Annotated in this window: 53 protein-coding genes, 3 tRNA genes, 1 other RNA gene and 1 riboswitch (2 of these 58 running past the window's edge); of the genes, 19 read left to right on the top strand and 38 right to left on the bottom strand. The window is 72.5% G+C overall.

What is annotated here, in order from left to right:
• On the bottom strand, positions 1-99 hold the start of the coding sequence (locus ASG83_RS10440) for a glutamine synthetase family protein (protein WP_055860943.1). The gene continues 1239 nt to the left of window position 1, outside the view; 99 of the gene's 1338 nt are visible here — the first part of the coding sequence; its start codon is at positions 97-99; the stop codon falls past the left edge of the window.
• Positions 100-155: 56 nt separating this feature from the next.
• Between ASG83_RS10440 and ASG83_RS10435 the strand changes: the two genes are divergently transcribed.
• Both ASG83_RS10435 and panB read left to right on the top strand, forming a co-directional pair.
• Positions 156-1886 carry an NAD+ synthase gene (locus ASG83_RS10435; protein ID WP_055860936.1) on the top strand — a complete coding sequence of 577 codons (1731 nt, stop codon included), beginning with the start codon at positions 156-158 and terminating at the stop codon, positions 1884-1886.
• 56 nt (positions 1887-1942) lie between these two features.
• Positions 1943-2794 carry a 3-methyl-2-oxobutanoate hydroxymethyltransferase gene (panB, locus tag ASG83_RS10430; protein ID WP_055860931.1) on the top strand — a complete coding sequence of 284 codons (852 nt, stop codon included), beginning with the start codon at positions 1943-1945 and terminating at the stop codon, positions 2792-2794.
• Positions 2795-2813: 19 nt separating this feature from the next.
• Here panB and ASG83_RS10425 read toward each other — a convergent pair whose 3' ends face one another.
• Positions 2814-2999, bottom strand: coding sequence for a hypothetical protein (locus ASG83_RS10425; protein ID WP_055860929.1), 186 nt, complete (start codon positions 2997-2999; stop codon positions 2814-2816).
• A 33-nt stretch (positions 3000-3032) separates the two neighbouring features.
• Between ASG83_RS10425 and map the strand changes: the two genes are divergently transcribed.
• A complete protein-coding gene (gene map / locus ASG83_RS10420) occupies positions 3033-3899 on the top strand; it encodes a type I methionyl aminopeptidase (RefSeq protein ID WP_055860925.1) in 867 nt (288 codons plus the stop codon).
• Between the two features lie 34 nt (positions 3900-3933).
• The gene (gene ppgK, locus ASG83_RS10415) at positions 3934-4686 is read left to right on the top strand and encodes a polyphosphate--glucose phosphotransferase (protein ID WP_055860924.1); all 753 of its coding nucleotides are present in this window, start codon (positions 3934-3936) and stop codon (positions 4684-4686) included.
• Between the two features lie 72 nt (positions 4687-4758).
• Here ppgK and ASG83_RS10410 read toward each other — a convergent pair whose 3' ends face one another.
• Entirely contained in the window at positions 4759-5862 is a 1104-nt protein-coding gene (locus tag ASG83_RS10410; RefSeq protein WP_055860920.1) for an acyl-CoA desaturase, read from the bottom strand.
• Between the two features lie 192 nt (positions 5863-6054).
• Here ASG83_RS10410 and ASG83_RS10405 point away from each other — a divergent pair, with 192 nt between their 5' ends.
• Both ASG83_RS10405 and ASG83_RS10400 read left to right on the top strand, forming a co-directional pair.
• Positions 6055-6783 carry a VIT family protein gene (locus ASG83_RS10405; RefSeq protein WP_055860917.1) on the top strand — a complete coding sequence of 243 codons (729 nt, stop codon included), beginning with the start codon at positions 6055-6057 and terminating at the stop codon, positions 6781-6783.
• 108 nt (positions 6784-6891) lie between these two features.
• Positions 6892-8358, top strand: a complete 1467-nt coding sequence (locus ASG83_RS10400; RefSeq protein ID WP_055860914.1) for an SDR family NAD(P)-dependent oxidoreductase — start codon at positions 6892-6894, stop codon at positions 8356-8358.
• 40 nt (positions 8359-8398) lie between these two features.
• Here ASG83_RS10400 and rnpB read toward each other — a convergent pair.
• The 6 genes from rnpB to ASG83_RS10375 all read right to left on the bottom strand — a co-directional run bounded on the left by rnpB (position 8399) and on the right by ASG83_RS10375 (position 14541).
• An RNA gene (gene rnpB / locus ASG83_RS12330) (RNase P RNA component class A) lies at positions 8399-8783 on the bottom strand.
• 24 nt (positions 8784-8807) lie between these two features.
• Positions 8808-9233, bottom strand: a complete 426-nt coding sequence (locus tag ASG83_RS10395) for a reverse transcriptase-like protein (protein ID WP_055860911.1) — start codon at positions 9231-9233, stop codon at positions 8808-8810.
• Positions 9230-9970, bottom strand: coding sequence for a zinc ribbon domain-containing protein (locus tag ASG83_RS10390; protein ID WP_055860907.1), 741 nt, complete (start codon positions 9968-9970; stop codon positions 9230-9232). The genes ASG83_RS10395 and ASG83_RS10390 overlap by 4 nt, the downstream gene beginning before the upstream one ends.
• Positions 9970-10827 carry a Nif3-like dinuclear metal center hexameric protein gene (locus ASG83_RS10385; RefSeq protein ID WP_055860904.1) on the bottom strand — a complete coding sequence of 286 codons (858 nt, stop codon included), beginning with the start codon at positions 10825-10827 and terminating at the stop codon, positions 9970-9972. The genes ASG83_RS10390 and ASG83_RS10385 overlap by 1 nt, the downstream gene beginning before the upstream one ends.
• Before the next feature lie 9 nt (positions 10828-10836).
• Positions 10837-13632 (bottom strand): cytosine permease, encoded by a 2796-nt coding sequence (locus ASG83_RS10380; protein ID WP_055860898.1) that lies wholly within the window; start codon positions 13630-13632, stop codon positions 10837-10839.
• A gap of 18 nt (positions 13633-13650) precedes the next feature.
• Complete coding sequence (locus ASG83_RS10375; protein ID WP_235451454.1) at positions 13651-14541, bottom strand: DMT family transporter; 891 nt, start codon at positions 14539-14541, stop codon at positions 13651-13653.
• 98 nt (positions 14542-14639) lie between these two features.
• On the opposite strand from ASG83_RS10375, the gene ASG83_RS10370 reads away from it, so the two are divergent.
• A complete protein-coding gene (locus ASG83_RS10370; protein ID WP_055860895.1) occupies positions 14640-15011 on the top strand; it encodes a hypothetical protein in 372 nt (123 codons plus the stop codon).
• A gap of 34 nt (positions 15012-15045) precedes the next feature.
• Here ASG83_RS10370 and ASG83_RS10365 read toward each other — a convergent pair whose 3' ends face one another.
• From ASG83_RS10365 to ASG83_RS10350, 4 genes are all read right to left on the bottom strand, one after another.
• On the bottom strand, positions 15046-15579 hold the full coding sequence (locus tag ASG83_RS10365; RefSeq protein ID WP_055860892.1) for a hypothetical protein: 534 nt from the start codon (positions 15577-15579) through the stop codon (positions 15046-15048).
• 23 nt (positions 15580-15602) lie between these two features.
• Complete coding sequence (locus ASG83_RS10360) at positions 15603-16511, bottom strand: zinc-ribbon domain-containing protein (protein ID WP_055860889.1); 909 nt, start codon at positions 16509-16511, stop codon at positions 15603-15605.
• A gap of 98 nt (positions 16512-16609) precedes the next feature.
• A tRNA-Val gene (locus ASG83_RS10355) sits at positions 16610-16682 on the bottom strand.
• 11 nt (positions 16683-16693) lie between these two features.
• Entirely contained in the window at positions 16694-17185 is a 492-nt protein-coding gene (locus ASG83_RS10350; protein ID WP_055860886.1) for a redoxin domain-containing protein, read from the bottom strand.
• Between the two features lie 137 nt (positions 17186-17322).
• On the opposite strand from ASG83_RS10350, the gene aceE reads away from it, so the two are divergent.
• From aceE to ASG83_RS10320, 6 genes are all read left to right on the top strand, one after another.
• Positions 17323-20049 (top strand): pyruvate dehydrogenase (acetyl-transferring), homodimeric type, encoded by a 2727-nt coding sequence (gene aceE, locus ASG83_RS10345; protein ID WP_055860883.1) that lies wholly within the window; start codon positions 17323-17325, stop codon positions 20047-20049.
• A gap of 77 nt (positions 20050-20126) precedes the next feature.
• Positions 20127-21296, top strand: coding sequence for a CdaR family transcriptional regulator (locus ASG83_RS10340; protein ID WP_055862072.1), 1170 nt, complete (start codon positions 20127-20129; stop codon positions 21294-21296).
• A gap of 148 nt (positions 21297-21444) precedes the next feature.
• Positions 21445-22359 (top strand): ACP S-malonyltransferase, encoded by a 915-nt coding sequence (locus tag ASG83_RS10335; RefSeq protein ID WP_055860880.1) that lies wholly within the window; start codon positions 21445-21447, stop codon positions 22357-22359.
• Positions 22356-23360, top strand: coding sequence for a beta-ketoacyl-ACP synthase III (locus ASG83_RS10330; protein ID WP_055860877.1), 1005 nt, complete (start codon positions 22356-22358; stop codon positions 23358-23360). The genes ASG83_RS10335 and ASG83_RS10330 overlap by 4 nt, the downstream gene beginning before the upstream one ends.
• Before the next feature lie 92 nt (positions 23361-23452).
• Positions 23453-23701, top strand: a complete 249-nt coding sequence (locus ASG83_RS10325; protein WP_055860874.1) for an acyl carrier protein — start codon at positions 23453-23455, stop codon at positions 23699-23701.
• 84 nt (positions 23702-23785) lie between these two features.
• The gene (locus tag ASG83_RS10320) at positions 23786-25024 is read left to right on the top strand and encodes a beta-ketoacyl synthase (protein WP_055860870.1); all 1239 of its coding nucleotides are present in this window, start codon (positions 23786-23788) and stop codon (positions 25022-25024) included.
• 213 nt (positions 25025-25237) lie between these two features.
• Here the strand turns inward: ASG83_RS10320 and ASG83_RS10315 are convergent, their stop codons facing one another.
• The gene (locus ASG83_RS10315; RefSeq protein ID WP_055860867.1) at positions 25238-25741 is read right to left on the bottom strand and encodes a DUF3145 domain-containing protein; all 504 of its coding nucleotides are present in this window, start codon (positions 25739-25741) and stop codon (positions 25238-25240) included.
• Between the two features lie 227 nt (positions 25742-25968).
• Between ASG83_RS10315 and ASG83_RS12935 the strand changes: the two genes are divergently transcribed.
• The gene (locus ASG83_RS12935) at positions 25969-26535 is read left to right on the top strand and encodes a PadR family transcriptional regulator (protein WP_055860864.1); all 567 of its coding nucleotides are present in this window, start codon (positions 25969-25971) and stop codon (positions 26533-26535) included.
• A 13-nt stretch (positions 26536-26548) separates the two neighbouring features.
• Here ASG83_RS12935 and ASG83_RS10305 read toward each other — a convergent pair whose 3' ends face one another.
• The 4 genes from ASG83_RS10305 to ASG83_RS10290 form a co-directional block, all read right to left on the bottom strand.
• Positions 26549-28237 (bottom strand): bifunctional 3'-5' exonuclease/DNA polymerase, encoded by a 1689-nt coding sequence (locus ASG83_RS10305; protein WP_082515116.1) that lies wholly within the window; start codon positions 28235-28237, stop codon positions 26549-26551.
• A 309-nt stretch (positions 28238-28546) separates the two neighbouring features.
• On the bottom strand, positions 28547-29404 hold the full coding sequence (locus tag ASG83_RS10300; RefSeq protein ID WP_055860858.1) for a DUF1684 domain-containing protein: 858 nt from the start codon (positions 29402-29404) through the stop codon (positions 28547-28549).
• Between the two features lie 117 nt (positions 29405-29521).
• On the bottom strand, positions 29522-31135 hold the full coding sequence (locus tag ASG83_RS10295) for a choice-of-anchor I family protein (protein WP_055860855.1): 1614 nt from the start codon (positions 31133-31135) through the stop codon (positions 29522-29524).
• 63 nt (positions 31136-31198) lie between these two features.
• On the bottom strand, positions 31199-31933 hold the full coding sequence (locus ASG83_RS10290) for a hypothetical protein (RefSeq protein WP_235460218.1): 735 nt from the start codon (positions 31931-31933) through the stop codon (positions 31199-31201).
• An 86-nt stretch (positions 31934-32019) separates the two neighbouring features.
• Positions 32020-32085, top strand: a riboswitch (guanidine-III (ykkC-III) riboswitch).
• A 9-nt stretch (positions 32086-32094) separates the two neighbouring features.
• On the opposite strand from ASG83_RS10290, the gene ASG83_RS10285 reads away from it, so the two are divergent.
• The 3 genes from ASG83_RS10285 (at position 32095) to ASG83_RS10275 (ending at position 34878) form a co-directional block, all read left to right on the top strand.
• Positions 32095-32382 (top strand): multidrug efflux SMR transporter, encoded by a 288-nt coding sequence (locus tag ASG83_RS10285; protein WP_055860849.1) that lies wholly within the window; start codon positions 32095-32097, stop codon positions 32380-32382.
• Between the two features lie 133 nt (positions 32383-32515).
• A complete protein-coding gene (locus ASG83_RS10280) occupies positions 32516-33871 on the top strand; it encodes an adenylate/guanylate cyclase domain-containing protein (protein WP_055860846.1) in 1356 nt (451 codons plus the stop codon).
• A complete protein-coding gene (locus tag ASG83_RS10275) occupies positions 33868-34878 on the top strand; it encodes a cyclic nucleotide-binding domain-containing protein (protein ID WP_055860843.1) in 1011 nt (336 codons plus the stop codon). Before ASG83_RS10280 ends, ASG83_RS10275 begins: the two co-directional genes overlap by 4 nt.
• A gap of 53 nt (positions 34879-34931) precedes the next feature.
• Here ASG83_RS10275 and ASG83_RS10270 read toward each other — a convergent pair.
• From ASG83_RS10270 to ASG83_RS10260, 3 genes are all read right to left on the bottom strand, one after another.
• Positions 34932-35005: transfer RNA gene (locus tag ASG83_RS10270), tRNA-Ile, on the bottom strand.
• 38 nt (positions 35006-35043) lie between these two features.
• Positions 35044-36279 carry a glycosyltransferase gene (locus tag ASG83_RS10265; RefSeq protein WP_235451453.1) on the bottom strand — a complete coding sequence of 412 codons (1236 nt, stop codon included), beginning with the start codon at positions 36277-36279 and terminating at the stop codon, positions 35044-35046.
• Between the two features lie 83 nt (positions 36280-36362).
• Entirely contained in the window at positions 36363-37283 is a 921-nt protein-coding gene (locus ASG83_RS10260) for a DMT family transporter (protein ID WP_235451452.1), read from the bottom strand.
• Between the two features lie 40 nt (positions 37284-37323).
• Here ASG83_RS10260 and def point away from each other — a divergent pair, with 40 nt between their 5' ends.
• On the top strand, positions 37324-37890 hold the full coding sequence (def, locus tag ASG83_RS10255; RefSeq protein WP_055860840.1) for a peptide deformylase: 567 nt from the start codon (positions 37324-37326) through the stop codon (positions 37888-37890).
• 19 nt (positions 37891-37909) lie between these two features.
• On the opposite strand, the gene ASG83_RS10250 is transcribed toward def, so the two are convergent.
• The 14 genes from ASG83_RS10250 to ASG83_RS10185 form a co-directional block, all read right to left on the bottom strand.
• Positions 37910-38224, bottom strand: coding sequence for an AzlD domain-containing protein (locus ASG83_RS10250; protein ID WP_055860837.1), 315 nt, complete (start codon positions 38222-38224; stop codon positions 37910-37912).
• Positions 38221-38976 carry an AzlC family ABC transporter permease gene (locus ASG83_RS10245; RefSeq protein ID WP_082515050.1) on the bottom strand — a complete coding sequence of 252 codons (756 nt, stop codon included), beginning with the start codon at positions 38974-38976 and terminating at the stop codon, positions 38221-38223. The genes ASG83_RS10250 and ASG83_RS10245 overlap by 4 nt, the downstream gene beginning before the upstream one ends.
• A complete protein-coding gene (locus tag ASG83_RS10240; protein ID WP_055860834.1) occupies positions 38973-39887 on the bottom strand; it encodes a sensor histidine kinase in 915 nt (304 codons plus the stop codon). Before ASG83_RS10240 ends, ASG83_RS10245 begins: the two co-directional genes overlap by 4 nt.
• 107 nt (positions 39888-39994) lie before the next feature.
• A tRNA-Asn gene (locus ASG83_RS10235) sits at positions 39995-40070 on the bottom strand.
• A gap of 75 nt (positions 40071-40145) precedes the next feature.
• Positions 40146-41195: a D-isomer specific 2-hydroxyacid dehydrogenase family protein gene (locus tag ASG83_RS10230; protein WP_082515048.1), complete on the bottom strand. Its 1050-nt coding sequence runs from the start codon at positions 41193-41195 to the stop codon at positions 40146-40148.
• 43 nt (positions 41196-41238) lie between these two features.
• On the bottom strand, positions 41239-42072 hold the full coding sequence (locus tag ASG83_RS10225) for an ATP-binding cassette domain-containing protein (protein WP_055860831.1): 834 nt from the start codon (positions 42070-42072) through the stop codon (positions 41239-41241).
• 158 nt (positions 42073-42230) lie between these two features.
• Positions 42231-44231 carry a DNA primase gene (gene dnaG, locus ASG83_RS10220; RefSeq protein ID WP_055860828.1) on the bottom strand — a complete coding sequence of 667 codons (2001 nt, stop codon included), beginning with the start codon at positions 44229-44231 and terminating at the stop codon, positions 42231-42233.
• Positions 44232-44241: 10 nt separating this feature from the next.
• Positions 44242-45525, bottom strand: coding sequence for a deoxyguanosinetriphosphate triphosphohydrolase (locus ASG83_RS10215; RefSeq protein ID WP_200932327.1), 1284 nt, complete (start codon positions 45523-45525; stop codon positions 44242-44244).
• A gap of 12 nt (positions 45526-45537) precedes the next feature.
• Positions 45538-46704 carry a tRNA dihydrouridine synthase DusB gene (gene dusB / locus ASG83_RS10210; protein WP_055860822.1) on the bottom strand — a complete coding sequence of 389 codons (1167 nt, stop codon included), beginning with the start codon at positions 46702-46704 and terminating at the stop codon, positions 45538-45540.
• A 61-nt stretch (positions 46705-46765) separates the two neighbouring features.
• Positions 46766-48457: an ABC transporter ATP-binding protein gene (locus tag ASG83_RS10205; protein ID WP_055860819.1), complete on the bottom strand. Its 1692-nt coding sequence runs from the start codon at positions 48455-48457 to the stop codon at positions 46766-46768.
• A complete protein-coding gene (locus tag ASG83_RS10200) occupies positions 48454-49476 on the bottom strand; it encodes an ABC transporter permease (RefSeq protein ID WP_055860815.1) in 1023 nt (340 codons plus the stop codon). Before ASG83_RS10200 ends, ASG83_RS10205 begins: the two co-directional genes overlap by 4 nt.
• Position 49477: 1 nt before the next feature.
• Positions 49478-50584 (bottom strand): ABC transporter permease, encoded by a 1107-nt coding sequence (locus tag ASG83_RS10195; protein WP_082599208.1) that lies wholly within the window; start codon positions 50582-50584, stop codon positions 49478-49480.
• A gap of 149 nt (positions 50585-50733) precedes the next feature.
• Positions 50734-52392 carry an ABC transporter substrate-binding protein gene (locus ASG83_RS10190; RefSeq protein ID WP_055860812.1) on the bottom strand — a complete coding sequence of 553 codons (1659 nt, stop codon included), beginning with the start codon at positions 52390-52392 and terminating at the stop codon, positions 50734-50736.
• Positions 52393-52553: 161 nt separating this feature from the next.
• Positions 52554-53669: a Gfo/Idh/MocA family oxidoreductase gene (locus tag ASG83_RS10185; RefSeq protein ID WP_055860807.1), complete on the bottom strand. Its 1116-nt coding sequence runs from the start codon at positions 53667-53669 to the stop codon at positions 52554-52556.
• Between the two features lie 68 nt (positions 53670-53737).
• On the opposite strand from ASG83_RS10185, the gene ASG83_RS10180 reads away from it, so the two are divergent.
• Positions 53738-54244 (top strand): aminoacyl-tRNA deacylase, encoded by a 507-nt coding sequence (locus tag ASG83_RS10180; protein WP_055860804.1) that lies wholly within the window; start codon positions 53738-53740, stop codon positions 54242-54244.
• A 299-nt stretch (positions 54245-54543) separates the two neighbouring features.
• Here the strand turns inward: ASG83_RS10180 and ASG83_RS10175 are convergent, their stop codons facing one another.
• The 3 genes from ASG83_RS10175 to ASG83_RS10165 form a co-directional block, all read right to left on the bottom strand.
• Entirely contained in the window at positions 54544-55218 is a 675-nt protein-coding gene (locus ASG83_RS10175; RefSeq protein ID WP_055860801.1) for a DsbA family protein, read from the bottom strand.
• An 86-nt stretch (positions 55219-55304) separates the two neighbouring features.
• On the bottom strand, positions 55305-56324 hold the full coding sequence (locus ASG83_RS10170) for a hypothetical protein (protein ID WP_055860798.1): 1020 nt from the start codon (positions 56322-56324) through the stop codon (positions 55305-55307).
• Between the two features lie 239 nt (positions 56325-56563).
• Positions 56564-56626 carry the 3' end of a glycine--tRNA ligase gene (locus tag ASG83_RS10165; protein WP_055860795.1) on the bottom strand. It continues 1323 nt past the right edge of the window, so the window shows 63 of its 1386 coding nt (coding positions 1324-1386); the start codon falls outside the window, past its right edge; the stop codon is at positions 56564-56566.

Raw genomic sequence — 56626 nt, 5'->3', positions numbered from 1 at the left:
CATCTTGAGGGTGCCCACGACGTCGGTGAACCACAGCCGGACGAACTTCACGCCGCGCTCCTCGATCGTGCGGAGAACGAAGTCGCGCTGCTTGTCCATGGGGCCCTTCCTCGACGGCGGATGGGCCACCAGGACCCAGCGTTAGGCTACCGGCTATGCCCCGTCTCCGCTTGGCACTCGGCCAGTCCAACCCCGTCGTCGGAGACCTCCGCGGCAACGCCGAGCAGGTGCTCTCGGCAGCCCGCGAGGCGCACGCCGCGGGGGCCGATCTGCTGGCGATGGGCGAGATGGCGCTCACCGGCTACCCCATCGAGGACCTCGCCTCGCGGCCCTCCTTCCTGGTCGCCGCGAGCCGCGCCGCGCACGAGCTCGCGGCCCGCCTCGAGGCCGAGGGTCTCGGCGAGCTCGTCGTCATCATCGGCCACCCCGACGGTCCGCACCCGCCGCGCGAGCTCGGCACCTCGAACGCCCCGACGGCGATCGCGCAGAACGTCGCGAGCGTCCTCCACCGCGGCGCCGTCGTCGCGCGGTACGCCAAGCACCACCTGCCCAACTACTCCGTCTTCGACGAGTACCGCGTGTTCATCCCGGGCGACGAGCTGCTCGTGCTGCGCATCCGCGACGTCGACGTCGCCCTCATCGTCTGCGAGGACCTCTGGCGCGACGGCGGCCCCGTCGGCCGCGTGCTCGAGGCCGACGCAGGGCTCCTCGTCGTCATCAACGCCTCGCCCTTCGAGCGCGACAAGGACGAGGTGCGCCTGCCGCTCGTCACCCGCCGCGCTGTCGAGACCGGCACCGTCGTCGCGTACGTCAACATCGTCGGCGGGCAGGACGACCTCGTGTTCGACGGCGACAGCGTCGTCGTCGACGGCGACGGCGCCATCCTCGCCCGCGCGCCCCAGTTCGCCGAGCACCTGCTCGTCGTCGACGTGGATGCCGCGGCCGCGACCGACACGCCGCTCCCGCCCGCGGTCGCCCGCGTCGCGATCGCGGCCGCGGACTCGCCTCAGCCCGAGCTGCCCCGCGACGTGGCCGAGCTGCCGGACGACCGCGAGCAGATCTGGAACGCGCTCGTGCTGGGGGTGCGCGACTACGTCGTGAAGAACGGGTTCCGCTCGGTGATCCTCGGGCTCTCCGGCGGCATCGACTCGGCGGTGTGCGCCGCGATCGCGGTCGACGCGCTCGGCCCCGACGGCGTTCACGGCGTGAGCATGCCGAGCCGCTGGAGCAGCGACCACAGCCGATCCGACGCCGACGACCTCGCCGAGCGCCTGGGGCTGCACTACTCGGTCGAGCCCATCGCCGACCTCGTGGCGCCGGTCGAGGCCCAGCTCGCGCTCGACGGCATCGCCGCCGAGAACCTGCAGGCGCGCATCCGGGCCATCATCCTCATGGGCCTGTCGAACATGCACGGCCACCTCGTGCTCACGACCGGCAACAAGACGGAGCTCGCGGTCGGCTACTCGACGATCTACGGCGACTCGGTCGGCGGGTTCGCGCCCATCAAGGACGTCCCGAAGACCCTCGTGTGGGAGCTCGCGCGCTGGCGCAACGAGCACGCCGTCGCGCGCGGCGAGACCCCGCCCATCCCCGAGAACTCGATCGCGAAGCCGCCGAGCGCCGAGCTGCGCCCCGACCAGGTCGATCAGGACACCCTGCCGCCCTACGAGCTGCTCGACGACGTGCTCGAGGCGTACATCACCCGCCACCTCGGCAAGGACGACATCGTCGGTCTCGGCTACGACCACGACCTCGTGCACCGCATCACCGGCCTCGTCGACCGCGCCGAGTGGAAGCGCCGCCAGGGCGCGATCGGCCCGAAGATCTCGGGCATGGCGTTCGGGCGCGACCGTCGACTGCCGATCACGTACCGGCCGACCGAGTAGTCCGCGCCGCCGAGACCTCGGGTCGTGGCCGAGGCCGCGGGTCTAGGCTGGATCGCATGGCTGAGCAGGCACTCAAGCGCGTCCGCACCCGTCACTTCGCCCGGGCGAAGGAGCAGGGCATCAAGATCACCGGCCTCACGTCGTACGACGTGCTCACGGCGCAGATCTTCGACGAGGCGGGCATCGACTTCCTGCTCGTCGGCGACTCGGCCGGCAACACCGTGCTCGGCTACGACACGACGCTCCCCGTCACGATCGACGACCTGATCCCGCTCACGCGCGGCGTCGTGCACGGCGTCAAGCGCGCGCTCGTCGTCGCCGACATGCCGTTCGGGTCGTACGAGACGGGCCCGGACGAGGCGCTCCACACGGCGTTCCGCTTCATGAAGGAGACGGGCGCCCACGCCGTCAAGCTCGAGGGCGGGGTGCGCTCGGCCGAGCAGATCCGTCGCATCGTCTCCGCGGGCATCCCCGTCATGGGCCACATCGGCTTCACTCCGCAGAGCGAGCACGGGCTCGGCGGCCACGTCATCCAGGGGCGCGGCGAGGCCGCCGACGTGCTGCTCGCCGACGCGAAGGCCGTCGAGGAGGCCGGGGCGTTCGCGGTCGTCCTCGAGATGGTGCCGGCGGAGGCCGCGCGCCGCGTCACGGAGGCGCTGAGCATCCCCACCATCTCGGTCGGGGGCGGCCCCCACTGCGACGGCCAGCTCGTGGTCTGGACGGACTGGGCCGGGCTGTCGAGCGGGCGCATCCCGAAGTTCGTGAAGCAGTACGCGAACCTGAGGCAGGTGCTCACGGATGCCGCGCTCGCCTACCGCGCGGACGTCGAGTCGGGCGCGTACCCCGACGCCGATCACTCCTACGAGGACGACACGGCCGAGCAGGCGCTGCAGGAGCGCGCGAACTAGCCTCCGCCCTTCCCCGCGCTCAGCTCTCGGCGGCGTCCTCCGCCGCCCAGGCACGGGCGCGCTCGCGCGCGATCTCGGGAGCGCGCGCGGCCTCCTCGCGGCTGGAATACGGGCCGTCGCGGTCGGAGCCCAGCGACTGCGGCCCCTCCTCCACCTCGCCCGTCCGGTGGTTGTACCACCACTGCGGCGCTCGATCGTCGGCCATGACCGTCTCCCCTCGCTCGGTAGACTCGACCCTATGCCTCGCGACGCGTCCGGACACCTCATCGCCGGGCGGCTCTCACCGCAGCGTCAGGTTCCGGCGGGCATCCCCCGCCCCGAGTACGTCGGGAAGGCCTCTCCCGCCGCGCACGTCGGCGGCGACGTCCACGACGCCGAGACGATCGAGCTCATCCGCCACTCCGGACGCATCGCCGCCCAGGCGGTCGAGACGGTCGGCGAGGCCATCCGCCCGGGCATCACGACCGACGAGCTCGACCGGATCGCGCACGAGTTCCTCCTCGCCCACGACGCCTACCCGTCGACGCTCGGATACCGGGGCTTCCCGAAGTCCAGCTGCACGAGCATCAACGAGGTCATCTGCCACGGGATCCCCGACGACACCGTGATCGCCGACGGCGACATCGTCAACATCGACATCACTGCCTTCGCGAACGGCGTCCACGGCGACCTCAACAAGACCTTCATCGCGGGCACCGCGAGCGAGGATGCCCGGCTCCTCGTCGAACGGACGCAGGAGGCCCTCAACCGCGGCATCAAGGCCGTCGCGCCGGGCCGGCAGATCAATGTGATCGGCCGCGCGATCGAGGCCTACGCGAAGCGCTTCGGCTACGGCGTCGTGCGCGACTTCACCGGTCACGGCGTCGGCCGGTCCTTCCACAGCGGGCTCATCGTTCCGCACTACGACGCCGCGCCCGACTACTCGACGGTCATGGAGCCTGGCATGGTCTTCACGATCGAGCCCATGCTGACGCTCGGCTCGATCGAGTGGGATCTCTGGCCCGACGACTGGACCGTCACGACGAAGGACCGCTCGCTCAGCGCGCAGTTCGAGCACACGCTCGTCGTCACCGAGCGCGGAGCGGAGATCCTCACGCTGCCGTGAGGCCGACCGACCGCCCGAAGGAAGGACATCCGCTATGACGATCGCCGTCGGCATCGACATCGGAGGCACGGGCATCAAGGGAGCCCTCGTCGATCTCGCGACCGGCGAGCTGCGCAGCGAGCGCGTCAAGCGCGCGACGCCCGCGGGCGGTGCGCCCGCCGCGATCGTCGAGACGACCGCCGACATCCTCGCCGAGCTGGATGCTCCCGCCGGGGTTCCCGTCGGCGTCTGCTTCCCCGCGATCGTGATAGCCGGCCGCACGATGTCGGCCGCGAACGTCTCGGACGAGTGGATCGGCCTCGAGGCCGAGGCGCTGTTCGAGGCGGGACTCGGCCGCGGCATCCACTTCGTCAACGACGCCGACGCCGCGGGCGTGGCCGAGGCGCGGTACGGTGCCGCCGCGGGCCAGGACGGCCTCGTCATCATGACGACGCTCGGCACGGGAATCGGCAGCGCCTTCCTCTTCGACGGCGCACTCATCCCGAACACCGAGCTCGGCCACCTCGAGCTCGACGGAGCGGACGCCGAGACGTGGGCCTCCAACGGTGTCCGGGAGCGCGAGGAGCTCTCGTTCGAGGAGTGGGCGGCCCGGCTGCAACGCTTCTACGCGCACGTCGAGTTCCTCTTCTCGCCCGACCTCTTCATCGTCGGCGGCGGCGTCTCGAAGCACCACGAGCAGTTCCTGCCCCTGATCGACCTGCGCACCCCGATCGTCCCGGCGACGCTCCGCAACAACGCGGGGATCCTGGGCGCCGCGGCGCTCGCGCACCGCCCCGAGCACACCTAGGCCGCGCCCGGGGGAACGACGAACGCCCGGCACGAGGGCCGGGCGTTCGCGAGGATCGTGCCGAGGCGCGGACTACGCGCGGCGGAACCGGTTGACCATCGGGCAGTCGAACGGGTCGCGCGCCTGCAGGCCCACCTCGTTGAGGTAGCGGATGACGATGCGGTACGACTCGCCGACGCCGGCCTCCGTGTAGGGGATGCCGAGCTGCCGGGCGTACTCGCGGGTGATCTCGCGGGCCTTCGCGAGCGCGGGGCGCGGCATGTTCGGGAACAGGTGGTGCTCGACCTGGTGGTTGAGCCCGCCGAAGAGGGCCGTCGACCACCACCCGCCCTTGATGTTGCGCGAGGTGATGATCTGGCGGCTGAGAAAGTCGAGCTTGGAGTCGTGCGGGAGGATGGGCATCCCCTTGTGGTTGGGCGCGAAGGAGGCGCCCATGTACACGCCGAAGACGGCCAGCTGCACGCCGAGGAAGGCGAAGGCCAGGCCGAGGGGCAGCGCCCAGAAGATCACGGCGACGTAGAGGCTCAGGCGGAGGCCGATGAGCGTCAGCTCGAGCGCGCGGCCCTCGATCCTCCCCTTCTCGAACAGGCTCATGATCGAGCGCACGTGGAGGTTGATGCCCTCGAGGGTCAGGAGGGGGAAGAACAGCCAGCCCTGGCGGCGCGTGATCAGCGCGAGCGGCCCGCGGACCTCTGCGGCGTCGGACTCGGTGAAGCGGATCGTGTCGGGGGCGATGTCCGGATCGGCACCGACCTGGTTCGGCTTCGAGTGGTGGCGCGAGTGCTTGTGCATCCACCAGTGGTAGCTGATGCCGACGACACCGGCGGCGAGCCAGCGGCCGGCGCGATCGTTCGCCTTGCCCGACTCGAAGACCTGGCGGTGCGAGGCCTCGTGTGTCACGAAGGCGATCTGCGTGAGGATGATGCCGAGAGCGGCAGCGATGAGCAGCTGGTACCAGGAGTCGCCCAGAAGGACGAAGCCCGTGATCGCGCCGCCGAGGGCGACGACGAGGGCGCCGAACACGGCGAAGTAGAAGCCGCGGCGGCGGCGCAGGAGGCCGGCGTCACGCACGGTTCGCATGAGCGCCGAGTAGGTGCTCGTGGGGTGCGGCGCCGACGGGTCGCGCGGGGTGGTCGGGCGGACCGCACCGAGGGTGGAGCTGGTGATGGAGGTCATGGGGCCTTCCGGAATCGAGTCGCCGACTTCCCAGCCGCCATGTGCACCCGGGCTGACCCGGTGGATGCATTCCACAGTACGTGCCGACCCATGCAGAGCGAGGAATACAGGTCGGGGCTCGACGGGGCCGCTGTGAGTGTGCATAGCCTCGCCTTCATTGAGCCAGGGTGGCTCGAGTGCTTGACTTCCCCTATGTCCGACTCCCCCGCGATCTCACTCCATCGGGAAGAACCCCACGACCGCGGCGCCTTCACCGATCGGGTCAACCGGATCCGCGCCGGCGTCCTCGGCGCCAACGACGGCATCGTGTCGGTCGCGGCGGTCGTCGTGGGCGTGGCGGGAGCGACCTCCGACACGCAGCCGATCCTCGCCGCGGGACTCGCCGCCGTCATCGGAGGCGCGATCTCGATGGCGCTCGGCGAGTACGTCTCGGTCTCGAGCGCGCGCGACAGTCAGAGCGCGCTCATCGCGAAGGAGAAGCGCGAGCTGGCCGAGCAGCCGGAGGAGGAACTGGCGGAGCTCGCCGCCATCTACCGGGGAAAAGGCCTCACGGAGGCAACCGCGCTGCGCGTCGCGGAGGAGCTCACGGCGCACGACGCGCTCGGCGCGCACCTCGAGGCCGAGCTCCACATCGACGAGCACGAGGTGCTCAAGCCGTGGCAGGCGGCCCGCGCCTCCGGCCTCGCGTTCCTCCTCGGGGCCGTCCTGCCGATGCTGGCGATCCTTCTCCCGCCGGAGGGGCTGAGGATCCCCATCACCTTCGCCGCCGTCCTCGTCGCCCTCGGCGTCACGGGCGCGATCGGCGCGCGGCTCGGCGACAGCCACTGGGTGCGACCCACGATCCGCGTCCTGGTCGGCGGCGCGATCGCCCTCGCCGTCACCTTCGCGGCGGGCGCGCTCCTCGGCGCCGCCGTCCAGTAGCGCGACGATTCCTCGATCCTGAGCAGTTCCTATGCGGTTCGGTCGCGCCTGAATTCCGGGCGTGTCGGATGCGGCGCGGCGCCGGGCAGGCGGCCGGTACGATTCCGTGTGCCCACCCCGCCTCCCGCACCGAATCGGATCGACCCCGACGACCTCGCCGCCACCCTGCGCGTGCTCGAGGCCCTCCACGGCCTCGACGAGGACGACCCCGACTTCGTCGCCGTGCGCCGCGCGACCGCGCACATGATCCGCGCCGTGAAGGTGCGGCGCCGGGTCGACAAGCGCACCGAGATCGCGGACGCCGACCGCGCGGTGATCGCCGCGACCGCGACCGGCTCGCCGGAGCGCATCGACGACGAGACCCGCGGCGTGGACATCAGCTCGTCGACCGACGCTCCCTTCGCGGGCGAGCTCACGCGGCCGCAGGCGTGCTACATCTGCAAGAAGCCGTACACGCTCGTCGACGCGTTCTACCACCAGCTCTGCCCCGACTGCGCCCGGCTCAACCACGCGAAGAGGGATGCCCGGACCGACCTGACGGGGCGCCGCGCCCTGCTCACCGGAGGTCGCGCCAAGATCGGGATGTACATCGCCCTCCGACTGCTGCGGGATGGAGCCCACACGACGATCACGACGCGCTTCCCCCGCGACGCGGTGCGCCGCTTCTCGGCGCTGCCGGACTCGGCCGAGTGGATCGACCGCCTGCGCATCGTCGGGATCGACCTGCGCGACCCCGCCCAGGTGATCGGGCTCGCCGAGTCGGTCGCCGACGCCGGTCCGCTCGACATCCTGATCAACAACGCCGCGCAGACCGTGCGGCGCTCGCCCGGCGCGTACCAGCCGCTCATCGAGGCCGAGCTCGCGCCCCTGCCCGACGGGCCGCTGCCGGAGCTCGTGACGTTCGGCCACACGATGGATCCGCACCCGCTGGCTCTCGCGGAGTCGGTCGCCGCCCACCCCATCCTCTCGGCGGCCGCCGCGAAGGCCGAGCAGCTGACGCAGGCGGCCCTGACGGCGGGGAGCGCATCCCTCGCCCGGCACCGCGACGGCACCGCGATCGACGCCGGCGGCCTCGTGCCCGACCTGCACGACGTCAACAGCTGGACCCAGGCGGTCGGCTCGGTCGAGCCGCTGGAGATGCTCGAGGTGCAGCTCGCGAACTCGGTCGCGCCGTTCATCCTGGTCGATCGGCTGCGGCCGTCGATGGCTGCTTCGTCGTTCGAGCGGCGCTACGTCGTCAACGTCTCGGCGATGGAGGGCGTGTTCGGCCGCGGGTACAAGGGGCCGGGGCATCCGCACACGAACATGGCGAAGGCCGCGATGAACATGCTCACCCGCACGAGTGCGCGGGAGATGTGGGAGTCGGACCGCATCCTCATGACGAGCGTCGACACGGGCTGGATCACCGACGAGCGCCCGCACCCGACGAAGCTGCGGCTCGCCGAGGAGGGCTTCCACGCCCCGCTGGACCTCGTCGACGGCGCCGCGCGCGTGTACGACCCGATCGTGCGCGGCGAGGCCGGCGAGGAGCTCTTCGGCGTCTTCCTGAAGGACTACGCGCCCTCGCAGTGGTGAGCGGGGCATCCGTCGCCCGACCGGTGATGCGGTTATGAGGCAAGTGGGCCGGCCGATACGCCGGGTTCTGTTCCCGGGATCTCTCCCGTTCGACGGCCATCTCTCTCGACGTGACGTTGCCGGCACGTTCCAGCGGTCTACCCGACACCTCAGCGAGCCGCCTCGACGGTGTCTGTCTGACCTTGCTCCGGGCGAGGTTTACCCAGCGAGCCCGATCGCTCGGGCCCCTGGTGGTCTCTTACACCACCGTTTCACCCTTACCGCCGGCACGAGGCCGGAGGCGGTCTGCTCTCTGTTGCACTTTCTCGCGGATTGCTCCGGGTGGGTGTTACCCACCGCCCTGCTCTGCGGAGCCCGGACGTTCCTCGGCGGAGCCGTTCCCCCTCGCGGGGGCGTGTCTCCGACGCGACCGTCTGGCCGACCCACTTGCGTCCCCCAGGCTAACGCTCTCAGCGCGAGAAGGATGCCCGGGCATCCATCGCATCGTTCGCGCACTTGTCGGCGCGGGAGTTCTGCAGTCGCGGCACCCACTCGAAGCGGACGGGCGTGCCCGTGAGCGCCTGACGGGCCTCGGCGGCGAGCTCGGCCATCGTGGGGTGCTTGATCTTCCAGCGGCCCATCATCTGCTCGACGACGAGCTTGGAGTCCATGCGGATCGTGAGAGCGGCATCCGGATCGATCTCGAGGGCGCGGCGCACGCCCGCGAGCATGCCCGAGTACTCGGCCACGTTGTTGGTCGCGGTGCCCACCCAGACGCCGACCTCGGCGATGACCTCGCCGCTCGCGGGATCGATGACGACGGCACCGCCCGCGGCCGGACCCGGGTTGCCGCGCGAGCCGCCGTCGGCCTCGATGAGAAGCTCGCGAGCCGTCACAGACCCGACTCCGCGGTGCGGACGAGGATGGCGTTCGAGTCGGGGCACAGGACGACCTCGTCGGGCGCCGCGCGGCGCACCATCTCGAGGTCGGAGCCCGTGAGCGTCACGCCGCTCGCGCTCGACACGCGAGCGCGCAGGTGCGAGGCGCCGGTGCCGTAGCGCTCGCGCTGCTTCTCGTAGAGCGCGACGAGGTCGGCGGGCAGCTCGGCGACGAGCGCGGAGCGCTGCGCGTCGAGGTCGGCGCGCTCGCGGTCGATCCCGGCGAGGGCGGTGGCGAGCTCCTCCTCGGCGACCGTGCGGCGAGCGGTGTGCGCCTCGAGCGTCTCGCGGGCACCCGTCGCGGCGCGCTCGAGGAGCTCGATGCGCTCCATGACGGCGAGCTCGATCTCCTCCAGATCGCCGAGCCGGGTGCGCAGCGAGGCGAGCTCGTGCTCGAGGCCCTGGATGTCCTTCACCGACGAGCTCGACTGCAGCCGCTCGGAGTCGCGGGCGATGCGCTTCTCGACGAGCTCCACGTCGGACTCGGCGCGGCCGAGCTCGAGCCGGGCATCCTCGAGGTGGCCGCTCGTCTCGACGACGGCCGCCTTGATGCGCTCGGCATCCTCCTGCAGCGCTGTCACGGCCGCGCGCTCGGGGAGCGTGCGGGAGCGGTGCGCGAGCTGCTGCAGCGCGGTGTCGAGTCGCTGCAGGTCGAGCAGCCTCGCCTGGGTCTCGGGGCTGGCGGTGAGTGCCATCAGGGGTGCCTCTCTCGCGCCGGGGTCGCCGGCGTCTCGTTGACGATCTGGAAGCTCCAGGGGTCGGTGCGGCGGTCGCTCTCGACGACCTCCAGCCCGGGCAGGGCCGCGCGCAGCTCGTCGGCGGCGGTCGCGAGCCACAGCGACTCGCTCGCCCAGTGCGACACGTCGATGAGGGCCGGGCCGCCGGCGACGAGGGCCGTCTCGACGGCCTCGCTCGCGGGGTGGTGGCGGAGGTCGGCGGTCACGTAGACGTCGGCCTCGCGCACGAGCGGCGCGCCGAGCAGCGAGTCGCCCGCGCCGCCGCAGACCGCGACCGCGCGCACCATCCGGTCGGGATCACCCGCGACGCGGACTCCCCCGACCGTCGGCGGCAGGATGCTCGCGACGCGTCGCGCGAAGGCCTCGAGCGTCATCGGCTCGGCGAGGCGGCCCGCACGCCCGAGGCCGCGCTCGGGGTGCTCGCCCGACGCCTCGATGGGCCGCGCATCCCGCACCTGGAGCAGGTCGGCGAGCCGCGCGCTCGTGCCCGACTCGACCACGTCGGCGTTCGTGTGCGCGGCGTAGAGCGCGCAGTCGCCGCGGATGAGGCGCGCGAGCAGCGCACCCTTCGCGGTCGACTCGGCGACCGTCGTGACGCCCCGCATGAGGAGCGGATGGTGGACGAGGAGCAGCTGCGCCTCGCGCTGGATCGCCTCCTCGACCGTCGCGGCGACCGCATCGACGGCGAGCAGGACGCGCTCGACGGGCGCGAGCGGGTCTCCGCTCACGAGCCCGGGGGCGTCCCACTCCTCCGCGCCGCGCAGCGGCCACAGCCGCTCCGCCGCGGAGACGACATCGGCGACGGTTCGGGGCATGGCTCCAGTCTAGGAGTCGAGGGAGGCCCGGTACTCGGCCGCCTGGAGCCGGCGAACGGCCGGGATGCCCGCGACGATCGGCGTCAGGAGCCCCAGGAGCAGCGCGACGGCGACGCCCGCGTCGGACTCGGCGAGTGCGCCCGCCCCACCCGTCACCCTCCACAGGAATCCCTGCCAGTCCAGGCCTCCGACGGCGGCGCTCGTGAAGCCCCAGCCGAGAACGCTCGCGACGATCAGCATGACCGTGTTCACCCAGCGAACCGGCGGGTAGACGCCGCCGGACTGCAGAAGCGAGGGCGAGTGGACGCGCCGCGTGCGGATCATCGTCTCCGCCCCGAATATGCCCGCCCACGCTGCGACGGGCACGGCGAGCGTCGTGAGGACGTCGCGCACGAGCACCTCGAGCGAGGGCGCCATCGCGACCAGCGGGACGGCGATCGCGCCGGTCAGCACGACGCCGATCAGAACGCCCATCGGCCGCGAGGTGCGCAGGCCCGTCGCCAGGAGCGCGAAGCCACCGGAATAGAGGGCGAGCGCCGCGGCGGCGGTCAGGCTGAGGGCGATCGCGAGGACGAGCGGCAGCCCGAGGCCACCGGGTAGGAGATCGACGAGCGCGCCGACGGGGTTCGAGGCGAGAGCGTCCCGCAGCGCCGTGCCGGAGCTCGCGAGCGTCGCGCCCCAGCCGACGAGCGCGAAGGCGGGGATGGTCGCGCCGAACGAGGCGAACAGCACCGCACCGGCGCCGATCGTTCCCTTCGACTGGTAGCGGGCGAGGTCGCCGCTCGAGTTCGCCCAGGCGAGCCCGACGACGCTGAACACGAGGACGGCGCCGGTGACGACGAGCGCCCAGTCGCCGTCGGGGATCGCGAGGGCGGCGGACATGTCGACCGCAGGCGCGGTGAGGGCGATGACGAGAACGACGAGGATGCCCGACACGATGCTCGCGGCGGCGGCGACGGTCGCGATCATGCCGTATCCGAACCCGGCCACGACGGCGGCGAGCACGAGGCCGGTCGTCGCGATCGCGCTCGCGAGCCCGAGCCGGTCGGCTCCGGCGGCGATGCCGGTCGAGACGAGGGCCTCCGCGACGCCGGCGCCGAGCATCCCGAGCAGGATGGCCGCCCAGAGCAGGCGCGTGACCACCGCGAGCACTGCGGGGAGGAGGTTCCCGACGATGCCGAAGGTGGCGCGGGAGATGACCATCGTGGGCTGGCCGCTCCACTTGCCGGCGAGCGTGCCCAGGCCGAGCGGGAGGAAGGAGACCGCGACACCGACGAGCGCCGACAGGATCGCCTGGCGCAGGCTCATGCCGAGCCCGACGAGGATCCCGCCGAGACCGATGCTCACGACGCTCGCGTTGACCGCGAACCAGAGCCAGAACAGGCGGATCGAGCGTCCCGCGCGGAGCGCGACGGGGGTCGGCTCGAGCGCGGAGGCCTCGACGCGCAGCGCGGGCGGGTTGGAGCGCCCGCCCGTGTCGGGGACGGGGACTGCCTGGAAGGGGCCCGTGGTGGACGGGGGCATCGTGGTCGTCTTCGGCGGGGGCGTCGTCGGCGGAGGCGTCGTGGCCGCAGTCGACGAGAGTGCTGTCGGCACGGTGCCGGCGGAGGATGCGGCGAGGGTCGCCGGCGGGTCGAGCGCGGGCTCGGGCGCCGACGCGGGCGTCGCACCCGCGGCGCGCAGGATGTCATCGAACCCGAGGGCCGCCGCCGCGACCGCGGCAGGATTCGCCAGGATCGGACCCGTGGGGGCGCCGACGGGCGCTGAGGGCATGGGCCGTTCGGCGCGGCGAACGGGCTCCTCGGCGGTCGGATCGGCGGTCGGGTCGGGGCTCGGCTCGACGAGCGGTTCAGCGCTCGGCTCGATGAGAGCCGGCGGCTCCGGGGTCGGGGCGAAGGCCGCCTCGTCCGCGGGAGGGGGGACGACGGCGGAGGGCACGAGGCCGAACGGCGGAGGGGCGTCCGCGAGGATGCCGGCGAGCGAGGCGCCGGGGTGGGGGCCGGTGTCGACCGGCCCGGGGTACGGCTCGGACTCGGTGCGCACGTCGGGTTCGGTGCGCGGCTCGGACTGCGGCGGCGGGGCGACCTCGAGCGCGGCGGCGATGTCCTCGGGGCCCACGATCGGCGGGATCACGAGCGGTTCGCTGTCATCCGCCGAGGCCGGGGGCGGCGCGATCTCGCCCGGGTAGCGCGCCCACGGGTCGTCGCTCGACGGCGCCGGCGGGATGACGTCGATGATGCCGGTGAAGGCGCTGCGGACGGACTCGACGATCTCGTCGGCCTGCGGCAGGCCCGTCTCGCGCACGGCCTGCTCCCACAGGGACAGGCGCTGAGCCTCCTCGGCGCGAAGGGCGAGCTGCTCCTCGAAGAGGTCGATGAGCTCGGCCGTGCTGCCGGGCGCGGCGGTGGACGGGTCGACGACGGACGCGAGCTCGGCGTCGGAGAGCGACAGGCGCGAGGGCGGCGCCGGGATCTCGGCGAGATCGACCGCGGAGACGGGAGCGGTCCGGCCGGGGATCCCGGCGGGCGGCTCGGAGCGCACGGGCGGCTCGGCGGTCCCGATCTCGGGCTCCGAGCTCTGCACCGTCCAGACGACGCGGTCGGACTCCTCGGGCGGCTCGACGGGCTGCTCGGCGCGCGGCTCGGCACCCAGCTCCGTGCGCGGCTCGGCGGGCAGGGTTACGGCGTCGCCCGTCAGCGAACCGGGGCGGTACTCGGCACCGGCGGGAGGCGGGGTGTAGGTCGATCGGCGGGGGCCGGGCGGACGAGCCGGGTCTTCGTCGTCGGGTTCGAGGGGGTCGACCATGCCCCGATGATAGGGGCGCTACGGCGCCGGAACGGGGCGACGGGCCGTGGAGACGACGGTCACCCCGACGAGGATCAGCGCGAGCCCCGCCCACCCGAGAGCGTCGAGGCGCTCGCCCACGACCAGGACGGCGAGGAGGGTCGCGATGACGGGCTCGAGCAGCGTGACGACCGTGACCGTCGAGCTGCGGATCGACCGCAGCCCCCAGCCGAACAGCACGTAGCCGAGGAGCATCGGCCCGACGGCGAGGTAGCCGATGATCGCGACGTCCTGCGGCGACTCGAGGATGGGCCTGCCCGTCGCGAGCAGGACGACCGCGAGCGGGATCGCCCCGAGCCCGAACACCGCGCCCATGGTCGAACGGCTCGAGACGCCGAGTCCGATCACCCGCCCGGAGGCGAAGGTGTACAAGGCGTACGCGGCGCCCGCGAGAAGCCCGAGCGCGACGCCGAGCGGCACGCCTGCGGAGTCCGCGCCGCCCTCGCCGCCGTGCCCGCCGGCGACGAGCAGGGCGACGCCGACGATGCCGGCGCTCGCGCCGAGCATCCACCGCCGGGTCAGACGACGGCCGTCGATGACGCGCTCCAGGAGCGCGGCGAACAGCGGCCCGGAGCCGAGCGCGACGACGTTGCCGATCGCGACACCGGCGAGATCCATGGCCGAGTAGAAGGCCAGCGGGTAGGCGACGACGCCGACGGCGCCGATGAGGAGCCACCGCCGGGTGTCGGGCCGACGCACCGCGGCCACCGCGCCGCGGGCGCTGATCGCCAGCAGCAGGGCGCCGCCGATCGCCATGGTGGCGGCCCCGATGGCGATCGGGCTCACGGCGTCGCTCACGAAGCTCGCGGCCGTGCCCGTCGTGCCCCAGAGGATGCTCGCCGCCACGAGCGCCCACAGCGCTGAACGCACGGCCGGCTCCCCTACTCTGATGATCATCGCCGCGATCGCGGCTGAGCCGATCGTAGCGAGGGCTCGATCGGAGTCCGGCACGACCCAGGGAGCCCCCGTTGACCGAGCCAGAGCTCATCGCGCAGTGGAACACCGCCCGCTGGCACATCATCGTCTCGCAGCTCGCCCCGACCTTCCTCCTCGCCGTGACGCTGTGGATGCTCGTCGACGGGCTCGCCGAGACAGAGCTGCCCGTGCGCCTCGCGGCGGCGGGGATCCTGCTCGCCTCGGGCGTGCTCGGCGCGATCACCCAGTTCGCCGCCGCGAGCGAGGGGCGCGCGATCATCGAGTCGCTGCGATCGATGCCCTCCTCCAGCACGCTCTCGCGGCGCATCGTCGCGATGGGTCGCGGGGTCGAGATCGTCCGCTTCGTGACGCCCGCGATCTTCGTGCTCACGTTCGTCGCGCTGCTCTGGGCGCTGTTCCTCTAGTTCGGGGGCCCCCGGTCAGTCGCGAGACACGGGGTCACGCCAGTGGCACCGGGTCGAGGTCGAACCCGGGCACGACGCCCAGAGTGAGCCAGTCGTGCGCGATCCGGAGGAACTGGTCCGCCGTGAGGAGTTCGCTCAGATCGACGGGCTGGCGGCGATCGGCTTCCGGGTGCACGTCGATCGTCTCGCCCCGAGGGCTGCCCTGCCGGACGCGTTGGACCGCATGCCGCCGGGAGACGGCGTCGCGCGCACCGATCTCCACGATGAGACGGGCGCGCGTGCCGAGGCACTGCACGAAGCGCTCGCCGGGGTCCGTTGTCCGCTGGACGACCAGATAGGGCATGCCCGTCGAGCCGAGCGCGCGAACCAGACGAGCGAGGTGCGACCACGAGAAGAGCGGCTCGAACCGACCGGCGTGGCTCGCCGTCGACCATTCGAGCGCCGGCATGGGCGAGAGCGCGAGGGCCGAGAGCGCGAGGGCGGTGACGGCAGCGCGATGCTCCGGTGATCGGGCCGACGCACGCTGCCGGGCGTGCGCGGGCGCGGGCGCGGTGCCATCGGTGGTCATGCGGCTCCTCTCCTCAGTCGAGGCTAGGCACGACCACCGACATCTCCCGCACGTCGGTAGGCGTCGACGAAGAGCGGGCTGCGCGCCTCGGCGACGCGGTCGACGAGGGCGTCGATCGCTCGCTGCGACACCCCGGGCACGACGAGGTCGAAGGGCCCGAGCGGACGAAGGGGGCGGATGCGCAGGCGGACGACCTCCCAGCCCACCTCGCGCAGCAGCCGATCCTTCCGACGATCGACGGATTCCCGGCGCCCGATGTGCTCGTCGGCGTTGCGCCCGATCGTGTCGAGCTCGATCGCGACCGCGAGCTCGGGGATGACGATGTCGGGCCACACCTCGAGCCGATCGAAGAACGGCGTTCGGATGCGCACGGCGTTCGGGGTCAGGTCGACGGCGAGGCGGGCCTCGATCGCGGCGCGCACCGCGCCCTCGCTCGCCGATGTCGCTCGAGGGGCGATCGCGCTGCGGAAGGCGCGGCCGACGGCGACGTCGGCGGCGCGCACGGTCGGGAGCGCGGCGGCGGTCGCGGGCACGTGCCGGGGAGGGCGACGCGCGGGCGGCGGGGTGACGGGTGAGGCAGACGGGGCGGCTGCGGTGGCGGGGCGGGGCCACTTGCCGCCCGCCGGCAGGAACCCGGGCACCGAGCAGATCGGGCACCACGAGCGGTTGGAGCGCGACCGGCCGGGTCGTGCTCGCTGCTCGGCGGGGGTCGCGACGAACTCGTGGCCGATGGCGCACACCCAGACGAGCCACACCTCCGCCGCGGGTGGCACCTGCGACAGCAGGAGCGCGCGATTGCGGTCGGGGCGGAACTGCTCGACCAGCATCGCGAACGGGGCCCAGGCATCCCGATAGCGCCCGATCGGGTAGGGCACCTCGCGACCGGTCGTCCACTGCCGCCGCGCCCACCACTGCTCGACGCTCTCGGGCACGCTCCCGCTCCCTCTCCGGACGCCGGTGCGCCCGAGTGCGACGGTAGCGGCGACCGCCGACACGAATATGCGCCGCGCGGGGGCGGACAGGAGCGCGGTGGGCCCTGAGGGACTCGAACCCCCGGCATCCTCGGTGTAAACGAGGCGCTCTACCAGCTGAGCTAAGAGCCCGCGCGGCCAGCCTAGCCGCGGGCCGCGCGCTCGTCGGCCGGCGCGTCGAGAGCCGCGAGCATCCCGCGATGCATCTCCGCGTCCCGGGGCGCACCGTCGGTTCCGGTCGCGAGAGCGCGGACGACGCCGGCGGCGTCGACGAGCACCGAGACGCGATCGGCCCAGCCGCGATCCGGCAGGAATGAGCCGTAGGCCTCGGCGACCGCGCCGTGCGGCCAGAAGTCGGAGAGCAGGGTCAGCCCGAGCGCCTCCGCCTCATCGAACGCGCGGAGCGTCGCCATCGAGTCGACCGAGCAGGCGAGGACCGTGACTCCCTCGGCCTCCAGTGCCGCGCGCTCGGCCGCGAGCGACCGCAGCTCGTCCGTGCAGGTGGGGGTGAACGCCTGCGGGAAGAACACGAGGAGGACGGCGCGCCCGAGGCGGGCATCCGGCACCGCGATCGCGCGCCCGAACTGGTCGCGCAGGGCGAAGGGAGGGGCGGGCGAGCCGACGGCGATGGGCACTCGTGCAGGCTACCGCCGCCTCGGCGAGCACGAGGGCGCTCGGGTCTAGAGTGGGAGGGTTCGCCAGTCCGCGTGTCCGCAACCCGGTCCGCGGCGCCGACACACTCCCCCTAATCACCACCAGGAAGAGGTTCAGGGTGACGGTCAACGACCAGGATCCGTACTCGGTGCACACCATGGATGCGGATCCGGAGGAAACCGCCGAATGGAACGAGTCGCTCGACGCCCTCGTGCAGCAGCACGGGCCGCAGCGCGGGCGCGAGATCATGCTCAGCCTGCTCAAGCGCAGCAAGGAGCTGCACCTCGGCGTGCCGATGGTGCCGACGACGGACTACCTCAACACGATCGCCCCCGAGAACGAGCCCGAGTTCCCCGGGGATGAGGAGATCGAGCGCCGATATCGCGCGTGGATCCGCTGGAACGCCGCGATCACCGTGCACCGCGCGCAGCGCCCCGGCATCGCCGTCGGCGGCCACATCTCGACCTACGCGTCGAGCGCGGCGCTCTACGAGGTCGGCCACAACCACTTCTTCCGCGGCGCCGACCACCCCAACGGCGGCGACGCGATCTTCTACCAGGGCCACGCCTCCCCCGGCATGTACGCCCGCGCCTTCCTCGAGGGCCGCCTGAGCCCCGAGCAGCTGGACGGCTTCCGTCAGGAGAAGTCGCACCCGACGGGCGGGCTCTCGAGCTACCCGCACCCTCGCCTCATGCCCGACTTCTGGCAGTTCCCGACCGTGTCGATGGGCCTCGGGCCGATCAACGCGATCTACCAGGCCCAGCTCAACAAGTACGTCACCAACCGCGGCATCGTCGACGGCGACGACTCGCAGGTGTGGGCGTTCCTCGGCGACGGCGAGATGGACGAGGTCGAGAGCCGCGGCGCACTGCAGCTCGCCGCGAACGACGGCCTCGACAACCTGAACTTCGTCATCAACTGCAACCTGCAGCGGCTCGACGGCCCGGTCCGCGGCAACGGCAAGATCATCCAGGAGCTCGAGAGCTTCTTCCGCGGTGCCGGCTGGAACGTCATCAAGGTCATCTGGGGTCGCGAGTGGGATGCCCTGCTCGACCAGGATCACGAGGGCGCGTTGCGCGACCTCATGAACGTGACCCCCGACGGCGACTACCAGACCTACAAGGCCGAGTCGGGCGCGTTCATCCGCGAGCACTTCTTCGGCCGCGACCCGCGCACCGCCGCGATGGTCGAGAACTACACCGACGACCAGATCTGGAAGCTCAAGCGCGGCGGCCACGACTACCGCAAGGTGTACGCCGCCTTCAAGGCCGCGCAGGAGCACAAGGGCCAGCCGACCGTCATCCTCGCGAAGACCGTCAAGGGCTACGGCCTCGGCCCGAGCTTCGAGGGCCGCAATGCGACCCACCAGATGAAGAAGCTCACCCTCGACAACCTCAAGCAGTTCCGCGACGAAATGCGCATCCCGATCACGGACGCGCAGCTCGAGGCCGACCCGTACCGCCCGCCGTACTATCACCCGGGCGACGACGACCCCGCGATCCAGTACCTGCACGAGCGTCGCCGCGCGCTCGGCGGCTACCTGCCCGAGCGCCGCTCGAAGCACGTCGACATCTCGCTTCCCGACGAGAGCGCCTACGCGATCGCGAAGAAGGGCTCGGGCAAGCAGGAGGTCGCGACGACCATGGCCTTCGCGCGCCTGCTCAAGGACCTGCTGCGCGACAAGGAGTTCGGCCACCGCATCGTCCCGATCATCCCGGATGAGGCGCGCACGTTCGGCATGGACGCCTACTTCCCGACGTCCAAGATCTACAACCCCAACGGCCAGCACTACACGAGCGTCGACCGGGAGCTGCTGCTCGCCTACAAGGAGAGCCCGCAGGGCCAGATCATCCACACCGGCATCAACGAGGCGGGCGCGTTCGCCGCCTTTACGGCCGTGGGCACGAGCTACGCGACGCACGGCCAGCCGCTCATCCCCGTCTACGTCTTCTACTCGATGTTCGGCTTCCAGCGCACGGGCGATGCGATGTGGGCGGCGGGCGACCAGATGGCGCGCGGCTTCATCATCGGCGCGACGGCCGGCCGCACGACGCTCACGGGCGAGGGCCTGCAGCACGCCGACGGCCACTCGCCGCTGCTGGCCAGCACGAACCCCGCCGTGGTCACCTACGACCCGGCGTTCGGCTACGAGCTGGGACACATCGTGCGCGCGGGCCTGGACCGCATGTACGGGGGCCAGCACCCGGACCCGAACGTCATGTACTACCTGACGGTCTACAACGAGCCGCACGTGCAGCCGGCCGAGCCCGAGGGCCTCGACGTGGAGGGCCTGCTCAAGGGCCTCTACCTCCTGAAGCCGAGCGCGGCCGCGGGCCACAAGGCGCAGATCCTCGCCTCGGGCGTCGCCGTGCCGTGGGCGCTCGAGGCCCAGGAGCTGCTGGCGAACGACTGGGGCGTGTCGGCCGACGTCTGGAGCGTCACATCGTGGACGGAGCTGCGCCGCGACGGTCTCGCCGCCGACGAGCACAACTTCCTCAACCCCGCGGCGGCGCCGCGCACGGCCTACGTGACCGAGAAGCTCCGCGGAGCCGAGGGGCCGTTCGTCGCGGTCACCGACTTCATGCACGCCGTGCCCGACCAGATCCGGCAGTTCGTGCCCGGCGACTACGCGACCCTCGGAGCCGACGGCTTCGGGTTCAGCGACACCCGCCCCGCCGCCCGCCGCTTCTTCCACATCGACGGCCCGTCGGTCGTCGTGCGCACCCTGCAGCAGCTCGTCCGACGCGGCGAGCTCGACCCCTCGGTCGTGGCGGAGGCGATCGAGCGGTACCGCCTGCACGACGTCACTGCCGGGACCACCGGGTCCGCCGGCGGCGAGGCGTAGATCGCAGCAGCACCATCCGGGGCCCCGCGACTCGCGGGGCCCCGACCGGTCCGAGGAAGGGACGAGTCGTGGCGTCGATGACGAAGGCCCAGACCCTGCAGTACCTGCGGAACATCTCGGGCGAGCTCGCCACCGCGACGCTCAAGCGGCTCGACGACACGCTTCCGTGGTACCGCGAGATGCCTCCGAGCCGCCGCTCGGCGGTCGGCCTCGTCGCGCAGGCCGGCATCAGCTCGCTCATCAGCTGGTACGACGACCCGACCTCACAGCCGTGGATCGCCGCCGACGTGTTCGGCGCCGCGCCCCGCGAGCTGCTGCGCTCGGTCAGCCTGCAGCAGACCCTGCAGCTCATCCGCGTGACCGTCGAGGTCGTCGAGGAGCGGGTCACGAGCGGCGACCAGAGCCTGCGCGAGGCGATCCTGCTGTACAGCCGCGAGATCGCCTTCGCCGCCGCCGACGTCTACGCGCGCGCCGCCGAGGCGAGGGGGCTGTGGGATGCCCGGCTCGAGGCTCTCGTCGTCGACTCCATCCTCTCCGGCGAGTACGACAACGAGCTCCCGAGCCGCATCGCCGCTCTCGGCTGGAACGGCCACGGCGAGGTGTGCGTGCTCGTCGGCACGACCCCGCGCATCGTCGACGTCGACCAGATCCGCCGCACCGCGCGCCATGTCGACGCCGACGTGCTCATCGGCGTGCAGGGCAACCGCCTGGTCGTCGTGATCGGCCGCGCCCTCCCGCGGGCCGACGAGCCATCGCCGCAGCCGGCGACCTTCCCGCAGATCGCCCAGGCCCTCGAGCCGTTCTTCGGCGCCGGGCACCTCGTTCTCGGGCCGGAGGTCCCCGACGTCGTCGACGCCGGCAAGAGCGCCAAGGCCGCGCTCGCGGGCTTCGCCGTCGCGCGCTCGTGGCGCAACGCCCCGCGCCCGACCCTCGCTGACGACCTGCTGCCCGAGCGCGCGCTCGCGGGCGACCCGATCGCGCGCTCGACGCTCATCAACCGCATCTACAAGCCGCTCAAGCAGCACAACACGGAGCTGCTGACGACCCTGTGGGCCTATCTGGACAACGGCCGCAGTCTCGAGGCGACCGCCCGCGAGCTGTACGTGCACCCCAACACCGTCCGCTACCGCCTCAAGCGCATCAGCGAGGTCATCGGCTGGGATGCCACCGGCGCCCGCGAGGCGATCATCCTGCAGTGCGCGCTCATCGTCGGGTCGATCTCCGAGCCGGAGGCGCCGCGCCGCTGACCGCGCCCAGGCCGGTTCCCGCTCCGCCGGCCCCGGGAGGCATGCCCCGGCGGGAATCCCCGACCCTGTACGGTCCTCACAAGGTCTGCGACCGTTCTTGCACCACCCCCACACCACCCCTTGTCCCCGCTCTTGGGAGGATGAAGCAATGATCGTCGTCGTCGCCCCCGGCCAGGGCTCGCAGAGCCCCGGCTTCCTCGAGCCCTGGCTCGCCGACCCCGCGCATCGCACCCGCCTCGAGGCGCTCGGCGAGGCCGCCGGCATCGACCTCGTCACGCACGGCACGGTGTCGGACGCCGACACGGTCCGTGACACCGCCGTCGCACAGCCGCTCATCGTCGCCGCCTCGCTGCTGAGCGCCGCCGCGCTCCTCGAGGGGCGCCGCGACCGCGTCGGCGCCGTGGCCGGCCACTCCGTCGGCGAGTTCGCGGCCGCGGCCATCGCCGGGGTCATCGACGAGCTCGACGCGATGCGGCTCGTCCGCGAGCGCGGCATCGCGATGGCGGAGGCCGCCGCGGCCGTGCCGACCGGCATGAGCGCTGTTCTCGGCGGCGACGCGGATGCTCTTCGCGAGCGCCTCGTCGAGCTCGGCCTCGAGGCCGCCAACGTCAATGGCGGCGGGCAGACCGTCGTCGCGGGCGAGCTGCGCAACCTCGACGCCCTCGCGAGCGACCCCGTGCCCGGCACGCGGGTCATCCCGCTGCAGGTCGCCGGCGCGTTCCACACGAGCTACATGGGCTCAGCGGTCGAGCGCGTGCGCGCGGCTGCCGCGACGGTCCCGACCGCGGACCCGGGCATCCGCCTCTACACGAACCGCGACGGCGCGGTCGTCACCTCGGGCGCGGGCTACGTCGACCTGCTCGTCGGGCAGATCTCCTCGCCGGTCCGCTGGGACCTCTGCATGGAGTCGATGGCCGCCGACGGCGTCACGGGCGTTATCGAGCTGCTGCCCGCCGGCGCCCTCGTCGGGCTCGCCAAGCGCGGCCTCAAGGGCGTGCCGACCGTCGCGATCCGAACCCCCGACGACCTCCCCGCCGCGATCGAGATGCTGGAGAGCGCATGAGCGAGCAGCCCGTCCTGAAGCAGTCGGTCGGCGTGCCGTTCACGCGCATCTGGTCGGTCGGCGCAGCGCGCGGCGACCTCACGGTGCCGAACGACGACATCGTCGGGCCGATCGACTCCTCCGACGAGTGGATCCGGCAGCGCACCGGCGTCATCACGCGGATGCGCGCCTCCGACTCCGTCACGGCCGTCGACCTCGCGGAGGCGGCCTCGAAGGAGGCGATCGCGAAGGCCGGCATTGACCCGAGCCGTATCGGCGCCGTGATCGTCTCGACGATCTCCAACCCCGTGCAGACGCCCTCGCTCGCGGCACTCCTCGCCGAGCGCGTGGGCGCGAACCCCGCCCCCGCGTACGACGTCTCAGCCGCGTGCGCCGGCTATACCTACGGCATCGCGCAGGCGGACGCCCTCGTCCGGGCCGGCGCTGCCGAGTTCGTGCTCGTCGTCGGCGCCGAGAAGCTCAGCGACTTCGCGAAGCCCACCGACCGCACGATCTCGTTCCTGCTCGGCGACGGCGCGGGGGCGGCGATCGTCGGACCCGCCGACTCCCCCGGCATCGCGGCGAGCGTGTGGGGCTCCGACGGCTCGAAGTGGGAGACGATCGGGATGGACCACACGATCGCCGAGGGCGTGGAGGCCGGCGTCTTCCCGACACTCCGCCAGGAGGGCCAGACGGTCTTCCGCTGGGCGGTGTGGGAGATGGCGAAGGTCGCCCAGCGCGCCCTCACCGCCGCCGGAGTGACCGCCGACCAGCTCGCGGCCTTCATCCCCCACCAGGCGAACATGCGCATCATCGACGAGTTCGCCAAGCAGCTCAAGCTGCCCGAGAGCGTCGTCATCGCGCGCGACATCGCAACGACGGGGAACACCTCGGCGGCCTCGATCCCCCTCGCGACGCATCGACTGCTCGCCGAGCATCCCGAGCTCAGCGGAGGACTCGCCCTGCAGATCGGCTTCGGCGCCGGACTCGTGTTCGGCGCCCAGGTGGTGCGGCTGCCCTAGCCCGCCACGACCACCCCGGCCACCGCGCCCGCGGCTCACCCCCGCCCTAGGATGGGGGACGGTCATTCGACACCCCCTGAGGAGACAACACCATGGCACATTCCACCGAAGAGGTTCTCGCCGGCCTGGCCGAGCTCATCAACGACGAGACCGGCATCGCGACCGACTCCGTCGCGCTCGACAAGTCGTTCACGGACGACCTCGACATCGACTCGATCTCGATGATGACGATCGTCGTCAACGCCGAGGAGAAGTTCGACGTGAAGATTCCCGACGAGGAGGTCAAGAACCTCAAGACCGTCGGCGACGCCGTCACCTTCATCGTCAACGCGCAGGGCTAGACCCCGCGCGGATGCCGGGGCCGTCGCACACGCGCGGCCCCGGCCCCCGCGACGCCTCCCACCCCTGAGAGAAGAGCTGACGCTATGACCACCATCGTCGTCACCGGAATCGGTGCCACCTCCCCCATCGGCGGGACCGCCCGTGAGAGCTGGACGGCCCTCCTCGCCGGAGAATCCGGCGCCCGCAGCCTCGAGCAGCCCTGGGTCGAGCAGTACGAGCTCCCCGTGACCTTCGCCGCGCAGGCGAAGGTGCGCCCCGAGGAGGTGCTCGAGCGCCAGGAGATCAAGCGCCTCGACCCGTCCGCGCAGTTCGCGCTCATCGCCGCGCGTGAGGCGTGGGCCGACGCGGGCGCTCCCGACATCGTCCCCGAGCGCATCCTCGTCGACTACGCCACCGGCATCGGCGGCCTCTGGACGCTCCTCGACGCGTGGGACGTGCTGAAGGAGAAGGGCCCCCGGCGGGTCCTCCCCATGACGATCCCCATGCTCATGCCGAACGCCGCCGCGGCCGCGATCAGCATGGGCCTCGGCGCCCGCGCGGGCGCCCGCACCGTCGTCTCCGCGTGCGCCTCCGGCACCGAGGCGATCGCCAACGCCTACGAGCACCTGCAGCAGGGCCTCGCCGACATCGTCGTCGCCGGCGGCACCGAGGCGGTCGTGCATCCGCTGCCCATCGCCGCGTTCGCGTCGATGCAGGCGCTCTCCAAGCGCAACGATGACCCTGCCGCCGCCTCGCGGCCCTACGACGTCGACCGCGACGGCTTCGTGCTCGGCGAGGGCGCGGCCGCGATCGTGCTCGAGACGAAGGAGCACGCGCTCGCGCGCGGCGCCCGCATCTACGCCGAGCTCGCCGGCGGCTCCGTGACGAGCGACTCGTACCACATCACCGCTCCCGACCCGGAGGGCTCGGGCGCCGCCCGCGCCGTGCTCGCGGCCCTCGAGCAGGCCGGGGCGACGCCCGACGAGGTCACGCACATCAACGCCCACGCCACCTCCACGCCCGTGGGCGACGTCGCGGAGTTTGAGGCCCTCAAGCGCGTCTTCGGCGACCGGGTCGGGTCGATCCCCGTCTCGGCGACGAAGGCGTCCACTGGCCACCTGCTCGGCGGGACGGGCGCGCTCGAGGCGGTCTTCACGATCCTCGCGCTCCACGAGCGCACCGCGCCGCCGACCATCAACCTCGACAACCAGGACGAGCGCATCCCGCTCGACGTCGTCACCTCGCCGCGCCCGCTCGGCGACGGGCCGCAGCTCGCGATCTCGAACTCGTTCGGGTTCGGCGGGCACAACTCGGTCATCGCGTTCCGCTCGTACGACGAGTAGCCCGCTCTGCGACGGGCGCGGCCGCGCTCGACCGCGCTCGCGTCAGGAACTCAGGACGATCGACGTCGGCACCCCGCCGCGCACGTCAACAACTCAGGACCAGCGGTGCTTCACGGGCCCGGGGAGCGATCACCCGGCGCTCGTGGCGCCTGCTGTCCTGAGTTGTCGACGAGTGCGGGGTCCGGTCGTCCTGAGTTCTCGACGAGCGCCGGGTCAGCCGGCGCGGTGCAGCCAGACGACGCGCTGGCCGTCGCCCGCGTGGCGGAAGGCCTCGAGCTCGTCGTCCCAGGCCTGGCCGAGGGCGAGGCGGAGCTCGCGGTGCAGCTCGAGCGTGTTCGAGCCCGCGACCTCCATCGCGTAGCGGACGCGGTCCTCCGGGACGACCATGTTCCCGGCGACGTCGGTCTGGGCGTAGAAGATGCCGAGGTCGGGCGTGTGCATCCAGCGCCCGCCGTCGGTGCCGAAGCCGGCCTCCTCGGTGACCTCGAAGCGGAGGTGCTCCCAGCCGCGCAGGGCGCTCGCGATGCGCGCGCCGGAGCCGCGCTCGCCCTCCCAGACGAACTCGGTGCGCTGCGAGCCCTTCATGACCGGCTGATCGATCCAGTCGAAGCTCACGGCGCGATCGATGGCGCGACCTGCTGCCCACTCGATGTGCGGGCAGAGCGCGCGCGGAGCGGAGTGCACGTAGAGCACTCCGCGAGCCGTTGCTGTTGCCACTGTTCACTCCGTTTCCTCAGGTACGACTTCCCCATCGACCTGTTCGCGGTGTGACAGCGTGTTCAGTTATGGCGATCTCTCGCCGTGTACGCATTATCGCCCACCACGGGCTCGAATCACAAGCGTGTCGTTCGATCTCCTCGACGCATCGCCCCGCCGTCCCCCCGACGCGCGGAGAGGCGCTGACCGATTTCCCGGTCATTGCATACGCCGCATAGTGTGGAGTCATGACGCTCCGTCATTCCCTGCTCTCCGTCCTCACCCTCGGCCCGGCCTACGGCTACCAGCTGCACGCCGAGGTCGTCGAGCGCACGCGACGCGACGCGCCCCTCAACGTGGGCCAGGTCTACTCGACTCTCGACCGGCTCCGCCGCGACGGACTCGTGGAGGACGCGGGCTCCACGCCCGACAACCTTCCGCTCTACCAGCTCACCGACGCCGGCACGATCGAGGCGCGCATGCATCTCACCGAGCCCGACCTCGCCGACTGGCACGAGATGGTCGAGCGGGTCCTGCTCGCGATGTCGCTGCCGAGCAACCACCTCGACACGCTCCTGGCGAACTATCGGATGCTCTGGGCGCCTCGAGAGGGCGCCTCCGCCGAGATCGCGGATCCCTCCGGCGGCGCGGCGCAGGCCTCGGCCGCCCACGCGCAGCGCCTCCTCCGCTCCGCGGCGCTCGCCTGGCTCGATTCCCTCCCGGCGATCGACCCATGGCCGCTCCGCACCGATCGTCGCCGACGCGGTCGCCGCGCCGCCGACACCAGCGCGGCCGCGCACGGCTCGTCGCGCTGACGCGGACGACCGGCTACTTGGCGTCGCTGTAGCGCTCGACCGTCGCGACCGTGACGGGGAAGCTCACCGGACTGCCCTGGAAGAGCAGGCGCCCGGCGTCGACGGCGGCGGCGCGCATCACCTGCTCGACCTCGGGCGCGCGCTCGCGCGGAGCGTGGACGATGAGCTCGTCGTGCAGGAAGAACACGAGGTGGGGCTGCGAGGCCAGCGGACCGCCCTCCGGCGACCAGAGACGGCGGCGCACGCCGGCCATCCACGACAGCGCCCATTCGGCGGCGCTGCCCTGCACGACGAAATTGCGGGTGAAGCGCCCCCACGCGCGCGCGGCCGAGCGTGCCTCGTCGCGCTGCGCGGCGGTCGCGGCGTCGGAGGCCGCGATGAGCTGCCGCTCGCGCCAGGCCTCGCTGGGCGCGGGCGACGTGCGACCGAGGCGCGTGCGCACGTGCTCCCCGCGCTCCCCCGCCCTCGCTGCCTCCTCCACGAACCGGATCGCGTCGGGGAACGCGCGCTGCAGCCGCGGCAGGACGCGGGCGCTCTGGCCGGTCGTTCCGCCGTACATCGCGCCGAGCATCCCGAGCTTGGCCTGCTCGCGCGACTCGACAGCGCCGCTCGCGACGATGCCGGCGTAGAGGTCCTCCCCCGCGCCGGCGCGCGCCATCGCCGCGTCGTGCGAGAGAGCGGCGAGGATGCGCGGCTCGAGCTGCGCCGCGTCGGCCACCACGAGCACCCAGCCCGGGTCGGCCTGCACGGCTCCGCGGATCTGCTTCGGCAGCTGCAGCGCGCCGCCCCCGTCGGAGCCCCAGCGGCCTGTGACGACTGCGCCGGGGACGTAGCTGGGGCGGAAGCGGCCGTCGCGCACGTGGGCGTCGAGCCAGTTCCAGCCGTTCGCGGAGAGCAGTCTGCTGAGCTTCTTGTAGCGCAGCAGCGGTTCGATCGCGGGGTGGTCGAGGCGGCGGAGCTCCCAGGAACGGGCGCTCGAGACCTCGAGCCCGGCGCGACGCAGCGCCTTGACGAGCTCGGGCGGGGAGTCGAGCGGGATGCTCCCCGGCGCGGCCCCGAGCAGTCGCTCGACCTCGGCGCCGAGCGCGGTGAGGCTCGCCGGGCGGGCCCCGGGGGCCTCCGGACGTGGCCCGAGGAGCTCGGTGAGGAGGGCGTCGTGGGTCTCGGCGCTCCACGGCAGGCCCGTGCTCTGCATCTCGACGGCGGCGAGAGCGCCGGCCGATTCGGCTGCGGCGAGCAGGGCGAGGGCGCGGGGGCGCGGCGCACCGGGGCCGCGGTCGCGGGCGAGGTCGGCGCGCTGGGTGGCGGCGAGGGTGGGCACCGGCGCGGGGCGCCCGAGATCGGGGCCCCCGGGACGCACGGCCGGCACCGGCGCGGAGGAGCCGTCGAAGACGACGTCGTCGAACTCGAAGAGCGCCTCGACCTGCGGGCGCGGCATCGGGGGTCGGACGAACTCGACCGTGCGAGCGAGCGCGGGCTCGGGCGCGCGGCCGTCGACCCCGGCGAGGATGGCGTCGACGAGGCGCAGGTCGTGGCAGCGCTCGACGCGCGCACCCGCGGCGAGCAGCTCGGGGTAGCGGGCGGCCGTGTCGCTCCAGACCCACCGGGGCGGCTCGCCGGGCTCGCGCTCGCGCGCGGCGACGGTCGCGGCGAGCTCGGCGGCGGGGAGCTCGATCGTTCCGTCGTCGTCGGTGAGGAGCATCCCCCCGTCAGGGCTGCGGTCGACGACGATGAGCACGCCCCCAGTCTGCCGCCCCCCACCGACGGCGCCCGCCGCGCCAGGCCCGTGCGCGCCAACAACTCAGGACGAGCGTCATGCGCGCTCGCGTCAACAACTCAGGACCAGCGCTGCGGGCCTGTGGTCGCTCGCCCGGTGCAGCGGGACAGGACCGCGGTCAGACGCGCGCTCGTCCTGAGTTATTGACGCGCACTCGCGGGCAGGGTCGCGCGGGCCCATCGCGAGGAGCGCTCGTCCTGAGTTGTCGACGCGCAGCGTCAGGGCGTCAGGCCGTCAGTGCAGCAGCGAGCCGTCCTTCGCGAGCACGTTCTTCTCGCCCGCCTCGATCGGGAAGGGGAAGCGGTTCTGCTTGGGCGGCAGCGGGCAGTTGAAGTTGTAGCTGAAGGCGCACGGAGGGAGGATCGCCGTGTTGAAGTCGAGGGTGATCGAGCCGTCGGCGTTCGGGGCGAGGAAGAGGAACCGCCCGACCGAGTAGGTGCTGTCGCCCGCCGTCGCGTCGCTGAAGACGAGCTGCAGGGCCCGGCCCGACTTGAAGGCCGCGATGTCGTACTCGACCCCGCCGTGCGTGAAGCGGATCTCGCCCGGGATGACCTCGTCGCGCGTCGCGCCGTCGTCCTTGAGGTGCTCGAAGCCCACCGTCGTGCCGCCCTCGATCTCGCGGAACGTACCCGTCACGACCCACGCCGGGTCGTAGGGGAACGCGTCGATCCGGCCGAAGCTCTCGATCGCCTCGCTGCGCGAATCCCACACGCGCAGGGCGTAGGTGCCGTTCTCGCCGGCGATGACGAAGCCGGTCGTGTGGTCGTCGAACACGATGCTGGAGGCCTGCGGGTCGTCCTTGCCGCGCACGCGCACCGTGCCGTCGACGACGGCCCCGTCGACGGTGATGCCGTCGGCCGCGGTCGCGGTGACGAGCAGACCGCCCTCGGGCGCGGGCGCCCAGCGCCCGGGCACGCCCCAGATCGTCTGCTCGGCATCGACCCACTGCGTGTTGACGAGGGCGAGCGGGCCCTGCGGCTGCACCGCGGCGAGGTCGCGCCGCTCGCGGAAGACGCGATAGCGCTCCTCCGGCGTGGCGGGTGCTGCCGTGGAGGCGGGGGCGGCGTTCGGGGCGGCGGCGGCGTGCGACATGGGCTCCATCCTGACGGGGATGCTCGGGCCAACGCCAATCGGCGCGCCGGTGTTCCCCGGCGCGCCGATCGTCGACGACGTCCCAGCCCGGTCGGTCGTCGGGCCTGAAGCGGATGATCAGCCGGCGAGCTGCCAGATGACGACGGTGCTCGACACCTCGTTCGAGGAGATCAGGAGCGGCTGGCCGGTCGGCGAGTCCGAGGCGGCGACGAATCGCAGGACCTCCACGCCCGAGTCGGTCTCCGCGGACTCGGGGTCGGCGGCGTAGTCACGGGTCTGGAGGTACTCGACGAGCACGGGGGTGCCCGGGTCGCTCACGTCGAGCACCATGACCCCGCCCTGCCGCTCGAGCCCGACGAACGCGAGAGTGCGGTCGCCGAGCCGGCCGACGGCGACGGCCTCCGGCTCGGGGCCCTTGTTGTCGCTGCGATTGTCGAACGCGTTCTCGTCGTTGTTCGTGTTGAAGTCGGCGGGGCTGAGCTCCGCGACGGTGCGCTCGAAGAGGTCTCCCGTGTCGGCGACGCGCGCGGCCGTGGAGCCGTTCCAGATGCTCGCCGAGCGTGTGCCGAAGGCGACGATGCGGTCGTAGTCGCCGTCGCCGTCGTCGTCGCCGCTCGCGCGCGTGACCGTCAGGCGACCCAGCTCGGCGTTCGCCTTCAGCGCCGCCGCGTCGGGGAAGGCCGTGGGGTCGAGCGCATAGCCGCCCGAGCCGACGCGGACCTCCTCGGCGTACCCCGGCCAGTCCTCGCGCGAGTCGCCCTCGTTGGCCGAGACGAGGTAGGTCTCGCCGTCCACGAGGAAGGAGGCGATCGCGTCGGGCATAGGCAGCCCCACGACCGGGCGCGGGCGGATGTCGATGCGGCCGTCGCGGTCGCTCGCGTCGATCCCGGAGCCACGCACGGAGTGGTCCACGGGCGCGAGCGCGCGGATCGCGACCACCTCGAGCCCGGCGAGGTCGAGCTCGGCGATCGCATTGTTCTCCTGCAGGCTCACCCACGCCCGCTCGCCCTCGACGGTGATGTACTCGGGCTCGAGATCCTCGCTCACGCTCGCACCGGGACCGAACACGCGCACCTCGGCGGGAAGCTCGGCGTGCCGGGCACCGACCTCGTCGAACGCGCGGAAGTCGATCGTCGCCAGCGCGCCGGGGTCTCGAGCGAGCATCCGTCGCACATCGACGACGCTCACCGAGCCCTCGGCGTCGTCCTTCGGGGAGTAGGAGACGGGCTCGCCCTCGTTCGCGACGAGGATGCGGCGGCCGGCCTCGTCGAAGGTCACCATGTCGGGATTCGCCCCGACCTGCACCTCTCGCAGAACCCTGCCCGCGGGGTTCAGGAGCACGAGCGTCCCGGGGTCGGTCTTGTGCGCGGCCGGCAGCACGACGGCCACGCGTCCCTCGGTCGCGGCGACCGAGGTGATGCTCGGGCCGAACGCGGAGAGGTCGATCGAGCGCTCGCGGCGGGGGTCGCGCGGGTCGGAGATGTCGACGATGTCGAGCCGGGCATCCGCGTCGATCACGTACATGCGGTCGCCGGTGACGGCGACGACCTCGGCGCCGTCGTTGGCGTAGCGGCCGAGGACGGTCGCGGAGAAGCCGTCGGCGTCCGCATCGAGGCCGGAGACGGGGGTCGACGCGGTGGCCGGGAGTGCAGCCGTCGCGGCGAGGGCGGGCGCGAGCACGAGGGCGGCGAGCAGCGGAGCGGTGCGGCGGCGGATACGGGGTCGGGTCATGGAGGAAGCGAATCGATCTCGTGTGAACGGACCCCGAACTCCGATCGTCCCGCCGATGAACGCTCAGCCGAGAAGACGCACGAGAACCACGAGCACCGCCGAGTGCGCGAGCCCCAAGAGGGTCGCGACCCGCTCGGCGTCGGCCGCCGGGTAGGCCGACCGCCGATGCTCGCGGTGCCACCACACCGAGAACCACGACGCCGCGGCGAGCAGCAGGAGCGCGATCGTGCCCGCGCTCACGACATCGCTGACGGGCTCGCCGACGAGCAGCCGTGTCACCTGGTACAGCGCGACGACGCCCCACGGCACGATGCCGATCGCGGCCCCCGCGCTGAACGGTGCGAGCCCGCGCGGGCCCGGCGCCGTCTGGCGGTCCTGGATCCACAGCAGCAGCACCGCCCCCGCCGCAAGGGCGTAGAGGGCGACGAGCACGCCCGCCTCGCTCACCCCGTTGAGCAGCGCGACGAGCACGATGGTGATGCTCGCGGACTGCGACAGCTCGAGCCAGCGCCAGCCCGCTCGACCGCGCGCGAGCTGATCGTCGACCCGATCGCGCAGGGGCGGGATGCTCGCCAGCAGCCGCGCGACGGCGCTCGCGAGCACCACCACGGCGGCGGCCGCCGCGAGATCGACGGACGCGAAGGGCTCGGCCGGCACGCCGGGCGCCGAGAGTCGGACCGGGAGCTCGACGGTGAGCCGACCGGCCCCGGCGAGGAGCACGACTCCGGCGGCGAGGTGCAGCGCGGCCGCCACGGCGTCGACGAGCGCGCGCCGCGGCATCCGCGCCCCATCGATCATCACGGGCCCGATGCTACCGAGCGAGCCCGCAGGATCGGCCGCCCCGTCTGCTCAGGTCGTGCACACCCCGCTCGGGCACGATGGTCGTCGAGCGCGGCGATCGCGCTCCCGGACGACGGATCAGTACCCGGAACGCGACAGGACTGGCCGGGAGGCTCGTCATGTCGTGGATCATCCTCATCGCGTCAGGGATTCTCGAGGCGGTCTGGGCCAGCGCGCTCGGCGGGTCGAAGGGCCTCACGCGCATCGGCCCGTCGATCGTCTTCGGCGTCGCGCTCGTCGCGAGCATGGCCGGGCTCGCGTGGGCGATGCGCGACATCCCCACCGGGACCGCCTACGCGATCTGGGTCGGCATCGGCGCGAGCCTGACCGTGCTCTGGGCGATGGCGACCGGGGCCGAGGCGCTCACTCTCGCGAAGGTGCTTCTCGTGCTCGGGATCGTGGCGTGAGTCATCGGCCTGAAGGTCGTGAGCGACGCCCACTGACGCGGCCGGGGGGACCGGCGCTCACCCGCCGACATCGGCGTTCCTCGTCGTGCGCGAGGCCTATACGTGAGCACGGGTCGTGTGGGAGGGTGACTCCATGACGAGCGTCGTCACCCCCGAGACCCGTTTCGTCCGATCGGGGGACGTCGACATCGCCTACCAGGTGGTCGGTGACGGTGAGCGGGATATCGTCGTCGGCATCGGCTGGGTGTCGCACCTCGAGCTGCTGTGGGAGCTGCCCGAGACCGTGCACTTCCTCCGCCGCCTCCAGACGTGCGGACGGCTCATCCTCCACGACGCCCGCGGCACGGGTCTCTCCGACCGCCCCGCCCGGCCGGCGACGATCGACGACCTCGCCGAGGACCTGGTCGCGGTGCTCGACGCCGTCGGCAGCGAGCGCGCCGTCATCCTCGGCTGGGTCGACAAGGCAGCGGGAGCGATCGCGCTGGCCGCTCGCCATCCCGAACGGGTCGAGGCGCTCGTGCTCGGCGAGGCGCTGGCCACGACGGTCGCCCGCGATGACCACTCGGAAGGACTGGACTCCGCCGTCATCGAGAACCTCGCGGCCGCCGTGGAGCAGGGCTCCTGGGGCACCGGCGCACTGCTGCCGGCGATCGCCCCCAGCGTCGCCGGCGACCCGCGCATCGCCGCCTGGTGGCGCCGCTGGGAGCGCATGTCGGCGACGCCGAACATGGCGGCGGGGATGCTCCGCACACTGCTCGATCTCGACGTCCGCGCCCTCCTGCCCGCCGTGACGGCTCCGACGCTCGTGCTGCACCGATCGGAGAACATGCTCGTGCCGTCGGCCGCCGTGCGGCGCCTCGCCCACGACCTCCCCGACGGACGCCTCGTCGAGCTGCCCGGCTCGGATCTCGCCGCGTTCTTCGGCGACACCGACGCTCTGCTCGACGAGGTCGAGGAGTTCCTCACCGGCACCCGCACGGGTGCCGACGCCGATCGGGCCGTGCTCACGATGCTCGTCACCGACGTCGTGGGCTCCACCGCACTGGCGGCGGAGCTCGGGGACCATCAGTGGAACGAGCTGCTCGACTTCCACCACCGCGAGGTGCGCGCGGCCCTCGCGCGTCACGGCGGCACCGAGATCGACACGGCCGGAGACGGTTTCCTCGCCGTCTTCGCGCTCCCGAGCCGTGCGCTCGCGTGCGCGCGCGAGGCGCGGGATCGGCTCGCCGCAGGCGGCCTGACCATCCGTGCCGGACTGCACTGCGCCGAGGTCGTCCACCGGGGAGCGGGCGTCCGGGGCGTCGGCGTGCACGTCGCCGCGCGCGTGGCTGCGAGCGCCGGGCCGGGCGAGATCCGCGCGACGGGCACCGTCGCTGACCTGGTGGCGGGCGCGCGAGCGGAGTTCGGGGACCTCGGAACGGCGACGCTGTCCGGAGTCCCGGGGCTCTGGCGCCTCACCCGGCTCGGCGACGCACGAGGCGACGCATGAGGGTCGAGCACACCGCCACGACGCTGTCGTGGATCCCCTCCGAGTCCGCGCAGGGCCTGCTCGAGACCGGGTTTCAGATGGGGCTCGCGCATTACGATCGGCCGCCGTCCGACGTGCTCTCCGGACCCGAGGAGGTGCGGCGCCTCTGTGACGATGACCGTTTCCGATTCGCCAACGTACTGGCCGGATGGGCCGAGTTCACCGACGACGGCCTTCCGACCGCGTGGGGGTACGGCCACGAGTCGGGAGTCGTCATGGGCTCCACGACGGTGCGTATCGCGTCGGTCGGCGCGACCTTCGCCGGGGTCGCCCTGCCGACGCTGCGTCCGAGCCCGGACGTCGGCACCCGCTCGGTGCGGCTGGTGCAGACGGTCGGAGGCCGCACCGGGGTGCCTCTGCCTCGAGCCGTCCCCTACACGCCCCTCGTGCGCTGGCAGGCACCCATGGTGTGGACGACTCTCGCACTCACCCTCCACTCCGACGGGCGCGGCGATGTCGAGCTCGTGGGCGCCAGCTCGTTCCCGCGGCACTGGCTCTTCGGGACCGACGGCCGGCTGCTCGCGAAAAGCGGACTGACCGACATGAAGCGCTGGTTGTCCGACTCGTTCGGCCCGCGAACGCCGTGGGGCGAGCAGGACTCCCCCGTCGTCGTCGCCGCCGTCGAGTCCGCCGCCGAGCGCGCGCTCTCCGCTCAGATCATGCGGACCGGCCGACGCCCGACCGTCGAGCGGCTCGACTCCGGGACCGAGATCGCCCGACAGGGCGACACGGGAGCGGGCGTGTACCTCGTGCTGGACGGGGTCTGCGCCGTCGAGGTCGACGGTCGGGTCGTCGGCCAGGTCGGGCCCGGGGCGATCGTCGGCGAACGGGCCGTCCTCGAGGGCGGCCGTCGGACGGCGACGATCACCGCCCTCACCCCCGTGCGTCTCGCCGTCGCGTCGTCCGAGGACCTCGACCGTGAGCGCCTGGCCGAGGTCGCGCGCGAGCACCGCCGCGAGGAGACCTGAGCGAAGGCCGCCGCCGACTCAGAGCGGGGCGACGACGGCTCGGTTGGCATCGGTAGGGCGGACGGGACTTGAACCCGTGACCGACGGATTATGAGTCCGCTGCTCTGACCAGCTGAGCTACCGCCCCGCGGGCCCCGTGGGCCCGCCACCATGCTACCGAGCGGTCTAGGGGGTCGTTGAGCCCACGCCGTCGACGATCGGGTCGTCGACCTCTTCGCCGCGGTAGAGCGCCTCGAACGTCTCGAGGGTCCGCGTGATGTCGTGGCCGGAGACGATGCGCAGGCTCTCGCGCTTGAGCTCGAGCAGCTCGTCGTGCGGCATCGTGAAGATGCGCTCGAGCCGATCGGCGAAGCCCTGGATGTCGCCCGGCTCGTAGAGGTAGCCGTTCTCGCCGTCGTGGATGAGATGGGGCAGCGCCATCGCGTTCGCGCCGACGACCGGCAGGCCCGAGGCCATCGCCTCCATCGTCGCGATCGACTGGAGCTCGGCGCGGCTCGGCATCGCGAAGACGGATGCCCGCGTCAGCTGCTCCTTCAGGTACTCCTCGGGCGCGTAGCCGGCGAAGTGCACCCGATCGGCCATGCCGAGTTCGCGCGCGAGTCGCTCGAGGGCGCCGCGTTGCTCGCCGTCGCCGATGATCTCGACCTTCACGGCGAGGGCGTCGTCGAGGAGCGCGACGGCGCGCAGGAGCTCGTCGATGTGCTTCTCCGCCTCCACGCGCCCGAGGAACAGGGCGACGTTCTCGGTGCGCGGAGCGAAGTTCGGGGTGTAGTTGTCGATGTGCAACCCGCAGGAGATCGCGTGCACGCCCTCGATCTCGGAGTACTTCTCGAGGTAGTCGGCGGCCTTGCGGGTGGGGGTCGTGACCGACTCGGCGAGGCCGAAGGTCCGGCCCGCAGCCTTCCACATGCCGCGGATGGCGGCGTCCTTGAGCGAGCCGAAGAACGGCGTGAACTGCATCGCGTTGTCGGGCATGAAGTGGTTGGTGCCGACGATCCGGATGCCCCGCGCGGCGGCCTGGCGGGCGAGGCCGCGGCCGACGACGATGTGCGACTGGAAGTGCACGACGTCGGGCTTGACCTCGTCGAGGATGCGCGCGGCGTTCCGCTCGATCCGCCACGGCAGCGCGTAGCGCAGCCAGGGGTGCGGGTTCCAGCGCCACGATCGGAGGCGGTGGACCGTCATGGACTGGCCCTCATGCTGCTCCACGCGCGTGACGTTGGGGCCGTCCTCCGGGCGGGGGGCGACGATGTGGACGTCGTGGCCGCGCTCGACGAGACCGGCGGCCAGGCGCTCGGCGAACTTGGCGGCCCCGTTCACGTCCGGGGCGAAGGTGTCGGCGCCGATCAGGATGCGCATCGGCGACGGGTTCGCCGCGTGCGGATGCGGTGCGTCAGGCACGATCTGGATGATCCTTGCGTCTCGGGGGCAGGCGCGCGCGGCGCCGCGGTCGGGGGAGGAAGACCAGCGGAGTCTACGGTACCTCAGCGATGCGTCTGCGGGTGGTGCTTGGCGAGGCGGATGACGCCGACGATGGCGATGCCGCCGGCGATGATCGACAGGATGGCGGCCGGGAGCGGGATGAGCGTCGCCTCCCCCAGCACGATGACGCCGATCAGGACGGCGATGAGCGGGTCGACGACCGTGAGGCCGGCGATGACGAGGTCGGGCGAGCCGACCGAGTAGGCCGTCTGCACGAAGTACCCGCCGAGCGCGGCGCTCGCGAGGAGCGCGACGATCGCGACGACCGTGAGCCACTCGAAGTTCCCGTTGACGATACGGTTGATCACGACCTTCGCGAGAGTTGCGACGAAGCCATAGAGCACGCCGGCGCCGACGATGTAGAACATCGCTCCCGCGCTCCTGCGCCGCACCGCGAAGAGCACGCCGAACGCGGCGGTGACGACGCCGAGGATCCCCAGCACCGTCAGCAGCTGCTCCTCATCGATCCGCTGCTCGACCGCGAACGTCGCCGCGACGACGACGAAGACCCCGACGCCGCCGACGCTCATCGCGATCGCGCCGATCGCCTTCCGATCGAGGCGGATGCTCGACAGTCGGGCGTTGAGGATCGCGGTGATCACGAGGGCCACGACCCCGATCGGCTGCACCACGATGAGCGGGGCGAAGCCGAGGCTGGTGAGCTGGAAGACGATCGCGAGGCCGAGCATCAGCGTCCCCAGCAGCCACGACGGGCGGCGGAGCAGGTGGGCGAGCTGGCGCGGGCTGAGGCCCGCCCTGGACCCGTCACCAAGGTTCGCCTCGACCGTGGACACGCCGCGGTGCTGGAACTGGGCCCCCAGGGACAGGAACACGGCGCCGACGAGCGCGAGCGGGATGCCGATGACGAGGAACGGACTGCGGATGAGTTCGCTCGTCAGTTCGCTCAGCTCGGGGGGAAGCACCCGGACACTGTACCGACGGGCGCGCCGATATCCTGGACGAATGGCCGTGCTCCCCATCCGCATCACCGGCGAGCCGGTGCTCCACCTCCGAGCCCTCCCTGTGGAGACCGTCGACGACGGGATCCGCACTCTCGTCGCCGACATGTTCGACACGATGGCGGCCGCACCCGGCGTGGGCCTCGCCGCGCCGCAGGTCGGCGTGGGCCTGCGGATCTTCGTCTACGACTGGACGGACGAGCAGGACGTCCGCTGGCGCGGCGTCGCGGTGAACCCCGAGCTGCTCATCAGCCCCCTCGACCTCGACGAGCTGGACGAGGACGACGAGTCGGAGGGCTGCCTGTCGGTGCCCGGCGAGCGATTCCCGCTCCGCCGCGCCGAGCGCGCCGTGCTGCGGGCGACCGACCTCGAGGGCGAGCCCGTCGAGATCGATGCGCGCGGCTGGCTGGCCCGCATCTTCCAGCACGAGTACGACCACCTCGACGGCGTGCTGTACGTCGACCGCCTGGCGCACCCGCACGGCAAGGCCGCTCAGAAGGCGATCAAGCGCAGCTCCTGGGGCTCACCGGGCCAGTCGTGGCTGCCGGGCCGCGACCACCTCGAGGACTAGCCCGGCGCCTGGTCAGGGGCTACGCCGCCCAGCCGAGCGCGCGCAGCGCAGCGGCGACGCCGGCCGCGGCCGCGATCACGAGGATGAACGGCACCCGCAGCGCGAGCAGCCCCGCGGCCGCTGCGATCGCGGGAACGCGGGCATCGATGAGGATGCCCTGCCCCGAGCCGATCGTCTGCACCACGATGAGCGCCGAGAGGAGCGCGACGGTCACGAGGTTCGCGGTGCGCGCCGCCGTCGGCGTCTGCAGCACCTGCTCCGGCACGAGGTAGCCGAGGAGCTTGATCGCGAGCACGGCGATCGAGGAGACGAGGATGATCTGCCAGACGGTCATCGCTCCGACTCCCCCGAGTCCGGCGCGGGCGGCACGTCGTCGTGGTGGACGAGTCGCGGCTGCGCGGCGCCCCGCGAGCCGAGGAGGTCGGGGATCCCGACGACGACCCCGACGAGGGCGGCGACGAGCACCGGAAGGCCCGGCGGGAGGACGGGGATGGTCGCCGCGGTGACGACGGCCGCTCCCACGGCCACGACGACGGGTTGCAGGGCTCGCAGGCGCGGCCACACGAGCCCGAGGAAGGCCGCCGCGGCGGCCGCATCCAGCCCGAACGCGCTCACGTCGCCGAGCAGGTCGCCCACGAGCGCGCCCGCGAGCGTCATGAGGTTCCACCCGACCCAGATGATCGTTCCCGTCGCCCAGAAGCCGATCCGCTGGCTCTCGAGCGTCGGCTGCGCCGTCGCGACCGCGGTGGACTCGTCGATCGTGAGGTGCCCGGCGAGGAGGCGCTTCGCCCAGCCCGGCCCGACGATCGGCGAGACGCGGATCGCGTAGAGGCCGTTGCGAAGGCCCAGGAGCGTCGCACCGGCGATCGCGGCCGGGCCCGACGCCGGGCCGCCCGCGGCGAGGACGCCGATGAGCGCGAACTGCGATCCGCCGGAGAACATGACCGCGCTCAGCACGCAGGCCTGCCAGACGTCGAGGCCGGAGGCGACCGCGAGAGCGCCGAACGAGACCCCGTACGCGGCGACCGCGAGGCCCACCGCCCAGGAGGCGCGCCAGGCCTCCCGACGATCGGATGCCGCGCTCACGAGCGGCGCAGGTCCACTCCGTGCACGCCGTTGTGATGGCGCAGCGCGGGGAACACGACCGCGAGGGTGAAGCCGACCCCCGGCTGCGTCGTCGCGGTGAGGATGCCGCCGTAGAGCTCGGCACGCGCGCGCATCTCGGCGATGCCGCGGCCGTCGACGGTCCGCGTGAGCGCGGCGAGATCGTCCTCGATCGACGTCGCGGGCGCCTCGGCCGGGCTCGTGCCGCTCTCGGTCGCACGGCGGTGCTGGGCGCGGATCCCGTCGTCCTCGACGCGCAGCTGGAGCCCCTGGTCGGACCACGTGAGCGTGACGCGCGCCTCGGTGCCCGGGCCCCCGTAGGCGAGCGCGTTGGCGAGCGCCTCCTGCAGGATCCGGTAGATCGCGATCTCGGCGCCTGGTTTGAGCGCGAACGCCTCTCCGAACTCCTCGACCACGATATCGAGACCCTGCTCGCGCATCACCCCGATCAGCTCGTGCGCGGCGTCCAGGCGGGCGCCCTGCGCCCCGGACGACTCGCCCTCCCCCACGAGGCTCATGACGCGGCGGAGGTCGGCGAGCGTCGAGCGGGTCGTCTCGGCGATGACAGCGGCGCTCCGACCGGCCGCGGAGGGGTCGCGCTGGGCGGCGTAGCGTGCGCCGTCGGCCTGGCTGATCACCACGGAGAGCGAGTGCGCGGCGACCTCGTGCAGCTCGCGGATGATGCGGAGCCGGTTCGTCTGCTCGGCGAGCGCCATCTCGGCGTCGAGCCGCGCGCGATCGGCGCTCGCGCGGTCGGCGCCGAGGCCCGACACGCGTCGGCGCGATCGCGACCAGGCGATGACGAGCACGAGCGACAGGATCACCGTCGTCGCGGCGATCGCGACGGCCATGAGCACGATGTCGGCCGCGTTGGCGGTGAGCCAGGTGATCACGCCGTCGTCCTCTCGTGCCGGCCCGCCGCCGTCCGTTCGCGGTGATCCGACCATCGCGAGCGGGGTGACGGATCGCCCGACGCGGTCGCGACGGACGAGGGAGGGGATGGCTCCCCGACTTGGACTCGAACCAAGAACCTGCCGGTTAACAGCCGGCTGCTCTGCCAATTGAGCTATCGAGGATCGCTGCGAACAGCGAGGAACACGTTACCAGAACTCGACGAGCCCGCTCGCACGGGCCGCCGCTGCCGAGGCCCCTCAGTACCCCGCAGCCGGGTCGACGATGCCGACGAATCGGCCGTCGCCGAGGAATCCGCGGACGTTCTCGGTGATGCGACTGGCCAGCAGCGGCGCGGTCATCTCGGGAGTGTCGGCCGAGTGCGAGGTGATGATGCAGCGCGGCTCGCTCCACAGCGCGTGGTCGTCCGCGAGCGGCTCGGGCTCGGTGACATCCAGACCCGCCCCGAGCAGCCTCTTCTCGCGCAGGGCCTCCACGAGCGCGTCGGAGTCGATGAGCGCCCCGCGGGCGATGTTGACGAGGGCGGCGTGCTCCGGCAGGAGGGCGAGCTCCGCGGCGCCGATGAGGTGCCGCGTGCTCGGCGTCGACGCGGCGGCGAGGATGACCGCGTCGGCCTCCGGGAGGACCGCACGCAGCCGGTCGACGGTCACCGTGCGGTCGGCGCCGGCCACCTCGCCGGCCGATCGGCGCACGACCGTGATCCGCACGCGCCAGGGGGCGAGCAGGCGGATGATCTCGGCCGCGATGCCGCCCGCGCCGACGATGACGACGTGCCGGCCGTACAGCGACAGCCCCGTGCGCACGGGCGCCCAGCGGGCGGCGCGCGCCTTCGGTGCGAGCTCGCGGAGGACGGCGTGCAGCAGGGCGACCGCGTGCTCGGCCACCGGCTCGGAGTACGCTCCCTTCGCGCTCGTGAAGAGCGGACCTCGGCCCTGCGCGTATCGAGGCAGGATGCTCGCGAACCCATCGACGCCGGCCCACGGCAGCTGGACCCACCCGATGCCCGGGTGGGCGTCCAGGAGCTCGGCGAGCTCGTCCGCACGCTGCTCGCTCAGCCAGATGAGGCCGCGCGTGGCGCCGCTCAGCTCGGCGACCTCCGCTCCGCCCGCGATCGCCGCGTCGACGAAGAGCGCGGTCGGTCGTGGGAGAACGGCGATCGGTCCCGGCTCGACCCGTCGCCCGTCGGCGGGCTCCGCGCTACGGCCCGCGAGCGGGTCGACGTGCTGCCGCGGGCCGAGAACGGTGACCGAGGCGAGCGGGGCGAGCGGGCGGGCGTCGGACGCGGTCATGCTGCGGAACCTCCAGGGATGCTCGGCGCTCCGAGCGCGGAGGCTATCCGCGCGCGAGCGCTGCGAGCTGCTCGACGTAGGGGTGGGTCGGATCAGCCAGGACGTCATCGATCCGGCCCATCCCCACGATGCTCCCACGATGGAGGACGGCCAGTCGATCCGACAGGCGGCGGATCTCGCCGACCTCGCTCGAGACGATGAACGCGGCGAAGCGACGGCGACGCTGGACCTCGGCGAGGTGATCCAGGATGCTCGCCCGGATGGTCGCATCCACCCCCGCCGTCGGCTCGTCGGCGATGAGCAGGTCGGGCTCCAGGACGAGCGCGCGGGCGAGCGCGAGACGCTGCCGCTGCCCGCGGGAGAGCTCGTGTGGGTAGAGCGGGATGGTCGCGAGCGTCAGGTGCATCGCGTCGATGGCCTCGGCGACGATGCCGCCCGCGACCCTCTTGGCGAGCTTCGGGTTGCGCTGGAAGAGCGGAAGGGCGACGTTCTCCCCCGCCGTCAGGTGCGGGTCGAGGACGGTCGAGGCGTCCTGGGGGACGTAGCCGATGCGCAGCTCGAGCTGGTCGTCCTCCCGACGCCGCACGCGGCGCACGTCGATGCCGAGCACGTGGAGCGCACCGCCGGTGATCTCGGGCCCGCGCGGGACGGTGCGCGAGGTGAGCCCGGCCATCACCGTCGCGAGGGTGCTCTTGCCGCTGCCGGCCTCGCCGATCACGGCGAGGGTCTCCCCCGGGGCGATGTCGAGGGTGATCCCCGTCAGCGCCTGCACGGCCGCGTGGCCCTCGCCCCCGCGGTAGCGCACCGAGAGGTCGCGCGCGCTGACTGTCGCGTCGTCGATCTCGTCCGTGCCGCCCACGTGGTCGACTGCCGTCATGGGGCTCTCCTCCCGGCGGCCGGAGCCGCAGCGGCTCGCCGGAGACCGGCGCAGCGGGCTCGCGACTCCGACGAACCTGACATCCACTCTAGACCGAGCGGGTCGCCCCGGAAGGGGCTTGCGACGACCGCGTCGCCGATGCGATGGATGCCCGCCGCTCAGTCGCCCCGGATCCTCCGGCGCTCGGTCTCGAGGTCGACAAGCTGGCGCTGCAGCGTGCGGTAGCGCTCCGGGTCGCCGCTCGCGTCGGTGCGCTGGAGGGCGCCGAGGAGCTCGGTCTTGCGCCGCAGCAGATCGCGCTCGATGAGCGAGGTCGTCACCCCCGTGCAGTACTCCCGGACGTGGTCGCCGCGGATGGGCAGCGGCGCGATCGCGAGCTGCATGACGAGCGGCGCGAACGCGCCCGGCGCCTCCTCCGCGGCGCGCGCGACCCACTGATCGGTCCCGTAGTGCTCGAAGGCGCCCACGAGGGCGTCGCGGACGGTGCTGAGGGCGGGGACGGTGAAGCTTGTGTGCAGCGCACGCAGCGCGATCTCGCGGTCGATCTCGCCGGGGTGCTGGAGGACCGCCATGAGCAGCTCGCGCTCCAGCCGCGTGACGGGGTCGCCCGGCAGGTCGCTCATGCTGATCGACGGCGGGGCGTAGCCGCGATCCTCCGGCGGCGGCGCGTCCGCCGCGGAGCGATCGCCCTGGGGAGCGCCCGCCGTGCTGCGACCGGTCGCGCCCCCGCCCGTCGGGCCGGGGTCGCTCGGGCCGCGGCCGGGTTCGGCGGCGCCGCGGCCCGGTTCGGAGGCGCCGCGGCCCGGCGCCGGACGTGCGCCCGAGGCGCGGCGCGCGGCCTGCACCGCGCGCGAGACCTCGGCCGGCTCCATGCCGATCCACCCCGCGAGGGTGCGGGCGTAGCCCGACTGCATGGACTGGTCTCGAATACCGGCGACCACGGGAGCGGCGGCGCGCAGCGCCCCGACCCGCCCCTCGACGGTCTCGAGATCGAACTGGTCGAGGCGGCGGCGCACCATGAACTCGTACATGGGCTTGCGGCCCGAGACGAGCATCCGGATCGCATCGTCGCCGCGCTTCAGGCGCAGATCGCAGGGGTCCAGCCCGTCGGGGGCGACCGCGACGAAGGTCTGGGCGGCGAACCGCTGCTCCTCCGCGAAGGCGCGGCTCGCGGCCTTCTGGCCGGCCTCGTCGGGGTCGAACGTGAAGATGACCTCGCCGAGCTGCGTCGTGTCGGCGTTGTCGGTGTCGCCCATGACGCGGCGGATGACCTTGATGTGGTCCACCCCGAACGCCGTGCCGCACGTCGCGACGGCGGTCGTCACGCCCGCGAGGTGGCACGCCATGACGTCGGTGTAGCCCTCGACGACGACGACCTGCTTGCCCCTGGCGATGTCGCGCTTGGCGAGGTCGAGCCCGTAGAGCACCTGGCTCTTGTGGTAGACCGCGGTCTCGGGAGTGTTGAGGTACTTGGGGCCCTGATCGGTCTCGAGCAGCTTCCGCGCGCCGAAGCCGAGCGTCTGGCCCGTGACGTCCTTGATCGGCCAGATGAGCCGGCCGCGGAAGCGGTCGTAGGGGCCTCGGTCGCCCTGCCCGACGAGGCCCGCGGCGAGGAGCTCCTCGATCGTGAAGCCCTTCGTCAGCAGGTGCCCCGAGAGCGCGTCGTACGAGTTCGGGGCGAACCCGATGGAGAAGCGCGCGGCGGCCGCGGGATCGAAGCCGCGCTCGCCCAGGAACGCGCGCGCCGGCTCGGCGGCGGGCGACTGCAGCTGCTCGCGGAAGAAGGCCTCCGCGGCCTCGTTCGCGGCGAGGATGCGGCGGCGGCTGCCGCCGTCCTCGCGGGCCTGCCCGCCGTCCTCGTAGGTGAGCGTGTAGTTCAGCCGCTGCGCGAGGCGCTCGACGGCCTCGGAGAACGTGACGTGGTCCATCTTCTGCAGGAAGGAGAAGACGTCGCCGCCCTCACCGCAGCCGAAGCAGTGGTAGAAGCCGACCTGCGGGCGCACGTGGAAGCTCGGGCTGCGCTCGTCGTGGAAGGGGCACAGGCCCTTCATGGAGCCGATCCCGGCGCCCTTGAGGGTCACGTACTCGCCGACGATCTCGCCGATGTTCGTGCGCGACCTGACCTCATCGATATCGCTGCGTCTGATGAGCCCTGCCACGCGCCCGAGTCTAGGAGACGATGCGTTCGTGCCAGCTCATGGCCGACTGGTCGGTGAGACTCGCCACCTGATCCACAACCACCCGCCGACGCGCGGCGTCGTCGACGGCGACGCGGAAGTCGTCGGCGAAGCCCGGGTCGAGCTGGGCATCCCCCGCCTGCCACAGGGCGTCGGCGAGCTCGGTCAGCAGCGCGCGCTGCCGGGCGTAGATCGGCTGGCGCGAGTTGGTCGACATGACGTTCGCCGCGACGATCCCCTTGAGCACGGCGATCTCGGCCTGCGTCTCTCGCGGGACGACGACGTTCGCGCCGAATCGCGCGAGCGAGCGGCCAGGATGCGCCTCGCGCGTCGCGTGCACGGCCTCGTGCGCGAACCGCCCGATCAGCTGGCTCGTGAGGTTCTTCAGGCGCGCGAGGTCGCGCCGCGAGCCGTCCCACGAGTCGATCCAGAAGTCCAGGTGGTCGAGCCGGTCGAACGCGGCGATGAGCTCGTCGTGGTCGATCTCGCCGCCGATCCACTCGAACATCGAGTCGACGAGCGCGTCGTGGTCGGCGCGGGCGCTCAGTGCGGGGACGTCGAGGTAGCCGCCGACGATCGCGTCCTCGAAGTCGTGGACGCTGTAGGCGATGTCGTCGCTGAGGTCCATGACCTCGGCCTCGATGCAGCGCACGCGATCGGGCGCGCCGGCGCGCATCCACTCGAAGGCGGCCGCATCGTCGTCGTAGAAGCCGAACTTGCTGCGTCCGCTGGGATCGGGGATGCCCTGCGACTGCGGCCACGGGTACTTGGTGCTCGCATCCAGACTCGCGCGGGTGAGGTTGAGGCCGTAGCTGCGGCCGTCGGGGCCGAAGACCTTCGGCTCGATGCGGGTCAGCAGCCGCAGGGTCTGCGCGTTGCCCTCGAAGCCCCCGATGCCCTCGGCCCACGCGTTGAGCGCGCGCTCGCCGTTGTGCCCGAACGGCGGGTGCCCGAGGTCGTGCGCGAGGCACGCCGTGTCGACGACGTCGGGGTCGAGCCCGAGGCTCGTCGCGAGCTCCCGCCCCACTTGAGCCACCTCGAGGGAGTGGGTGAGGCGGTTGCGGGCGAAGTCGAGCCCGGATGTAGGGCTCAGCACCTGCGTCTTCGCGGCGAGACGGCGGAGGGCGCTGGAGTGCAGCAGGCGACCGCGGTCGCGGGCGAAGTCGCTGCGACGGGTCGAGTGCTCCTCCGGCAGCCAGCGCTCGGCGTCGCGCGGATCGTACCCGGTGGCCGCGGCGGTCTCGGCGCCGGGCGCACCGACGTCGTGGGGGTGGATCGTCACGCGGGCCTATCCTCCGCTGTTGTGCAGCTCGGCGGCCGCGACATCGGCGCTCTGGGCGGTCGACAGCTCGCGGCTCGCGAGCCAGTTCTCGGGGAGCGCGGGCTTCTTCGGCGTGCCGGCACGGCCCCGCTGGCCCTCGGCGGGCGCACCCGGGTAGGGCTGCTCGCGGTCGAGCTCGCCGAGCAGGTCGTCCATCTGCTGCAGGCTCTCGACGCTCGCGAGGCGCGCACGCAGCTCGCCGCCGACCGGATAGCCCTTGAAGTACCAGGCGACGTGCTTGCGGATGTCGCGGCACGCGCGGCCCTCGTCGTCGAAGAAGTCGACCAGCAGCTCGGCGTGACGGCGGAAGGCGTCGCCCACCTCGCCGAGGCTCGGCTGGATCCGCACATGCCGATCGGTGAAGGCGGCGGCGAGGTCGCCGAACAGCCACGGACGGCCGAGGCAGCCGCGGCCGACGACGATGCCGTCGCAGCCGGTCTCGTCCACCATTCGCAGGGCGTCCTCCGCCGACCAGATGTCGCCGTTGCCGAGCACGGGGACGCTCGTGATGGTCTCCTTGAGCCTCCCGATCGCCGACCAGTCGGCGTGGCCGGAGTAGAACTCGGCGGCTGTGCGGGCGTGCAGCGCGATCGCCGCGACGCCCGCGCCCTCGGCGGCCTTCGCCGCCTCGAGGTAGGTGAGGTGATCGGAGTCGATGCCCTTGCGCATCTTCACGGTGACGGGGATGTCGCCCGCGGCCTGCACGGTCTGCTCGACGATGCGGCGGAAGTGCTCGAGCTTCCACGGGAGCGCCGCGCCCCCGCCCTTGCGCGTGACCTTCGGGACGGGGCATCCGAAGTTCATGTCGATGTGGTCGGCGAGCCCCTCGCCCACGAGGAAGCGCGCCGCCTCCCCCGCCGTGACGGGGTCGACGCTGTAGAGCTGGATGCTGCGGGTCGTCTCCGACTCGTGGTGGCGGATGAGCCGCATGCTCTCGGGCGTGCGCTCGACGAGCGCCCGGCTCGTGATCATCTCGCTCACGTAGAGCCCCGCGCCGTACTCGCGGCACAGGCGCCGGAAGGCCGTGTTCGTGATGCCGGCCATGGGCGCGAGGACGACGGGCACGCTCAGCGGGATGGGCCCGATGCGGAGAGCGCCCTCGTGGGTCTCGGCGGTCGTGGTGGCGGTAGGCATGGCCCGTCCATTCTCCCAGGTCTCGCGCGGGGCGAGCACCGCTCGGGCCGCGAGCGGTCGCTCAGCGCTCCGCGGCCCGCAGCGCGCGCAGCGTCTCGCGTCGCGTCGCCTGCGCCACCGGATCGGGCACGGGCAGCGATGCGAGCAGCCGCTGCGTGTACGCCTCCCGCGGCTCGCCCAGGACCTCGGCGCCCGTCCCCTCCTCCACGAGCTCGCCCCGGTGCAGCACCGCGATGCGGTCGGCGACCAGGTCGACGACCGCGAGATCGTGGCTGATGAACAGGCACGCGAAGCCCAGCTCGCGCTGCAGCTCGGCGAAGAGCTCCAGCACCCGAGCCTGCACGGAGACATCGAGAGCGCTCGTCGGCTCGTCGGCGATCAGCAGCTCGGGTCTCAGCGCGATCGCGCGCGCGAGACTCGCCCGCTGCCGCTGACCGCCAGACAGCTCGAACGGGAAGCGGTCGCCGTACGCGCGCGGCAGCTGCACCGCCTCCAGCAGCTCGTCGACCTGCGCGCGGGCATCGCCCGGATGCTCGGCACGACCGTGGATCAGGAACGGCTCGGCGACCGCCTCGGCGATCGTGCGCCGGGGGTCGAAGCTCGAGGCGGGATCCTGGAAGACGAAGCCGATGCGGCTGCGCACGGCGCGGAACTCGCGCTCGCGGACCCCGTTGAGCTCGTGCCCGAGCACCTGAAGGGAGCCGCCGGTGACCCGGGTCAGCCCGGCGATGGCCCGGCCGATCGTCGACTTGCCCGACCCCGACTCGCCCACGAGCCCGAGGACCTCCCCCGGACGGATCCGGAGATCGACCCCGCGAACCGCGCGGAAGCCCGACCGACCGAGCCGACCCGGGTAGGTGACCTCCAGACCCGACGCCTCGACGACGGCCTCGCCGCTCGCCCACTCCGCCGCGCGGCTGGAGGCGCGCGCCGCGGCCGCGGAGCGGCCGTGGCCCACGTACGGGACGGCATCGAGAAGGGCGCGCGTGTACTCCGTCTGCGGCGCGGAGAAGAGCGTGCGGACATCCGCCTGCTCGATCACGCGGCCCTGGTACATGACCGCCACGCGATCGGCGAGGTCGGCGACGACGCCCATGTTGTGGGTGATGAGGACGATGCCGGCGCCGAAATCGTCGCGGCATCGGCGGAGCAGATCGAGGATCTCGGCCTGCACGGTCACGTCGAGCGCGGTCGTCGGCTCGTCGGCGACGATGAGTCCGGGCTCGAGGACGAGAGCCATCGCGATCACGATGCGCTGCTTCTGCCCGCCGGAGAACTGGTGCGGGTAGTGGTCGACGCGCTCGTGCGGATCGGGGATGCCGACGGCGTCGAGGATCTCGATCGCCCGGCGACGGGCTGCCCGCCGCGGCATGCCGTGAGCCCTCAGACCCTCGACGATCTGCCAGCCGACCGTGAAGACCGGGTTCAGGGCGGTCGAGGGCTCCTGGAAGACCATCGCCGCGTCGCGACCGCGCACCGCGCGAAGGTCGCCGCCGCGGAGGGCCACCACGTCGTGCTCGCTCGAGCCGTCGCGGCTCGAGAGCATGACGACGCCGCTCGCTGTCGCGGTCTCGGGCAGGAGGCCGAGGATCGAGCGCGCGGTGACGGTCTTGCCCGACCCCGACTCGCCGACGATCGCGAGGACCTCGCCGCGCGCCACCTCGAGTGAGACGCCGTCGACGGCCTTCACGTCGCCGCCGTCGGTCGCGAACGAGACGCCGAGCGAATCGATGCGCAGAACGATGTCGGTCATCGGTGGTCGTCCTCTCCGGAGGCGGTGGATGCGGCGGCCGCGGGAGCGATCGAGGTCTCGGCCACGGCGCCCGAGGAGACGCCGGCCCGTCGCCGGCCGCGCAGACGCGGATCGGCGAGATCGTTGAGGCTCTCGCCCACGAGCGTGATGCCGAGCACGGCGAGCACGATCGCGAGGCCCGGGAACAGGCTCGTCCACCAGATGCCGCTCGTGACGTCGCTGAGCGCCTTGTTGAGGTCGTACCCCCACTCCGCGGCCGCGGTCGGCTCGATGCCGAAGCCGAGGAAGCCGAGACCGGCGAGGGTCAGGATCGCCTCGGAGGCGTTGAGCGTGACGATGAGCGGGAGCGTGCGCGTGGCGTTCGGGAGGACGCTGCGGAGCATGATGCGGCCGCTCGGGGCGCCGAGGACGCGCGCCGACTCCACGAAGGCCTCCGACTTCACCCGCACGACCTCGGAGCGGACCACCCGGAAGTACTGCGGGATGAACACCACCGTGATCGAGATGGCGGCGGCGAGCAGACCGCCCCAGAGGCTCGACTGGCCCCCCGAGATCACGATCGACATGACGATCGCGAGCAGGAGCGAGGGGAAGGCGTAGATCGCGTCGCATACGACGACGAGGATGCGGTCGAGCCAGCCGCCCAGATAGCCGGAGACGAGGCCGAGCAGCACGCCCGCGATGATCGACAGGACGATCGCCACGACGATGACGAGGACGGCGGTCTGGGCGCCCCAGAGCACGCGCGAGAGGACGTCGTAGCCGCCGACGGTCGTGCCGAGGAGGTGCTCGGCGCTCGGCGGGCGCTGAGCGCCGAACGCCTCCCCGTCGGCGCGGAGCTGATCGAAGCCGTACGGGGCGAGCAGCGGGGCCAGCAGCGCGGTGAGCAGGAAGACCGCGGTGATCACGAGACCCGCGATGAGCATCCCCCGCTGGAGACCGACGGCGCGCCGGAGGTCGCGGACGACGGGGAGCCGGTCGGCGAGCGGGCGCCGCGCGGGGCGGACGATGTCGCTCATCTCAGTACCTCACTCGCGGGTCGATGAGCGCCGCGACGACGTCCACGACGAAATTCGTGAGCGCGACGATGACGGCGAGGAGGGCGACGATTCCCTGCACGGCGACGAAGTCGCGCGCCTGCAGGTACTCGGCGAGCTGGAACCCGAGGCCCCGCCACTCGAACGTGGTCTCCGTCAGGACGGCGCCGCCGAGCAGGAGCGCGATCTGCAGGCCGATGACCGTGATGATCGGGATGAGCGCAGGGCGCCACGCGTGCGTGCGCACGAGCCGGGACTCCGAGACGCCGCGCGAGCGGGCCGCGTCGACGTAGTCCATCGCGAGCGTGCCGATGACGTTCGTGCGCACCAGGCGCAGGAACACGCCGGCCGTGAGCAGCCCGAGCGCGATGGACGGGAGGACGGCGTGCTGCAGGACGTCGGCGATCGCCTCCGAGCTTCCGGCGCGGATGGCATCGATCAGGTAGATGCCGGTCGCATCGGGCAGGAAGGCGAGCTGGAGCTCCGTCGAGGTGGATGCCCGGCCGGCGACCGGCAGGAGATCGAGCCACACGGCGAAGACGAGCTTGAGCAGCAGGCCGGCGAAGAAGACCGGGGTGGCGTAGCAGAGGATGGCGAAGAGCCGCAGCGCCGCGTCCGCGGGCCGATCGCGGCGGGCCGCGGCGAGGAGACCGAGCGGGATCCCGACGAGGAACGCGACGATGAGCGCGTAGAAGGCGAGCTCGAGCGTCGCGCCGCCGTAGGTCAGCAGCACCTCGGTGACCGGTCGGTTGTCGCTGATCGTGGAGCCGAAGTCGCCCGTGAGCACGCGGCCGAGGTACTCGATGTACTGCACGAGGAGGGGGCGGTCGTAGCCCGCGGCCTCGATGCGCTCCTGCAGCTGCGCGGGCGTGAGGCGGCCGCCGAGAGCCGCGGTGATGGGGTCGCCCGTCGCCCGCATGGCGAAGAAGACGACCGTCACGAGGATGAAGACGGTGGGCACGATGAGGAGGGCGCGGACCACGATGTAGCGGCCGAGACCACCGCCGCCGCCACGGGTGGAGGGCGCGGTCGGCGTCGCGCCGCCGGGCGCGGCGATCGCGGCGCCGCTGGGTTCGGGGAGATCGGTCATGGTTCTTCCGGGAGGGGAGCTCGCGACCGCGGAGCGGGTTCGGCGAGCGGCGGCATGGGGGTGCGCGGACGACATCGGTGCCGCGCTCGGCCGTCCCGCCCCGCGGGCGGCGGGACGGGACGGCCGAGCGGCGTCGCTCGACGGACGGATCAGCCCTTGGAGAGAGCCGCGTACCGGAACTTGAAGGACGCGTCGAGCGTGTCCTCCGTGCCCTGGACATCCGCCCCGACCACGGCGACCTGGGCGCCCTGGAGGTAGGGGACGGTCGAGAGGTCCGCCGCGACGGTCCGCTGGATCTCCTCGATGACGCCCTGGCGCTCGGCCGGGTCGCTCGTGACCGCCTGCTGGAGGATCAGCTCATCGACCTCCGGGTTCGCGTAGTGGTTCCCGAGGAAGTTCTCCGTCAGGAAGAACGGCGTCAGGTAGTTGTCGGCGTCGGAGTAGTCCGGGAACCAGCCCAGCTGGTAGGCGGGGTACACGTCGGCCGAGCGGTCCTTGGAGTACTGCACCCACTCGGTGGTCTGCAGGTTCACGGTGAAGAGGCCGTCGGCCTCGAGCTGGTCCTTGATGAGCGCGTACTCCTCGCCCGAGGACGGGCCGTAGTGATCGTTGGAGTACTGCAGGTTCAGCTCGACCGGCGTCGTGATCCCGGCAGCGCTCAGCGTCTCCGCGGCCTTCGCCGCGTCGGCGCCGCCCTCGCCGTCGCCGTAGAGCTCCTTGAGGGGCTCGATGGCGCCGGTCAGACCCGCGGGGACGAAGGAGTACAGCGGCGTGTAGGTGCCGCGGTAGACCTGCTCCGAGAGCGCCTCGCGGTCGAGCAGGTGCGCAACGGCCTGGCGGACCGCGAGAGCCTTCGCCTCGTCGGCCTCGCCGGTCTCGGCGCCGAAGGGCTGGGTGTTGAAGTTGAAGACGATGTAGCGGATCTCGCCACCCGGGCCCTCGACGACCTTGACGTTGTCGTCGCCCTGGAGGTCCTCGACATCGGTGCTCGTCAGGCTGCGGAAGGCCACATCGATGTTGCCCTCCTGCACGTCGAGTTTGAGGTTCGAGGAGTCGGCGTAGTACCGGACGTTGACCGTGCTGTTCTTCGGCGCGCCGAGCAGACCCTGGTAATCGGGGTTCGCCTGGTACTGCACGACGTCGTTGAACTCGTAGGCCGAGATGACGTACTGGCCGGCGAAGGCGTTGCCCTCGACGATGTCGGTGTCGGGAGTGAGCTCGGTGGCCGAGAAGACGTCCTCGTCGACGATCGGGCCGACCGGGCTCGAGAGGATCTGCGGGAAGACCTGGTCGTTCTCGCTCTTGAGCGTGAACACGACGGTGAGGTCGTCAGGAGCCTCCACCGACTCGAGGTTGTAGAGCAGCGAGCTCGGCCCGTTCGGGTCGGCGATCGCGAGCTGGCGGTCGAAGCTGAACTTCACGTCGGAGCTCGTGAGCTCGTTGCCGTTCGCCCAGGTCAGGCCCTCCTTGAGGGTGACCGTGTACTCGGTCGGGCTCGTGAACTCCGCCGACTCGGCGATGTCGGGCTCGACGTCGGGGCTGCCGTACGGCGTATTCATGAGGAACGGGTACACCTGGTTCATCACCGCGAACGAGCCGTTGTCGTACGAGCCGGCCGGGTCGATCGTCGTGATCTTGTCGGTCGTGCCGATCGTGATCGTTCCGCCGTCGCCGCCGCCGCTGCTGGAGCCGCCGCCGTCGCCGCCGCCGGCGCAGGCGCCGAGCGTGAGGGCGACGGCCGACGCGCCGGCGAGCACGGTGAGCGCGCGCCGCACCGCGAGCGGGTGCTGGGGAGATACGAGTGCCATGGACTGCCTCTCTGGGGGTGGCACCGGAGGCAGAGCGACGCGGGGGATCCCCCCGAGCGGCGCCTCCGGCGCGAGTGCGAACCCTCGCACTGTAGTCCCGTCCGCGCCGTCCGACGCGGAACCCCACACCGAGTGTGAGGAATCCCCCAGCGAGAACGGCGTCAGCAGCGATCGCGGCGGTGGGCCTCCTCGATCAGACGGACGGTCTCGAGGGCGTCCCGGGCATCCACCGGCATGGGCGCGCCGTGGCGGATGCTCGCCGCGACGCCCGCGTAGAAGGCGGGGTAGTCCCCCGCCTCGGTCGGGACGGGTGCGAGGGCCGGCACGCCGCCCTCGACGCCGACGACGCCCCACTCGCTCTCGGGCGTCGTGCCGTAGCCGGCGCTGCCCGGCCGCATGCCCTGACGGAGCGCGTGCTCCTGGCCGTCGAGGCCATGGACGCTGAAGGCGCTCTCGTCGCCGAGGACGCGGAAGCGCGGGCCGCTCTGCGCGGCGACGCGGCTCATCGTCAGGTGGCTGCGGACCCCGCCGTCATGGATCAGCGAGACGAACGCGTCGTCCTCGTTGCCGATGCCTGCGCGCACCCGTGTCAGCTCGACGTGCTCGAGCCTGGCCGGCCCGAGCAGCGAGAGCGCCTGGTCGATCAGATGACTGCCGAGGTCGAAGAGGATGCCGCCGCCCTGCTCGGGTCCGATGCGCCCCTGCCAGCGGTCGAGCTTGGGGGCGCCGAAGCGCTCGAACGTCGACTCGAAGCGGTGGATGCGGCCGAGGGCTCCGCTGCCGACCACGCGGCGGACGGTGAGGAAGTCGCCATCCCAGCGGCGGTTCTGGAAGACGGTGAGCGGGCGCGGTGCGGGAGTGCGGCCGGTGGCGGGGGCTGCGGCGGCGTCGGCTGCGGCTGCTGCGGCTGCGGCGTCGGCTGCGGCGATGATCGCCTCCGCGTCGGCGACGGAGGGCGCGAAGGGCTTGTCGATCACGACGGCCGCACCTGCCTCGAGCGCGGCGATCGCCTGCTCGCGATGCACGTGCGGCGGCGAGGCGAGGACGACCAGGTCGAGCCCGCCTGCGAGCGCGAACTCCAGGAGCGCCTCGGGCGACGACGAGATCCGAGCGGTCGGATGCGCGGCTCGGGCCTCGGCGGCGCGCTCAGGGCTGCCCGTGGCGATCGCCGAGAGCTCGAACGCCGGGTTCGTCGCGAGGAACGGCGCGTGGAAGACTCGCCCCGACAGGCCGAAGCCGATGATGCCGGTGCGGATCGCGGTCGGGGCGTCGGGCATGGGAACACCCTAGGCGCGGTTGCACCCGGGGTGCGCGGGTCGCACGCGAGACTGAGGAGGAGTCGCCGGTGACGGAGGATGCGGTGGTGCGCCCGGGGCGCGAGCGCGTGGCAGAGGATGCTGCGGCGCGCGGCCTGGACGTGGAGTTCGTCGAGCGGATGCGGGCGGGCTCTCTCGAGGAGGCGGCGGGGATCCTCGGGATCGCGCCCGCGGACATCCTCAAGTCGCTCGTCGTGAAGCGGAGCGACGGGACGTTCCTGTTCGCGCTCGTGCCCGGCGACCGGCAGATCTCGTGGCCGAAGCTGCGCGCGGTCGTCGGAGTCAACAAGCTGCAGCTGCCGGCGCCCGAGGTGGCGCTCGCGGCCACCGGGTTCGAGCGTGGGACGATCACGCCGCTCGGCTCCACGACCCCCTGGCCGGTGTACGTCGACGCCGCGGTCGTCGCGACGCCGGGTCGGCGCGTGTCGATGGGCGCGGGCGAGCACGGGTACTCGCTGTTCGTCTCGTCGGACACGCTCGTGACCGCCTTGTCGGCGACGGTGGCCGACATCAGCGAGCCGCAGGCCGCGCGCTGACGCGGGGCGCGGGGTTGCGCGCGTTCGCCCCCGCCCGTGCTCGCACCGTCCGCGCGCTGACGCGGGCTCGCGCCTGTCCGCGCGCGTTCGCGCCCGCCTGGGCCGCTGGTCAGCAACTCAGGACAAACGGCCGGTGGGCACGCTCCCGAGCGCCACGCAGAGCTGTTGCGCGCTCGAGCGCGCGGGTTAGTCCTGAGTTGTCGACACAGGGCGGGGCGGGATCAGGCAGGCGTCGCCCTCGCAGGCCTCGGCGGCGGGGTCGCCGAGCATCGCGAACGGCGTCGGCGCAGCATCCGCGCTCATGAGGTCTCGGCCCCGGCCGTCGAGCGCTCCCCCGCAGCCTGCTGCAGCGCGGCGAGGAACGTCGTCGAGTCCTGCGCTCCGGAGATCCCGTAGCGCGCATCGATCACGAAGAACGGCACGCCCTGGATGCCGTACGCGACCGCCTGCGCCATGTCGGCCTTCACGTCCGGCAGGTAGGTGTGCTCGGCAAGTGCTGCCGCGGCGGCGTCGCGGTCGAGTCCGACGTCGGCAGCCAGATCGGCGAGCTCGTCGGCGCGGCCGATGTGGCGGCCCTCGGTGAAGTAGGCGAGCAGGAGGCGCTCCTTGAGCTCGACCTGCTTACCCTGCGCCTTCGCGAAGTGCAGCATCTCGTGGGCGAGAACCGTGTTCGTCTGGTGGATGCGGTCGTAGTGGTAGTCGAGGCCCACCGATTCGGCGATGCCGCTGACGCGATCGACCATCTGCTGCGCCTGCTCGGGGCTGATCCCCTTGCGCTGGCTGAGGTAGTCGATGGGCGTGCCCTCGAAGTCGACGGGCGTGTCGGGGGCGAGCTCGAAGCTGCGGTAGGTGACCTCGACCTGGCCGCCGGCGGCCTCGAAGTCGGCGACGGCGGCCTCGAACTTCCGCTTCCCGATGTAGCACCAGGGGCACTGCACGTCTGACCAGATCTGGACGTCGATGGGGTTGCTCATGCTGAGGCCAACGCGCCCGGTCGGGCGGTATTCCCTTCGCGGGCCTCACGGGCGCAGCCCGGGCGGGCTCCGCGGCCCGTCGGGCGTCAACGACTCAGGACGATCGGTGGCGGTCTGCGCGGTCTCGGACTCATCGACCGCGGCACCGCGCGGGTTCGGCGACGGGCTCGTCTCGGTCGTCCTGAGTTGTCGACGCCGGATGCTCGGCTCGCGCTCGGCGGGGCGGGCACCCGCACGCCCCGCGCCGTGAGCGCCGCGCGGATCGCCTCGAGCACCGCGGGCCACTCGTCGAACACGTGCCGCGCCGCGGGTCGGAGGGCGTGGAACCCCGACCGCGTGGCGGCGAGGTCTTTCGCGCGGTCGGGGTAGAAGCGCTCGCGGTGGAACTCCTCACCGTCGACCTCCAGCGCGACGGAGCCCTCGATCAGCAGATCGATCGGACTCGGGTCGTCGGGCAGCAGGACCTGCTCGAGCACGCCCAGCCCCGTCGCGCGCAGTCTCGTGCGCGCGAGGCTCTCCGGCAGCGAGTGGCACGACCCGCTGGATGCCGAGACCAGCCGGCGCCGGCTCGCCGGAAGCCGACGGGCCAGCACGGCGAGGTCGAGAGCATCCACGCGTCCCGACCGGCGCGCCCAGTCGATCGCCGCGATCGCGTCCTCCTCGGGCTCGACGAGGCACACGACCTCGAGCGCCTCGAGGAGCGTGACGACTCCGGTCGACGTGTCCCGGTCGTGCTGAGCGCTCGTCCAGTGCAGGGCGACGCCGTTGCGGGCGGGAGAATCGGTGAAGGCGACCCGGCGTCGACGAGGGCAGCGAAGACGGGAGGCGTTGACGGGCGTCGCGACGTGCATCCTGGATGCTCTGCGCACCCAGCCGCCCCACGCCCGGATGGCGCTGATACCGGTGAGGCGACCACCGATCCGCAGCGCCAGGATGCGCGGGTCATCGGGCGACCAGATCGAGTACCAGCCTCGGCGGGCGCGCGTGAGGACGCCGGCGCGGACGGCTGCAGCGAGCATTCGATCGGGATGCCCGCGCCTCACCAGGTGCGCGCGTCCGGCCGCACCGCCCGCCCGGCGGACCTCCTCGACCAGGGCCTCGAACACGCGACGAGTGTGCCGTCCTCACCGCTCGAGCAGGGTCGGGACGGTGCCGCGCGGGGAGGAGCGGCGCAGGGTCAGCGCTGGGGACGAGCAGCTCGTGGCGGACGCGCGGCTGACGGCGTCAACAACTCAGGACAAGCGCGCGTCCAGAGCTTGCAAGGCGCCGATCGCGCGCCAAGCATCCCCGGTAGTCCTGAATTGTCGACGCGAGCCGGGCGGGGACGCGCGCGCCGGCCGCGCGGCTATGCGCCGAGCAGCTCGCCGGCCAGGTACGCCTCGAGCTTCGCCAGCGGGATGCGCTCCTG

Source organism: Yonghaparkia sp. Soil809, assembly GCF_001429705.1.
In the GTDB taxonomy this organism is placed as follows: Bacteria; Actinomycetota; Actinomycetes; order Actinomycetales; family Microbacteriaceae; genus Microcella.
Note: the sequence above shows the minus strand (reverse complement) of the source record. Positions and strands in the feature narration are given on the sequence as shown.

Excerpts from the sequence above, each read along its gene's own strand:
- ASG83_RS10435 (WP_055860936.1), top strand. The coding sequence starts at position 156 with ATGCCCCGTCTCCGCTTGGCACTCGGCCAGTCCAACCCCGTCGTCGGA.
- panB (WP_055860931.1), top strand. The coding sequence starts at position 1,943 with ATGGCTGAGCAGGCACTCAAGCGCGTCCGCACCCGTCACTTCGCCCGG.
- ASG83_RS10425 (WP_055860929.1), bottom strand. The coding sequence starts at position 2,999 with ATGGCCGACGATCGAGCGCCGCAGTGGTGGTACAACCACCGGACGGGC.
- map (WP_055860925.1), top strand. The coding sequence starts at position 3,033 with ATGCCTCGCGACGCGTCCGGACACCTCATCGCCGGGCGGCTCTCACCG.
- ppgK (WP_055860924.1), top strand. The coding sequence starts at position 3,934 with ATGACGATCGCCGTCGGCATCGACATCGGAGGCACGGGCATCAAGGGA.
- ASG83_RS10410 (WP_055860920.1), bottom strand. The coding sequence starts at position 5,862 with ATGACCTCCATCACCAGCTCCACCCTCGGTGCGGTCCGCCCGACCACC.
- ASG83_RS10405 (WP_055860917.1), top strand. The coding sequence starts at position 6,055 with ATGTCCGACTCCCCCGCGATCTCACTCCATCGGGAAGAACCCCACGAC.
- ASG83_RS10390 (WP_055860907.1), bottom strand. The coding sequence starts at position 9,970 with ATGGCACTCACCGCCAGCCCCGAGACCCAGGCGAGGCTGCTCGACCTG.
- ASG83_RS10385 (WP_055860904.1), bottom strand. The coding sequence starts at position 10,827 with ATGCCCCGAACCGTCGCCGATGTCGTCTCCGCGGCGGAGCGGCTGTGG.
- ASG83_RS10380 (WP_055860898.1), bottom strand. The coding sequence starts at position 13,632 with ATGGTCGACCCCCTCGAACCCGACGACGAAGACCCGGCTCGTCCGCCC.
- ASG83_RS10365 (WP_055860892.1), bottom strand. The coding sequence starts at position 15,579 with ATGACCACCGATGGCACCGCGCCCGCGCCCGCGCACGCCCGGCAGCGT.
- ASG83_RS10340 (WP_055862072.1), top strand. The coding sequence starts at position 20,127 with ATGACGAAGGCCCAGACCCTGCAGTACCTGCGGAACATCTCGGGCGAG.
- ASG83_RS10335 (WP_055860880.1), top strand. The coding sequence starts at position 21,445 with ATGATCGTCGTCGTCGCCCCCGGCCAGGGCTCGCAGAGCCCCGGCTTC.
- ASG83_RS10330 (WP_055860877.1), top strand. The coding sequence starts at position 22,356 with ATGAGCGAGCAGCCCGTCCTGAAGCAGTCGGTCGGCGTGCCGTTCACG.
- ASG83_RS10325 (WP_055860874.1), top strand. The coding sequence starts at position 23,453 with ATGGCACATTCCACCGAAGAGGTTCTCGCCGGCCTGGCCGAGCTCATC.
- ASG83_RS10320 (WP_055860870.1), top strand. The coding sequence starts at position 23,786 with ATGACCACCATCGTCGTCACCGGAATCGGTGCCACCTCCCCCATCGGC.
- ASG83_RS12935 (WP_055860864.1), top strand. The coding sequence starts at position 25,969 with ATGACGCTCCGTCATTCCCTGCTCTCCGTCCTCACCCTCGGCCCGGCC.
- ASG83_RS10305 (WP_082515116.1), bottom strand. The coding sequence starts at position 28,237 with ATGCTCCTCACCGACGACGACGGAACGATCGAGCTCCCCGCCGCCGAG.
- ASG83_RS10300 (WP_055860858.1), bottom strand. The coding sequence starts at position 29,404 with ATGTCGCACGCCGCCGCCGCCCCGAACGCCGCCCCCGCCTCCACGGCA.
- ASG83_RS10295 (WP_055860855.1), bottom strand. The coding sequence starts at position 31,135 with ATGACCCGACCCCGTATCCGCCGCCGCACCGCTCCGCTGCTCGCCGCC.
- ASG83_RS10290 (WP_235460218.1), bottom strand. The coding sequence starts at position 31,933 with ATGATCGATGGGGCGCGGATGCCGCGGCGCGCGCTCGTCGACGCCGTG.
- ASG83_RS10285 (WP_055860849.1), top strand. The coding sequence starts at position 32,095 with ATGTCGTGGATCATCCTCATCGCGTCAGGGATTCTCGAGGCGGTCTGG.
- ASG83_RS10280 (WP_055860846.1), top strand. The coding sequence starts at position 32,516 with ATGACGAGCGTCGTCACCCCCGAGACCCGTTTCGTCCGATCGGGGGAC.
- ASG83_RS10275 (WP_055860843.1), top strand. The coding sequence starts at position 33,868 with ATGAGGGTCGAGCACACCGCCACGACGCTGTCGTGGATCCCCTCCGAG.
- def (WP_055860840.1), top strand. The coding sequence starts at position 37,324 with ATGGCCGTGCTCCCCATCCGCATCACCGGCGAGCCGGTGCTCCACCTC.
- ASG83_RS10250 (WP_055860837.1), bottom strand. The coding sequence starts at position 38,224 with ATGACCGTCTGGCAGATCATCCTCGTCTCCTCGATCGCCGTGCTCGCG.
- ASG83_RS10230 (WP_082515048.1), bottom strand. The coding sequence starts at position 41,195 with ATGACCGCGTCCGACGCCCGCCCGCTCGCCCCGCTCGCCTCGGTCACC.
- ASG83_RS10225 (WP_055860831.1), bottom strand. The coding sequence starts at position 42,072 with ATGACGGCAGTCGACCACGTGGGCGGCACGGACGAGATCGACGACGCG.
- dusB (WP_055860822.1), bottom strand. The coding sequence starts at position 46,704 with ATGCCTACCGCCACCACGACCGCCGAGACCCACGAGGGCGCTCTCCGC.
- ASG83_RS10205 (WP_055860819.1), bottom strand. The coding sequence starts at position 48,457 with ATGACCGACATCGTTCTGCGCATCGATTCGCTCGGCGTCTCGTTCGCG.
- ASG83_RS10200 (WP_055860815.1), bottom strand. The coding sequence starts at position 49,476 with ATGAGCGACATCGTCCGCCCCGCGCGGCGCCCGCTCGCCGACCGGCTC.
- ASG83_RS10195 (WP_082599208.1), bottom strand. The coding sequence starts at position 50,584 with ATGACCGATCTCCCCGAACCCAGCGGCGCCGCGATCGCCGCGCCCGGC.
- ASG83_RS10190 (WP_055860812.1), bottom strand. The coding sequence starts at position 52,392 with ATGGCACTCGTATCTCCCCAGCACCCGCTCGCGGTGCGGCGCGCGCTC.
- ASG83_RS10185 (WP_055860807.1), bottom strand. The coding sequence starts at position 53,669 with ATGCCCGACGCCCCGACCGCGATCCGCACCGGCATCATCGGCTTCGGC.
- ASG83_RS10175 (WP_055860801.1), bottom strand. The coding sequence starts at position 55,218 with ATGAGCAACCCCATCGACGTCCAGATCTGGTCAGACGTGCAGTGCCCC.